Source organism: Klebsiella sp. C349492, from assembly GCF_042055345.1.
Classification (GTDB): Bacteria; Pseudomonadota; Gammaproteobacteria; order Enterobacterales; family Enterobacteriaceae; genus Klebsiella; species Klebsiella scottii.
The window spans coordinates 1255822-1313300 of record NZ_JANQCE010000001.1; the positions used below are offsets into that span (position 1 = coordinate 1255822).

54 protein-coding genes and 2 pseudogenes (2 of these 56 only partly in view) are annotated in these 57479 nt (G+C 56.7%); 33 read left to right on the forward strand and 23 right to left on the reverse strand.

The window, feature by feature from the left end; all coding sequences use genetic code 11:
- The 4 genes and pseudogenes from nifJ to uspF all read left to right on the forward strand — a co-directional run.
- On the forward strand, positions 1 to 1316 hold the end of the coding sequence (gene nifJ / locus NWP14_RS05885) for a pyruvate:ferredoxin (flavodoxin) oxidoreductase (protein WP_375214973.1). The gene continues 2212 nt to the left of window position 1, outside the view; the window shows 1316 of its 3528 coding nt (coding positions 2213–3528); its start codon lies beyond the left edge, outside the window; it ends in the stop codon at positions 1314 to 1316.
- A gap of 386 nt (positions 1317 to 1702) precedes the next feature.
- Positions 1703 to 2361: pseudogene (locus NWP14_RS05890) on the forward strand (porin); the annotation flags it as partial.
- Positions 2362 to 2506: 145 nt separating this feature from the next.
- Positions 2507 to 2719, forward strand: coding sequence for a KTSC domain-containing protein (locus NWP14_RS05895; protein ID WP_095097208.1), 213 nt, complete (start codon positions 2507 to 2509; stop codon positions 2717 to 2719).
- A gap of 81 nt (positions 2720 to 2800) precedes the next feature.
- Complete coding sequence (gene uspF, locus NWP14_RS05900; RefSeq protein WP_095097205.1) at positions 2801 to 3235, forward strand: universal stress protein UspF; 435 nt, start codon at positions 2801 to 2803, stop codon at positions 3233 to 3235.
- A gap of 363 nt (positions 3236 to 3598) precedes the next feature.
- Here uspF and NWP14_RS05905 read toward each other — a convergent pair whose 3' ends face one another.
- Together NWP14_RS05905 and NWP14_RS05910 are read right to left on the reverse strand one after the other, a co-directional pair.
- Positions 3599 to 4330, reverse strand: coding sequence for a hypothetical protein (locus NWP14_RS05905; RefSeq protein WP_375214974.1), 732 nt, complete (start codon positions 4328 to 4330; stop codon positions 3599 to 3601).
- Between the two features lie 406 nt (positions 4331 to 4736).
- The gene (locus NWP14_RS05910) at positions 4737 to 5675 is read right to left on the reverse strand and encodes an omptin family outer membrane protease (RefSeq protein WP_375214975.1); all 939 of its coding nucleotides are present in this window, start codon (positions 5673 to 5675) and stop codon (positions 4737 to 4739) included.
- A 522-nt stretch (positions 5676 to 6197) separates the two neighbouring features.
- Here NWP14_RS05910 and NWP14_RS05915 point away from each other — a divergent pair.
- Positions 6198 to 6604, forward strand: a pseudogene (locus NWP14_RS05915) (tyrosine-type recombinase/integrase); the annotation flags it as partial.
- Between the two features lie 46 nt (positions 6605 to 6650).
- Positions 6651 to 7586 (forward strand): tRNA 2-thiocytidine(32) synthetase TtcA, encoded by a 936-nt coding sequence (gene ttcA, locus NWP14_RS05920; protein ID WP_346431611.1) that lies wholly within the window; start codon positions 6651 to 6653, stop codon positions 7584 to 7586.
- A gap of 48 nt (positions 7587 to 7634) precedes the next feature.
- Here the strand turns inward: ttcA and dbpA are convergent, their stop codons facing one another.
- From dbpA to fhuE, 4 genes are all read right to left on the reverse strand, one after another.
- Positions 7635 to 9008 carry an ATP-dependent RNA helicase DbpA gene (dbpA, locus tag NWP14_RS05925; protein WP_346431612.1) on the reverse strand — a complete coding sequence of 458 codons (1374 nt, stop codon included), beginning with the start codon at positions 9006 to 9008 and terminating at the stop codon, positions 7635 to 7637.
- Positions 9009 to 9022: 14 nt separating this feature from the next.
- Entirely contained in the window at positions 9023 to 9208 is a 186-nt protein-coding gene (locus NWP14_RS05930; RefSeq protein ID WP_095097193.1) for a hypothetical protein, read from the reverse strand.
- A gap of 282 nt (positions 9209 to 9490) precedes the next feature.
- The gene (gene zntB / locus NWP14_RS05935) at positions 9491 to 10474 is read right to left on the reverse strand and encodes a zinc transporter ZntB (protein WP_095097190.1); all 984 of its coding nucleotides are present in this window, start codon (positions 10472 to 10474) and stop codon (positions 9491 to 9493) included.
- 212 nt (positions 10475 to 10686) lie between these two features.
- Positions 10687 to 12873 carry a ferric-rhodotorulic acid/ferric-coprogen receptor FhuE gene (gene fhuE / locus NWP14_RS05940; RefSeq protein WP_375214976.1) on the reverse strand — a complete coding sequence of 729 codons (2187 nt, stop codon included), beginning with the start codon at positions 12871 to 12873 and terminating at the stop codon, positions 10687 to 10689.
- A gap of 435 nt (positions 12874 to 13308) precedes the next feature.
- Between fhuE and NWP14_RS05945 the strand changes: the two genes are divergently transcribed.
- The 3 genes from NWP14_RS05945 (at position 13309) to NWP14_RS05955 (ending at position 16397) form a co-directional block, all read left to right on the forward strand.
- On the forward strand, positions 13309 to 14379 hold the full coding sequence (locus tag NWP14_RS05945; protein WP_375214977.1) for a hypothetical protein: 1071 nt from the start codon (positions 13309 to 13311) through the stop codon (positions 14377 to 14379).
- Positions 14380 to 14554: 175 nt separating this feature from the next.
- Entirely contained in the window at positions 14555 to 15301 is a 747-nt protein-coding gene (locus tag NWP14_RS05950) for a DeoR/GlpR family DNA-binding transcription regulator (protein WP_095097181.1), read from the forward strand.
- Between the two features lie 13 nt (positions 15302 to 15314).
- Positions 15315 to 16397, forward strand: a complete 1083-nt coding sequence (locus NWP14_RS05955) for an oxidoreductase (protein ID WP_375214978.1) — start codon at positions 15315 to 15317, stop codon at positions 16395 to 16397.
- Positions 16398 to 16580: 183 nt separating this feature from the next.
- Here NWP14_RS05955 and umuC read toward each other — a convergent pair whose 3' ends face one another.
- Together umuC and umuD are read right to left on the reverse strand one after the other, a co-directional pair.
- Positions 16581 to 17843 (reverse strand): translesion error-prone DNA polymerase V subunit UmuC, encoded by a 1263-nt coding sequence (gene umuC, locus NWP14_RS05960; protein WP_346431617.1) that lies wholly within the window; start codon positions 17841 to 17843, stop codon positions 16581 to 16583.
- Positions 17827 to 18261 (reverse strand): translesion error-prone DNA polymerase V autoproteolytic subunit, encoded by a 435-nt coding sequence (gene umuD / locus NWP14_RS05965; RefSeq protein WP_095098126.1) that lies wholly within the window; start codon positions 18259 to 18261, stop codon positions 17827 to 17829. The genes umuC and umuD overlap by 17 nt, the downstream gene beginning before the upstream one ends.
- A 279-nt stretch (positions 18262 to 18540) precedes the next feature.
- On the opposite strand from umuD, the gene NWP14_RS05970 reads away from it, so the two are divergent.
- The gene (locus NWP14_RS05970; protein ID WP_045855101.1) at positions 18541 to 18735 is read left to right on the forward strand and encodes a hypothetical protein; all 195 of its coding nucleotides are present in this window, start codon (positions 18541 to 18543) and stop codon (positions 18733 to 18735) included.
- Positions 18736 to 18892: 157 nt separating this feature from the next.
- Positions 18893 to 19138 (forward strand): DinI family protein, encoded by a 246-nt coding sequence (locus NWP14_RS05975; protein ID WP_095097172.1) that lies wholly within the window; start codon positions 18893 to 18895, stop codon positions 19136 to 19138.
- 135 nt (positions 19139 to 19273) lie between these two features.
- On the opposite strand, the gene NWP14_RS05980 is transcribed toward NWP14_RS05975, so the two are convergent.
- Positions 19274 to 19789: a hypothetical protein gene (locus NWP14_RS05980; protein WP_375214979.1), complete on the reverse strand. Its 516-nt coding sequence runs from the start codon at positions 19787 to 19789 to the stop codon at positions 19274 to 19276.
- Between the two features lie 504 nt (positions 19790 to 20293).
- Here NWP14_RS05980 and NWP14_RS05985 point away from each other — a divergent pair.
- The 3 genes from NWP14_RS05985 to NWP14_RS05995 all read left to right on the forward strand — a co-directional run bounded on the left by NWP14_RS05985 (position 20294) and on the right by NWP14_RS05995 (position 21957).
- A complete protein-coding gene (locus NWP14_RS05985) occupies positions 20294 to 20413 on the forward strand; it encodes a small membrane protein (protein WP_143350140.1) in 120 nt (39 codons plus the stop codon).
- A 276-nt stretch (positions 20414 to 20689) separates the two neighbouring features.
- On the forward strand, positions 20690 to 20785 hold the full coding sequence (locus tag NWP14_RS05990; protein ID WP_369125009.1) for a YnaM/YnfT family protein: 96 nt from the start codon (positions 20690 to 20692) through the stop codon (positions 20783 to 20785).
- Positions 20786 to 21384: 599 nt separating this feature from the next.
- Positions 21385 to 21957, forward strand: coding sequence for a DJ-1/PfpI family protein (locus NWP14_RS05995; protein ID WP_346431619.1), 573 nt, complete (start codon positions 21385 to 21387; stop codon positions 21955 to 21957).
- A 75-nt stretch (positions 21958 to 22032) separates the two neighbouring features.
- Here the strand turns inward: NWP14_RS05995 and NWP14_RS06000 are convergent, their stop codons facing one another.
- Entirely contained in the window at positions 22033 to 23652 is a 1620-nt protein-coding gene (locus NWP14_RS06000) for an ABC transporter substrate-binding protein (RefSeq protein WP_095097162.1), read from the reverse strand.
- A gap of 188 nt (positions 23653 to 23840) precedes the next feature.
- On the opposite strand from NWP14_RS06000, the gene mpaA reads away from it, so the two are divergent.
- Positions 23841 to 24554 carry a murein tripeptide amidase MpaA gene (gene mpaA / locus NWP14_RS06005; protein ID WP_346431621.1) on the forward strand — a complete coding sequence of 238 codons (714 nt, stop codon included), beginning with the start codon at positions 23841 to 23843 and terminating at the stop codon, positions 24552 to 24554.
- On the opposite strand, the gene ycjG is transcribed toward mpaA, so the two are convergent.
- Complete coding sequence (gene ycjG / locus NWP14_RS06010; protein WP_375214980.1) at positions 24545 to 25510, reverse strand: L-Ala-D/L-Glu epimerase; 966 nt, start codon at positions 25508 to 25510, stop codon at positions 24545 to 24547. The two genes, mpaA and ycjG, sit on opposite strands and share 10 nt — an antisense overlap.
- Before the next feature lie 103 nt (positions 25511 to 25613).
- On the opposite strand from ycjG, the gene tpx reads away from it, so the two are divergent.
- A complete protein-coding gene (gene tpx / locus NWP14_RS06015; RefSeq protein ID WP_095097151.1) occupies positions 25614 to 26120 on the forward strand; it encodes a thiol peroxidase in 507 nt (168 codons plus the stop codon).
- A gap of 57 nt (positions 26121 to 26177) precedes the next feature.
- On the opposite strand, the gene NWP14_RS06020 is transcribed toward tpx, so the two are convergent.
- From NWP14_RS06020 to pspA, 8 genes are all read right to left on the reverse strand, one after another.
- Entirely contained in the window at positions 26178 to 27248 is a 1071-nt protein-coding gene (locus NWP14_RS06020; protein WP_189339827.1) for an AbrB family transcriptional regulator, read from the reverse strand.
- A 69-nt stretch (positions 27249 to 27317) separates the two neighbouring features.
- Positions 27318 to 28859, reverse strand: coding sequence for a transcriptional regulator TyrR (gene tyrR / locus NWP14_RS06025; RefSeq protein ID WP_375214981.1), 1542 nt, complete (start codon positions 28857 to 28859; stop codon positions 27318 to 27320).
- Between the two features lie 187 nt (positions 28860 to 29046).
- A complete protein-coding gene (locus NWP14_RS06030; protein ID WP_375214982.1) occupies positions 29047 to 30108 on the reverse strand; it encodes a TIGR01620 family protein in 1062 nt (353 codons plus the stop codon).
- Positions 30105 to 31502, reverse strand: coding sequence for a YcjX family protein (locus NWP14_RS06035; protein WP_095097142.1), 1398 nt, complete (start codon positions 31500 to 31502; stop codon positions 30105 to 30107). Before NWP14_RS06035 ends, NWP14_RS06030 begins: the two co-directional genes overlap by 4 nt.
- A gap of 122 nt (positions 31503 to 31624) precedes the next feature.
- Positions 31625 to 31843 carry a phage shock protein PspD gene (pspD, locus tag NWP14_RS06040; protein WP_095097140.1) on the reverse strand — a complete coding sequence of 73 codons (219 nt, stop codon included), beginning with the start codon at positions 31841 to 31843 and terminating at the stop codon, positions 31625 to 31627.
- Between the two features lie 18 nt (positions 31844 to 31861).
- Positions 31862 to 32221 (reverse strand): envelope stress response membrane protein PspC, encoded by a 360-nt coding sequence (pspC, locus tag NWP14_RS06045; RefSeq protein WP_095097137.1) that lies wholly within the window; start codon positions 32219 to 32221, stop codon positions 31862 to 31864.
- The gene (pspB, locus tag NWP14_RS06050; RefSeq protein ID WP_041145218.1) at positions 32221 to 32445 is read right to left on the reverse strand and encodes an envelope stress response membrane protein PspB; all 225 of its coding nucleotides are present in this window, start codon (positions 32443 to 32445) and stop codon (positions 32221 to 32223) included. The genes pspC and pspB overlap by 1 nt, the downstream gene beginning before the upstream one ends.
- A gap of 141 nt (positions 32446 to 32586) precedes the next feature.
- Positions 32587 to 33252, reverse strand: coding sequence for a phage shock protein PspA (gene pspA / locus NWP14_RS06055; RefSeq protein ID WP_041147594.1), 666 nt, complete (start codon positions 33250 to 33252; stop codon positions 32587 to 32589).
- A gap of 151 nt (positions 33253 to 33403) precedes the next feature.
- Between pspA and pspF the strand changes: the two genes are divergently transcribed.
- Positions 33404 to 34393: a phage shock protein operon transcriptional activator gene (gene pspF / locus NWP14_RS06060; RefSeq protein WP_375214983.1), complete on the forward strand. Its 990-nt coding sequence runs from the start codon at positions 33404 to 33406 to the stop codon at positions 34391 to 34393.
- Here the strand turns inward: pspF and NWP14_RS06065 are convergent.
- Together NWP14_RS06065 and NWP14_RS06070 are read right to left on the reverse strand one after the other, a co-directional pair.
- Entirely contained in the window at positions 34384 to 35775 is a 1392-nt protein-coding gene (locus NWP14_RS06065; protein ID WP_375214984.1) for an MFS transporter, read from the reverse strand. The genes pspF and NWP14_RS06065 overlap by 10 nt on opposite strands.
- A 25-nt stretch (positions 35776 to 35800) precedes the next feature.
- Entirely contained in the window at positions 35801 to 36970 is a 1170-nt protein-coding gene (locus tag NWP14_RS06070; protein ID WP_375214985.1) for a M20 aminoacylase family protein, read from the reverse strand.
- A 173-nt stretch (positions 36971 to 37143) separates the two neighbouring features.
- Here NWP14_RS06070 and NWP14_RS06075 point away from each other — a divergent pair, with 173 nt between their 5' ends.
- A complete protein-coding gene (locus tag NWP14_RS06075; protein ID WP_375214986.1) occupies positions 37144 to 39456 on the forward strand; it encodes a helix-turn-helix transcriptional regulator in 2313 nt (770 codons plus the stop codon).
- Between the two features lies 1 nt (position 39457).
- On the opposite strand, the gene NWP14_RS06080 is transcribed toward NWP14_RS06075, so the two are convergent.
- The gene (locus tag NWP14_RS06080; protein ID WP_375214987.1) at positions 39458 to 40300 is read right to left on the reverse strand and encodes a helix-turn-helix transcriptional regulator; all 843 of its coding nucleotides are present in this window, start codon (positions 40298 to 40300) and stop codon (positions 39458 to 39460) included.
- A gap of 97 nt (positions 40301 to 40397) precedes the next feature.
- Here NWP14_RS06080 and NWP14_RS06085 point away from each other — a divergent pair, with 97 nt between their 5' ends.
- The 9 genes from NWP14_RS06085 to sapF all read left to right on the forward strand — a co-directional run bounded on the left by NWP14_RS06085 (position 40398) and on the right by sapF (position 50286).
- Positions 40398 to 41303 (forward strand): SDR family oxidoreductase, encoded by a 906-nt coding sequence (locus tag NWP14_RS06085; RefSeq protein ID WP_331835377.1) that lies wholly within the window; start codon positions 40398 to 40400, stop codon positions 41301 to 41303.
- Between the two features lie 166 nt (positions 41304 to 41469).
- Positions 41470 to 41757, forward strand: a complete 288-nt coding sequence (locus NWP14_RS06090) for a hypothetical protein (RefSeq protein ID WP_095097122.1) — start codon at positions 41470 to 41472, stop codon at positions 41755 to 41757.
- A gap of 502 nt (positions 41758 to 42259) precedes the next feature.
- The gene (locus NWP14_RS06095) at positions 42260 to 42574 is read left to right on the forward strand and encodes a PTS sugar transporter subunit IIB (RefSeq protein WP_375214988.1); all 315 of its coding nucleotides are present in this window, start codon (positions 42260 to 42262) and stop codon (positions 42572 to 42574) included.
- 292 nt (positions 42575 to 42866) lie between these two features.
- Complete coding sequence (locus tag NWP14_RS06100; protein ID WP_095097113.1) at positions 42867 to 44435, forward strand: EAL domain-containing protein; 1569 nt, start codon at positions 42867 to 42869, stop codon at positions 44433 to 44435.
- 550 nt (positions 44436 to 44985) lie between these two features.
- Positions 44986 to 46644, forward strand: coding sequence for an ABC transporter substrate-binding protein SapA (gene sapA / locus NWP14_RS06105; protein WP_095097110.1), 1659 nt, complete (start codon positions 44986 to 44988; stop codon positions 46642 to 46644).
- Positions 46641 to 47606 (forward strand): putrescine export ABC transporter permease SapB, encoded by a 966-nt coding sequence (gene sapB, locus NWP14_RS06110; protein ID WP_095097107.1) that lies wholly within the window; start codon positions 46641 to 46643, stop codon positions 47604 to 47606. The genes sapA and sapB overlap by 4 nt, the downstream gene beginning before the upstream one ends.
- Positions 47593 to 48483 (forward strand): putrescine export ABC transporter permease SapC, encoded by an 891-nt coding sequence (gene sapC, locus NWP14_RS06115; protein ID WP_095097104.1) that lies wholly within the window; start codon positions 47593 to 47595, stop codon positions 48481 to 48483. Before sapB ends, sapC begins: the two co-directional genes overlap by 14 nt.
- Entirely contained in the window at positions 48483 to 49475 is a 993-nt protein-coding gene (sapD, locus tag NWP14_RS06120; RefSeq protein WP_331835379.1) for a putrescine export ABC transporter ATP-binding protein SapD, read from the forward strand. Before sapC ends, sapD begins: the two co-directional genes overlap by 1 nt.
- 1 nt (position 49476) lies before the next feature.
- Positions 49477 to 50286, forward strand: coding sequence for a peptide ABC transporter ATP-binding protein SapF (gene sapF / locus NWP14_RS06125; protein ID WP_095097098.1), 810 nt, complete (start codon positions 49477 to 49479; stop codon positions 50284 to 50286).
- Between the two features lie 72 nt (positions 50287 to 50358).
- Here sapF and NWP14_RS06130 read toward each other — a convergent pair whose 3' ends face one another.
- Positions 50359 to 51735 carry a cytosine permease gene (locus NWP14_RS06130; RefSeq protein ID WP_331835762.1) on the reverse strand — a complete coding sequence of 459 codons (1377 nt, stop codon included), beginning with the start codon at positions 51733 to 51735 and terminating at the stop codon, positions 50359 to 50361.
- A gap of 317 nt (positions 51736 to 52052) precedes the next feature.
- On the opposite strand from NWP14_RS06130, the gene NWP14_RS06135 reads away from it, so the two are divergent.
- The 6 genes from NWP14_RS06135 to NWP14_RS06160 all read left to right on the forward strand — a co-directional run.
- A complete protein-coding gene (locus tag NWP14_RS06135) occupies positions 52053 to 52595 on the forward strand; it encodes a HutD family protein (RefSeq protein ID WP_375214989.1) in 543 nt (180 codons plus the stop codon).
- 297 nt (positions 52596 to 52892) lie between these two features.
- Complete coding sequence (fabI, locus tag NWP14_RS06140; RefSeq protein ID WP_045855073.1) at positions 52893 to 53681, forward strand: enoyl-ACP reductase FabI; 789 nt, start codon at positions 52893 to 52895, stop codon at positions 53679 to 53681.
- A gap of 205 nt (positions 53682 to 53886) precedes the next feature.
- Positions 53887 to 55044 carry a CMD domain-containing protein gene (locus NWP14_RS06145; protein ID WP_375214990.1) on the forward strand — a complete coding sequence of 386 codons (1158 nt, stop codon included), beginning with the start codon at positions 53887 to 53889 and terminating at the stop codon, positions 55042 to 55044.
- 80 nt (positions 55045 to 55124) lie between these two features.
- Complete coding sequence (locus NWP14_RS06150) at positions 55125 to 57059, forward strand: exoribonuclease II (RefSeq protein ID WP_375214991.1); 1935 nt, start codon at positions 55125 to 55127, stop codon at positions 57057 to 57059.
- 159 nt (positions 57060 to 57218) lie between these two features.
- The gene (locus NWP14_RS06155; protein ID WP_095097086.1) at positions 57219 to 57401 is read left to right on the forward strand and encodes a hypothetical protein; all 183 of its coding nucleotides are present in this window, start codon (positions 57219 to 57221) and stop codon (positions 57399 to 57401) included.
- A gap of 72 nt (positions 57402 to 57473) precedes the next feature.
- Positions 57474 to 57479, forward strand: partial view of a DNA-binding transcriptional regulator YciT gene (locus tag NWP14_RS06160; RefSeq protein ID WP_331835383.1) — the 5' portion only. 744 nt of this gene lie beyond the right edge of the window; the window shows 6 of its 750 coding nt (coding positions 1–6); the start codon lies at positions 57474 to 57476; its stop codon lies off the right edge, out of view.

Here is a 57479-nt window from a genome sequence, read left to right on the forward strand (position 1 = left end):
TGCAGGTGGCGCCGGAAGATTGTACCGGCTGTAATCTGTGCGTTGAGGTTTGCCCGGCTAAAGACCGGCAGAACCCGGAGATCAAGGCCATCAATATGATGTCGCGCCTTGAGCACGTTGAGGAGGAGAAGGTCAATTACGACTTCTTCCTCAACCTGCCGGAGATCGACCGCAACGCGCTGGAGCGCATTGATATTCGTACCTCTCAGCTGATAAGCCCGCTGTTTGAGTACTCCGGCGCCTGCTCCGGCTGCGGCGAAACGCCTTACATCAAGCTGCTGACCCAGCTGTACGGCGACCGGATGCTGATCGCCAACGCCACCGGATGCTCGTCTATTTACGGCGGTAACCTGCCGTCAACGCCGTATACCACCGACGCCAACGGGCGCGGCCCGGCATGGGCCAACTCTTTATTTGAAGATAACGCCGAATTTGGCCTTGGCTTCCGCCTCTCCGTGGATCAGCATCGTCAACGGGTGATGCGCCTGCTGGCGCAGTTTGCCGATACGATCCCGGCGGAGCTGAACGCTGCCCTGCACGCCGAGGCCGCTCCTGACGTCCGTCGTGAGCAGGTGGCGGAGCTGCGCCGCGCGCTGGCCGGCGTTGAGGGAGCGCAGGAGCTGCTGACCGACGCCGACGCGCTGGTGGAAAAATCGATCTGGCTGATCGGCGGCGACGGCTGGGCCTACGATATCGGCTTCGGCGGCCTCGACCACGTGCTGAGCCTGACCGAGAACGTCAATATTTTGGTTCTCGACACCCAGTGCTATTCCAACACCGGCGGCCAGGCATCGAAGGCCACGCCGCTCGGCGCGGTCACCAAATTTGGCGAGCACGGTAAGCGTAAATCGCGCAAAGACCTCGGCGTCAGCATGATGATGTACGGCCACGTCTACGTGGCGCAGATTTCGCTGGGCGCCCAGCTTAATCAGACGGTGAAAGCGATTCAGGAAGCAGAGGCCTATCCGGGACCGTCGCTGATTATCGCCTATAGCCCATGCGAAGAGCACGGTTACGATCTGGCGCTGAGCCACGATCAGATGCGCCAGCTGACCGCGACCGGGTTCTGGCCGCTGTACCGCTTCGATCCGCGCCGCGCGGATGAAGGTAAGCTCCCGCTGGCGCTGGACTCTCGCCCGCCGTCAGACGCGCTGGCGGAAACGTTGCTAAACGAGCAGCGCTTCCGTCGCCTCAACGCGCAGCAGCCGGAGGTGGCAGAGCAGCTGTGGCAGGATGCCGCGGCGGATCTGCAAAAGCGCTATGACTTCCTTGCCCGGATGGCCGGTAAAGCGGAGAAACCCACCGTCGAAAGCTAATTTTCACTGCGCCTGAGCGTTGCCATAAAAAAAGCCCGAATACATATTCGGGCTTGTCATTTTATCGTTTAAATAGTCCGTAACAGGACACCAAAATGCGGCAACCAAGAATCTGCTGACAATAAACAAAGGCATATAACGCGCGAATAATATCTCATTAATCTGCCGCCGTATAATTTTTATTTTATATGTATTGCATTGATAGATTCACTAAAACTATCACCGCAGCAGCGGCGTTATTTATTTTAGACTTTACTCATAGCGAAGCATTTTATATCCCCCATAACTTAACACCCTTCATTTTCAATAATCCAATATCTTCGCAGGAAGTCAAAAAAAAACATTAAAAGATTCTCCAAATAAAAAGAAAGCACTGACCACCATTAGTAGATGGCTTACATTATTTCTCCGATGATACGTATTCTGATGACGATATGAGCTGTATCCGTCCTGGCTTCACAGGCGAAGCTTATATTAGCTGTCTGCTGACCGGCTACGGCCAATGGGAATATAACGCTCAGGCCAATAATAGCGGATCAGAGACTAACCACGCCTGGATCCGTCTGGCATTCGCCGGTCTGAAATTTGGCGAGTACCGACCGTACCAACGAGCAGACCAACCCGCCGGCGGCGACAAGGCCGACGCCTGGAGCACCGGCCTGAAATATGACGCCAGCAATATCTCCCTACTCTGAAACCCGCAATATGACCCCTTACGGCAACCAGAACGGTGCGATCGCCAACAAAACGCAGAACGTTGCAGTCACCGCTCAGTATCCGTTCGATTTTGGCCTGCGTCCGGCCGTCTCTTTCCTGATGTCGAAAGGTAGAGGCCTGAACAACATCGACGGCGACAAAGATCTGGTGAAGTATGCCGATATCGGCGCGACCTATTACTTTAGCCATGTCCACCTATGTCGATGACAGAATCAGCCTGCTGGATAAAAACGACAGCTTCTACGCAAACAGCGGCATCGGCATCGGCATCGGCATCGGCATCGGCACAGATGATGCCGTGTCTCCAGGCCTGGTCTACCAGTTCTGATGCCGCGGCCCGCTGGCGACGGCGGGTCCGCGCCTCCCTTTCTGCCGACATTTTAACCAAATCAAAACAATATACCTGTTGTGTTAAAATAGTCGTCCAGTGGATGATATATTGCTTAAAAGACCGCTCGTAAAGGACGCCAGCAATGCATCATCATCCCGTAAAATCATCCCGAATTACTTCCGTCGCCTACGACGAAACCTCCGGCATCCTTGAAATACGTTTTCGTGACAATAAAACTCTGCAGTACTGCAACGTACCACCGCGGGTTTTTCACAACTTTCTGCAGGTGGTTTCCAAAGGTCGGTTTTATGACGGGGTTATCAAAGGTAAATTTACCGAACGCCCCGTGGTCTGAAGCCAAAGTGTGACCCTGGTCATTGTACATATCGCCCCTGAATGTCGTACACTTTTAAAGGTTAATTAAACAGGAGGTTTTATGACTAGAATAATTCTTGTACCCATAGATATTTCCGATACAGAATTAACTCAACGCGTTATCAGCCACGTTGAAGCCGAAGCACGGATTGATGATGCGGAAGTCCACTTTCTGACCGTGATCCCCTCTCTTCCCTATTATGCCTCGCTGGGCATGGCCTATACCGCAGAGATGCCGCCGATGGATGAGTTCAAAGCGGATTCTGAAACGCGGCTGAAAGAGGTGGTGAAGCAGTTTTCCATCCCTGAAGACCGGGTGCATTTCCATATTGCCGAAGGTTCGCCGAAAGACAACATTCTGGGGCTGGCGAAGTCGCTGCCGGCAGATTTAGTCATCATCGCCTCTCACCGCCCGGATATCACGACCTACCTGCTCGGCTCTAACGCCGCGGCCGTCGTGCGTCATGCCGAGTGCTCCGTACTGGTTGTCCGCTAACCTCTTCAGCCCGCCGCCGGTGCGGGCTTTTTATCTTAATCCGCCACCGATTAAACTCTCTTAAATGTGCTGACATCCCCGGCGCGAATCCGTACCATACACGCCACAGACTGATACTCATCAACGTCAGACGCCATTAGTTGCCGCCGTCAGCAACGCTGTTGGCAGAATAATAGCTTTCCTGTAAATGTTGTGATTAATAGTTAGCCCTACAGCAGTCTGCTTCGAGCCTGGAGCAGACTTTTGCATGCAGGAAATGGATTAAATATTCAACTCGTTACGGTGTCGATTATTTGCACATGTAAAAGGAAGAGCAAAAAAAATAGGTAATCAGTCCTTTTTTATGCACAATAAACTCAACTTTCAAACATATCCTATAAATGAATGAACCCGTTTGTGTCTAATAGGATGTGCGTAAGAATAATGTGAGGAACCTGGTGTTGCCTCCATAGATAAGGTTGTGTATAGTCCATTTCTCGTCTCAAGCGTAATTTGCCATAAAAAAGTTGACTTCATATTCGATATCCGAGTCAAGTCTAATGTGGCAACAAAAAACGGGTCTTTTGAATTATTTTGATATGCATTAATCCAGTTATTGAGATTTTTATTTTTTAATGTTGAATCTAAAAGATTATACTGAATTGTACGATAGTATTCAGTTGGATAATCATCAGAAATTTTATCATACATTAGGATCTGTATAATGTTATATGCATAGCCGTTAAGTCTGTTTGTCGGATGTTTTCTCCATATTGGCTCTTGCTGATGAAGATGCCAGTCTTTTTCAATAAACTCAGCAAGATATATAAGCTTACCTGAAGAGTTGATATCAAGAATACCCTTATTATCTGGAGTGAGCCAGGACTTAAGGCGTGAAGTGGACGGATAGTGAAACCCAGTAGTTTGAAAGAATTCGTTAGATGAGTCAGATTGTAAAAGTGGCGGGATTATCGGTAACCACATACCCCGCCAGACTAGTGAAGAAAAATGTAGTGCGGGTAACTCAGTACGAGCAATAATTCTGTTTGCAACAGCACGTAGATGCTGTGCACTATACATGGCTAAGAGCTGATAACGCGCGTCAGATGTGAGCATAGTAGGACCATCCATCATTTATTCGAATAATCAGGTGATAGTATATCGGGAAAATTAATACCATGTAGATAGTGAGATCTATTTTATCTGAATAAATATGTATTCAGCATTACAAAATTAACTCAGCATAAAAATGTGTTCTTAGTACAAAATCATGGTGGTTCTCCGGTACCTTAAAGTCACTATTGGGCTGGTATCTGTTCTCAAGAACAGATTCAATTGACGTCAGCTTCTCGCTCATTGCCACCACAAAACTCCTGGCGAAAGTTTAGCAACAGACTATCCCCGGCCAGGATCGCGGTGAATCGCCAGAATAGCCCGCGCTAGTCGTGGGTCACACAGTGCTATAAAAGCCCCAGAAGGGGCTTTATATCCAACAGAAGGTATACCCAGGATCTGTACTGATTTAGAACCGATATTGCAGACCAGCTGTAATGGTATAGTTTTTATTTGAAATACCGGCAGCGTCGCCACCAATTGAGGCCGACTCGCCGCTGTTGGTATCAATAATCTGAGTACCTCCCTTGCCTTCTTCATATTTGCTGTATGTGAATTCGGCAAAAACTTTGGCATTAGGCGTGACGTAATATCCGGCATCAATCGACGTACCGTAATAACGCGAATTAGTCGTTTTCTCACGGAAGGTCAGATCCCGCATATAGTGTTCATCGTTATCATGTGCCCGGACCCAATCACTGAATTTAAACAAGGCATTAAATTCAAAATCATTAATACGATACTGACCCGCCAGACCAATGTATGGCATAGAGAATCGCTGACTGTAACCAATACCACGCTCTCCGGTTGGGAAATTGCCGGTATAAGCACCGTTATCATAGTCGTAAGAACCACCGGTAGCCGTCCAGCTGAAACGTGTTTCCTGATAACCGGCGATTACACCAGCTTTGTAGTTTTCGTCCTGGAATATCCAGCCTTTCACATTGAGATCGTATTCATTGGCATAATTAACATTCGTGCTGGGATGAGATGAGTGGTCTGTCCATCCGGACTGGTTATCATTCATCCAGTCGTAATCATCCATATGACCGGATCCCGAAGCCAGAGACGTCCAGCCGCGGGCGTTCAGCGTCAGAAAGGAGTACGCATCCCAGGAGATGTCACCTTTCAGAATAGCAACATTCTTTATTTTCCAGTCCAGCTGACTAACTTTTCGACCTGTATCCGCGTCATAAACCATCTCATGAGATTTTCCGCTTAGCATCCCTGCAGAGGTCGATACAGTAAAACTTTCTGGAGAGAAATTCGGGGTTAACTGCGCTGACTCCGCATAAGCTGTTCCTGAAAGAGTAGCCATCATCATTACTGCAACAGTACTTTTTTTCATTTTTTTTTCCATAATCAAAAGGGAATCCATAAGTTGCAGATGAAGTTTAAATCTCATACAAATGTGAGGCAACTGTCAATTTTTGTAATTGTTTTTTTCAGTCGTCAGGAATTCCAACCTCCTGACGGGTTACATTCCTCTTTTTTAGAGAGGAATAGCCCGTACTTTGCAGATATCCCTGATGTATTTGCTGGCTAATATCGATCACCTGCTGCAGCAAAAAACTGTGTTTTTCACTCGATTCTCACTCAACCCGCAGGTCTATTAATTATCTATAGCGAATTATTTAACAAATAAATTATCAGGGTGCTAATAATTATATTTAAATCCTGGTGCACTGCTTTTAACTGGCAAAAGATAGCCTCGAAAAATTTAAGTTTCTCTGATCGAGTTGCCAGCACCGCCCCTCGACTCAGGTCGAGTTTTTTATTACTTCTCGTTTACCTCAGGCAAATATTTATAGATGGTTTCCCCCTACCCCAATCACCTCTGCATTCTGCTACCGGGCAATTAAAGATGCCTGAACCTGCGCGGGAAGCTTTGCAAGCACAACACGCGCCGACTACCTCGCAATCTCTGACGAAAATTACTTTTCACCGCAGGGAGTACGGCGCTCGCGAGCCACAAAAACTGCGCTTTGTTTTTATACCCAGGAAGCGGAACGAGGTGCAGAAGCCGACTACTCTCACAGCAGTATCGGTAGTAGATGAGAAGTCGCAGTAAAACGCGCTGGCATTCGTCGTCGGAATCCGTACCATACGCGACATACTTTTGCCTGCTGGCTGCTATCAGCCGGCGCTAACCCGTCTTTTATTGCTAACCAGATGGGGCATGGAAACGCGAAAATGGTGTCTGAAGTCTACAGTTCATGGACTGAAGAAATGAACGGCGATCGGGTATCGATACTCAACGCCAGGCTTGAACTGTGATTTAACTTTGCCCTACATGCCCTTTTTGTTTCAGAGAATGTTAATAATGCTTGATAATCAGCAAGTTACAAAGAAAGAAAAATACAACATCGATAAGTTGCAGAAGCGCCTGCGCCGCAATGTCGGCGAAGCCATTGCCGATTTCAATATGATTGAAGAAGGCGACCGAATTATGGTTTGCCTTTCCGGCGGGAAAGACAGCTACACCATGCTGGAAATCCTGCGCAGTTTACAAAAAAGCGCGCCCATTTCTTTCTCTCTGGTTGCGGTAAACCTCGATCAGAAGCAGCCCGGCTTCCCGGCGCACATTCTGCCGGAGTACCTGCAGCAGCTCGGCGTCGAGTATAAGATTGTCGAAGAGAACACCTACGGGATCGTCAAAGAGAAAATTCCTGAGGGTAAAACCACCTGTTCGCTCTGTTCACGCCTGCGCCGCGGGATCCTCTATCGCACCGCCACCGAGCTCGGCGCGACAAAAATCGCCCTCGGCCACCACCGTGACGACATTCTGCAGACGCTGTTCCTCAATATGTTCTACGGCGGCAAGATGAAAGGCATGCCGCCGAAGCTGATGAGTGACGACGGCAAGCATATCGTTATCCGCCCGCTGGCGTACTGCCGCGAAAAGGATATCGAGCGCTTCTCGCAGGCGAAAGGTTTCCCAATTATCCCATGCAACCTCTGCGGCTCCCAGCCTAACCTGCAGCGTCAGGTGATCGGCGACATGCTGCGCGACTGGGATAAACGCTATCCCGGGCGTATCGAGACCATGTTCAGCGCTATGCAGAACGTCGTGCCGTCACATCTTAGCGACGTCAACCTGTTTGACTTTAAAGGGATTACCCACGGCTCTGACGTGGTTGACGGCGGCGACCTGGCGTTCGATCGCGAAGAGATCCCGCTCCAGCCCGCCGGCTGGCAGCCGGAAGAAGATGATGCCCAGCTGGACGAGCTGCGGCTGAACGTGGTGGAAGTGAAGTAAACCGCGAACTGGCGTCTCAGCGCGGTTTCTGAGACGCCCTTACGCGCCCTATTTCAGCAAACGAACCCGGCAGTTCTTGCCCTTAATCTTGCCGTTCTGCAGCAGCTTGAACGCTTTATGGGCCACGCCCTGGCGCAGCGCCACGTAGACGTGCGCCGGATGCACGTTGATCTTGCCGATATCGGCGCCATCGAATCCCAAATCTCCGGTCAGCGCACCCAGAACGTCCCCTGCGCGCATTTTGGCCTTCTTACCGCCGTCAATGCACAGGGTCGTCATTTCGGCTTCCAGCGGTACGATCGTGCCGCCGGTCGGCGCGTTCATCCAGTTCAGTTTTAGCTGCAGCATTTCCGCAAGAATATTGGCACGCTGGGCCTCTTCCGGCGCGCAAAGGCTAATCGCCAGCCCGCTCTCACCGGCGCGCGCGGTGCGGCCGATGCGGTGTACGTGAACTTCCGGGTCCCAGGCCAGCTCGTAGTTAATCACCAGCTCCAGGGATTTAATATCGAGACCGCGCGCCGCGACGTCGGTCGCCACCAGCACGCGCGAGCTGCCGTTCGCAAAGCGGATCAGGGTTTGATCGCGATCGCGCTGCTCAAGATCGCCATGCAGCGACAGCGCGCTCTGCCCGGCGGCGTTGAGGGCATCGCAAACGGCCTGGCAATCCTTTTTGGTATTACAGAACACCACACAGGACGCCGGCTTATGCTGGCTAAGCAGCTTTTGCAGCAGCGCAATTTTGCCTTTCTGCGAGGTTTCGAAGAACTGCTGTTCAATCGCCGGCAGCGCATCAACGGAATCAATCTCGATGGTTTGCGGATTGTTCTGCACGCGTCCGCTAATCGCCGCAATGGCCTCCGGCCAGGTCGCCGAGAACAGCAGCGTCTGCCGCTCGGCGGGCGCAAAGCGAATCGCTTCATCAATGGCGTCGCTGAACCCCATGTCCAGCATCCGATCCGCCTCGTCCATCACCAGCGTCTGCAGCGCATCCAGCGATACGGTGCCCTTCTGCAGGTGATCGAGCAGGCGTCCCGGCGTGGCGACGATAATATGCGGCGCATGCTGGAGCGAATCACGCTGGGCGCCAAAGGGCTGGCCCCCGCACAGGGTTAAAACTTTAATATTCGGCAGAAAGCGCGCCAGCCGACGCAGCTCGCCGGCGACCTGATCGGCCAGCTCGCGCGTCGGGCACAGCACCAGAGACTGCGTCTTATACAGCGTGGCATCAACCTGCTGGAGCAGGCCAAGGCCGAATGCGGCCGTTTTCCCACTGCCGGTTTTTGCCTGCACGCGCACATCTCTACCGGCCAGAATCGCCGGCAAAGCCGCCGCCTGGACCGGGGTCATCGCAAGGTATCCCAGCTCATTCAGATTATCGAGCTGGGCGGCGGGCAAAACGTTCAGTGTTGAAAAAGCGGTCACAATTTTTTCTCGTGTTAAAGGGCGCGCAATTGACAGGCGCGTATCCTCGCAGAATTGCGCCTCTGATGCGACAATTTAATCGGCTCATCATCCGGCGGCGGGTCGGGTAAAGGATGCGGACGAGGCCGAGGGTCCGGCACCGGCGTCGGGTCGTTAGGCTCAGGTGAAATGGGTATTGACGTTAAAGGCTGGTATCGCATTTTGACTCTCCCGGTTATGGGCGGGTGTACCACTCATTAAGCGTAGAAGCTGGCCGCAGGAGAGCAAAAAAAAAGCCGACTCAATAAAGTCGGCATCGTACGAATCAATTGTGCTATGCAGTAATTCAAAAAAGGAAGTAAGACAATATGGAGCGCAACGCCCATCGCTTGACGTTGCATTCACCTGCGAGAGAGATATTGCCCCGAACGAGTAGATGGTTTATTGATTTCGCTCAAACATTGCCGGGTTTTCGCGCCCGGAGGCTGATAAAAGGCGATTATTTACAGCCATTTACTACGATGCAACCACCACGCAACACCACCAATCAGAACAACTAACATTATGCAAAAGATAGAAAAGCCCAAATGCCACTCGTTGCCGGGGATCCCGCCGAGGTTGACGCCAAACAGGCCGGTCAGAAAGGTGCTGGGCAGAAAGACCATTGCCATCAGCGACATGGTATAGGTTCTACGCGACATCGCCTCCTGCATAATTTGCGCGATCTCATCGCTCATAATCGCCGTACGAGCGATGCAGCTATCGATCTCATCCAGGCCGCGGCCCAGGCGATCGGAGATATCCTGCATGCGCCGACGCTGGTCGTCATTCATCCACGGCAGACGTTCGCTGGCCAGCCGGGAGTAGGCATCGCGCTGCGGGGCCATATAGCGGCGCATCACAATCAGCTGCTTACGCAGCAGGGCCAGGAAGCCGCGCGGAGGGATCTGCTGATCCAGCAAATTATCCTCAAGGTCGATTATCCGGTCATGCAGCTGTTCGATAAACTCGCTGGCATGGTCGGTCAGCGCATCGCAGACGTCCACCAGCCAGCTGCCGCAGTCCACCGGGCCGGTGCCTTCACGCAGGTCGCCGAGCACATCGTCCAGCGCCAGCACCCGCCGCTGTCGGGTAGAGACGATTAAACGCTCATCCATATATAAGCGCATCGCCACCAGCTGATCCGGCCGTTCGTCGGTGCTGCCGTTAATACAACGCAGCGTAATCAGCGTGCCGTCGCCGACCCGCGTCACCCGCGGTCGGGTGCTTTCGCCCGCCAGCGCATCCCGCACGCTATTCGGCAACAGCGGCGTTTGCGCCAGCCACTGCGCGCTGTCGGCATGGGTGTAGTTCAGATGTAGCCAGCAGGGATGATCTTTATCGATAGTGTCGCTATTCGTCAGCGGCTTTACGCCGCCCTGTCCGTCAAACTGCCATGCAAAAACGGCATCCGGCACATTCAGTTCCGTACCTTTAATCGCCTCCACCAGACCTCCGTTAACTCATGCTTAATTTTCGTAGTCTAGCCTGACGCCTCCGTTAAGCAAGAGCTAAAACAAGCAGGGTGCTGAATTCGCTGACAAAAGCCGCTGCCCCAGCGCGCTGGCGCCGATAAGGCCCGCACCTATGCACAGGTAGGCCCCAGCACCAGGCCTACCTGCCCGCAGGCCCTCTCGCGGGAGCCTGCGGGTGGGGGAAATTAAAACGTATAGTTCATGCTCACCGAGACGCTGCGCGGCTCCCCGTACACCGCAGAATCATCCAGATAGGAGTAATATTCACGATCGAACAGGTTATTGATATTGGCCTGCACGGTAAGCTGTTTTGTCAGCTGATACTGCGAAAACAGACTCACCAGCGGGTAGCTGCCCTGATACAGGCGCTGCGTTTCACCGTCCGGCCCGCTGACGTCCTGGTAGACCCGATTCTGCCAGGTGGCCCCGCCGCCTACGGTCAGCTCAGGCAGCGCCGGAATACGATAGCGCGTGAAGAGCTTAAGCTGCGTTTGCGGCGCAAAGCTGTTATAACGACCGCTGCTGTCGGTGGCGACATAGCGCGTGGCGCTGAACGTCAGCTGCATATTGTCGCTGACCGCGCCGTTGACCTCCAGCTCCGCCCCTTTGCTGACCGCGCCTTTTGCCGCGCGGTAGGCCTGCTCGCTGGAGCCGTTCACAAACTCGCCGCTTACCGCCTCGGGCGCATTCTCCTGCTCAATGCGGAAGATGGCGAAGCTGGTGGTCAGCCGGCTATCCAGCCAATCGGCCTTCAGCCCGGATTCGTAGTTCTTCCCGGTTATCGGCGACAGCCATCCGCCGTCCGCCGAACGCTTGGTCTGCGGGGAGAAGATTGAGGTATAGCTGGCGTATGCCGACAGGCTCTCGGTGATGTCGTACACCACGCCGCCGTACGGCGTGACGTTGTATTTACGCATATCGCCGCTGCTGCCGTTGGCGCTGTACTGGGTGTAGCGCGCGCCGACGATCAGCGATAGCGGGTCGGCGAGCGAGAACCGGGCGGCGGTATAGGCCGATTTCTGCCGCACGATATCATCCGCATTCAGATACCAGTCCCCCCACTCCGGCTGCGCCACGCTGCCGTTCCAGCCGTTATTAAAGACCCCGAGCTGCTCGCTATCCATCGGCCCGTCCTGGCTAAAGCTGGCGTTATGCTGGCGGCTGTAGCTGGCGCCGGCCATCAGCTGGTGCTGGCGACCCAGCAGCTCAAACGGCCCGCTGGCATAGGCATCGAAGGAGTCGAGGGTTCGCTTGCCGCGATCCTTGCTTCCCCAGCCGCTGGCGCCTTCGCCGGTATCGGCATCGGGATTCCCCATCACATACAGCAGCGTGTCGTTCAGGGTCTGTTCGCCGTGGGTGCCGTTGAAGCGGAATGACCAGCCGTTATCCCACTCCTGCGTCAGGCCGGCAAATACCTTGCGGGATTCAATGGCGTAACGCGTCCAGTCGGCCGCCGTGTTGGTGCTGCGATCGTAATGGGTCCGCGAACCGTCGCTATACAGGCTGGGGAGACCGCCCCACGTCGGATTGCCGGTATTCGACTTCTGATAGTCCCAGCCCAGCGACAGGTGGGTACTATCCGTCAGGTCGGCATCCACGACGCCGTAGAGAAACTTCCTGGTCTTATGGTAGCGGTCCAGCCAACTATCCTGATCCTGATAGCCGGCAATCACCCGCCCGCGCACGCTGCCGTCAGCATTTAGCGGAGCCGACAGGTCGCCAACGTAGCGCTGCTTATTCCAGCTGCCGTAGCTGGCGCTCACGTTCCCGGTCAGCGTTTTGCTGTCCGCCTTTTTACGCACCATGTTCACCGTGGCGCCGGGGTCGCCCGCGCCGGTCATCAGGCCGGTGGCGCCGCGAACCACTTCGATGCGATCGTAAATAGCGGTATCTTCCTGCGCATCGCCGTAGTTCCAGGCATCGCCTAGCGAGGTTGGAATATCGTCGTAGGCGAAGCTGGTGACTTCAAACCCTCGCGAATAGTAATACGAACGCTCGCTGTCGATCTGCTGCGAGGAGACGCCGGTCGCGTTGGTCAGCACATCGTCGATGGTCTGCAGATTTTGATCCTTCATGCGCTGCTGGGTCACAATCGTGACCGACTGCGGCACATCGCGGGGAGCCAGCAGCATCTTCGTCCCCGCACGGGTGGTTTTTGCCGCGTAATCCTGCTGCTCCTCGGGCGCATTTCCCGCGCTGCCGTAGACCACCATATCCTGCTGCGTCCCGGCCGCCGTTCCTTCATCCTTCTCCGCCGCCTGTACGGGGTGGGCAAAGGCCTGGATCGCCAGCGCCAGCAGTGAAACGGTAAATGGTTTAGATAAACTCTGTGCAGGCGGTCTACCGCCTGTGCCCCTGTCGTTGAAAAACATAAATTTTCCCATCAGGAATTATTATTGTGAGTGACGTTATCTCGCTCACCGCAGCGCTGAAAAATCGCTCTTTGTCAGCAGATTGAAGGCGGCATACGGCGCGAGAAAACAACAAATGAGAATGGGAATAATAATTATTTGCCTTATTTATCGCAGGCTATTTTGTCAGTTAAATGTAAGCAAGTGTATACTTTTTGTAAATCAACAACCTGACATCATCGCGAACCGGATCTGCCGCAGGACTGTGCGGAAACGAACGCGAAAACAGCCGCTTCGTCGTCCATCCTTGCGCCCGTTCAGGCGCTCAGGGCCGCGCCTGAGGCCGGGATGATTTGCGTCCGCAGCATAAATGATTATGATTCTCATTCTTGTTTTTTTACGTTCCCGCTGCGGCTTTGCCCTGCGGGAGTGATTTATCCAATGATGGGGTTCAGAATGAAATCGTTATTTGGCCCGCGTAAATCAGCGCTGTGCGCTGCGCTTCTCTCCGCGTTAACCCTAACGGCGTGGCAGGCTTCGGCCGAGGAGACGCCGCCTGCCAAAGCGCCCGCGTCATTAAGCCAACGTACGCTGGGCGATGGTTTGTACGAGATGGCCTATTTGCCGGCGCAAAGCGCGCTCGTTGTCGCCAGCGCTCAGGGATTTAAAGCGGTTAACGGCGGCATGATCTATCGGCTGGATCCCACCACGCTGGCCACTAAGGCTGAAACCCATACCGATTTGAAGAACTTCGGCATGGCGATCGCGGATGACGGCAAGGCGTTCTACACCACCAACTCGCTGGATGGCGGGATATCCAAGGTGGATGCGCAAAGCGGTAAGGTGCTACAGCGCCTGATGTTCGTCGGTAAGGATAAGGACGGCGACCCTATCGGCGCCCGTGAAGTGCTGTTCCACAATAACCAGCTGTTTATTGGCCGCGTAGCCGATCCGGGTTTTATCTCCATCGTAGATGCGAAAACCATGACCCTGAAGGGCCGGATTGATAATGCCGGGAAGTGGGTGACGGGACTGATCTACTCCCCGCTCACCGATCGCATTTATGCGGCAAACGGCGGCGGGGAAATTCTGGTGATTAACCCGGCAAGCCACAAAATTGAGCAGCGCTGGACCCCGGGCGACGGCAAAGAGTACCTGTTCCTCAATCTGGCGGAAGACCCGGCCACCGGCCGCCTGTTTGTTACCGATGATTCCAAGGCCAAAACGACGCTGGTCTTTGATGAGCGTACGGGTAAGGTCATTAAGCGTATCGACGGCGATGCGCTGGGTATTAAGTTCAGCGCGAAGCGCAATGAGGTTTATATCAGCCAGCGCGAATCGAAGAAGGTACTCCAGCTGGACGCCACCACCTATGCGCTGAAAAATGCGTGGTCGTTCGCTAGCCATCCGAACAGCCTGCTGCTCTCCCCTGATCAGGACACTCTTTACGTCAGCATCAAGCAGGATTTCAATGAGGATAATTCCACCAAGGGCCCGGACAGCGTTGCCCGCATTAAGCTCAACTGAGTTTTCACCGCTTTCCGGCACCTGACGATCGGGCTAAGGGGAAAATAACCGCTTCCCCTTAACTAACAAGCCCCGCCCCCGTCACGCTGCGCCCGCTTTCGCCGGTGCGGGATTTCTTTTGCCGCAAAATGCTGTATTATGCGATTTATTGCAGTATTTTGCAGGATTAAAGGCCGTGCACAAAACCGCCAGACAAAAATACCTACTTGATATTATTAGCGAAAATGGGCAGGTCAGCATCAGCGAGCTGGTAGATAAGCTGCAGGTTTCCGCAGACACCATTCGTCGCGACCTGACCGATCTTGAAAAGCAGGGGCTGGCGCAAAAGAATCACGGCGGCGCCATCGCCCTCGATCTGTCGGCGATGAACCGCCAGGGCAGAAATGCCCTGCTGCCAAAAACGAAGCAGCGCTTAGGTAAAATGGTGGCGGAGAAAATTCCCGCCGGCTCGACGATCTTTTTAGATGCTGGCAGCACCGTGCTGGCCGTCGCCAGCCACATCAAAGGGCCGATGACCGTTATCACCACCTCTTTAGATATCGCCCAGCACTTCAGCGACCGGGCGGATATTCAGTTGATTCTGTTAGGCGGCAGATGGGATATGCAGCAGCGCCTGTTTGCCGGCAGCGCAACCCTCGCGCTGCTCGCGCGCTATCGGGCTGATATCGCCATCCTCGGCGCCTGCGCGCTGCATGCGCAGCTGGGTTTAAGCGCCAGCCAGGAGGCCGACGCGGAGATCAAGCGCGCCATGCTGGCGGCCAGCACCGAGTGCTGGCTGGTTGCCGACCATATGAAGCTGAACCACTGCGAGCCTTATCTGGTCGCCGGATTAGCAGAAATTCATCAGTTATTTTTGGATAAAGCCTGGGAAGACGCCGGGGACGACATTTCAATGCACATCAACATCGCTGACGCTCAATAACGTGGAGAGAATAATGAACAAAGTTATCGCCGGTGACGGTAAGAACATTAATATTGCGCTGATCGGTTATGGGTTCGTGGGCAAAACGTTCCATGCGCCGCTGATCCGCTCGATTGACGGCCTGAAGCTGACCATCGTCTCTTCTCGCGATGAGGAAAAGGTTAAGCGTGATATTCCTGATGTTACCGTCGTGGCCTCACCCGAAGAGGCGATCCAGCATCCGGATATCGATCTCGTGGTGATCGCCTCCCCTAACGCCACGCACGCCCCGCTAGCTAAGCTGGCGTTAAATGCCGGTAAGCACGTGGTCGTTGATAAACCTTTTACCCTCGATATGCAGGAGGCGCGCGAGCTTATCGCGCTGGCGCAGGAGAAGCAGCAGCTGCTCTCGGTATTCCACAATCGCCGCTGGGACAGCGACTTCCTCGGGATCAAGCAGGTTATTGAGCAGGGGCTTATCGGCACCGTTAAGCATTTTGAGTCGCATTTCGACCGCTTCCGCCCGGAAGTTCGCGTGCGCTGGAGAGAGCAAAACGTGCCGGGCAGCGGCCTGTGGTTTGATTTAGGTCCGCACCTGATCGATCAGGCCCTGCAGCTGTTCGGCTTGCCGCAGTCGGTGCAGGGTAACATCGCCACCCTGCGCCAGGGCGCCGAGATTAATGACTGGGCGCACGTGGTCTTAAATTATCCTCAGCATAAGGTCATTCTGCACTGTAGCATGCTGGTCGCCGGCGGCAGCGCGCGCTTTACCGTTCACGGTGACAAAGGCAGCGCGGTCAAACAAAAAGCCGACCAGCAGGAGAGCCAGCTGCTGGCGGGCGTTATTCCCGGCAGCGAAGGCTGGGGTCATGATGACGACAGCCTGAGCATTTTTGACGCGCAATCGCAGGTTCAGGAAGTGAGCGCGCCGCAGGGCGATCAGCGGCAGTACTACATCAACGTGCGCGATGCGCTCACCGGCAAGATTGAAAACCCGGTACAGCCGCTGCAGGCGCTCGCCGTGATGGCGGTACTGGAGGCCGCCGTTCGCTCCGCCGAAACCGGCACGCTGCAGACGTTAACGCTCACCGCCGATGAGCTGGCCGCGCTGAAATAATCCTCGAATTAACATGGCCTGCGGCTTGGCAGGTCATGCCCTTCCCCCGGATTCAGCACCGGGCGGCGTTTTCCCACACGCTCGCCATCGGTAGCCAATAATGTGCGGTGAGCCATGACGCCGCCGGAGCGGTATAGCGATCCGGCGGCAGAGCGGTTGTCGCGCCGGGAATGCATAAGCGGCCTATTTGACGACGGGCAAATCTGCGTAGCGGGTCGTGTAGCCGGGCGATAGCATCTCACGCTTCATCGCCCAGCTTTTTTGAATGCCCTGCCCGGCAAACCACACGCTGCCGCGGCCCGAACGATTAAGGCTATCCACCACCTGCATCAGCGCGGCGCTGTTCGCCTGCGGCTGATATTGATCAAACAAATTAAGCTGCGCCACGCCCTGACTGAAAAAATCACTCAGCATGATGCCGGCTTTCATATAGCGAAAGCCCTCCTTCCACACTCTGTCCAGCGCATGGACAGCGAGGCGAATAATATCCCGGGTATCGTCAGAGGGCGTTGCCAGCCGGCCGCTGGCCTGGGGAGCGTAGAACGCTTCATTTTCGGCATGCGGACTGGTCCGCATAAAGACGCTGACCACGCAGCAGTACTGCTTCTCTGCCCTGAGTTTTTCCGCCGCGCGTTCAGCATAGGCGCAAACGGCCTGATGCATATCGCTATATTGGGTGATGCGGTGACTAAATGAACGGCTGCAGATAATCTGCTGTTTGGTCGGCGCAAACTCATCCACCTGCAGGCAGGATTCTCCCCGAAGCTCACGCACCGTGCGCTCCAGCACGACGTTAAAGTGCTTACGTATCACCCAGGTAGAGCTGTCGGCAAGCTGCAGCGCGTTTTCGATGCCCATCAGCTCCAGTTTTTTCCCGATCCGACGACCCACGCCCCAAACTTCATGCACCGGTACCAGAGAGAGCAGCTTACGCTGGCGATCGCGGTTCGATAATTCGACTACGCCGTCGGTTTTGCGCCACGTTTTAGCCGCGAAATTAGCCAGCTTGGCGAGCGTTTTGGTCGGCGCGATGCCAACCCCAACCGTTAGCCCGGTATGCTTCATGACCCGATCGCGCATTTGATGACCGAATGTCTCAAGCGGCATATAGCTGGAGATACCGGCTAAATTAACAAAAGCCTCATCGATGGAATATATTTCAATCGCCGGCGCCATCTCCGTTAGCGTCGACATGACCCGGTGGCTGAGATCGGCATAAAGCGCATAGTTCGAGCTAAAAACGGACACCTGCAAACGCTGCAGATCGTCTTTAATTTTGAAGTAAGGCGCCCCCATGGGGATGCCCAGCGCCTTTGCCTGCGCCGAGCGTGAAATAATACATCCATCGTTATTTGAGACCACCACCACCGCTTTTCCCTGCAGGTCTGGCCGGAAAACGGTTTCGCAGGAGGCGTAGAAACTGTTGACGTCAACAAGCGCGAACATGTCGGTGCGATTTTAAGGTGAAGGTGACCACGCCAAATATTTGCAGCTCCTCTCCAGGCTGACAGACGATAGGGGAATAGTTGAGGTTGCGCGGCGTGAGCTGAAGGACTGGCCGGGTTTGCAGCTCCTTTACCGTAAACTCGCCGGCAACGGCAGCAATCACAATATCGCCATGTTCTGCGGTCAGCGAGCGATCGACCACCAGCAGGTCGCCATCATCAATCCCGGCGCCCGTCATTGAATCCCCGCTCACCCTGACAAAATAGGTCGCGTTAGGGTGCTTAATAGCCAGCTTGTTCAAATCAAGCGTATCTTCGACATAATCCTGGGCCGGACTGGGGAATCCGCAGGGAACAAGATCGCGAAACAGCGGCACCAAAAACCGCTGCGACAGCTCAACCGGCTTGTAGAACGTCATCATAAACTCACCCGACATAATAACTGTGTTTATATACAGTATTAATAAATCATCCGGGTTAATCAAGCCGCTTATGCCACGTTATCGCGAAGACCTTGAAGTTCTGCAATATTTAAACGGACGCTGCGCTTCGCCATGCCCGGCGGCGCTAAAAATAACGCGTCTCTGGAAATCTAACGCAATTAGTAGCAGGATAGATGCTGCAAGCAGAGCGTTATGGTGGGGCACCATAACCACAAACTATGGCGATTCGTCCGACATACTGAACGGGAGATTCTTATGTACTACACGTTAGGAGATACCACCCTCCACTTTTATCGCTATCAGTGCCGTTTCTACGTTGCCCACTGGGATGGCGGCAACGTAATGACCGACAAGTTCAGGCAGTTCATCGAGTTGATTACTGAAAAAACGGGAATTGACGCGAAGAGCGTCGAAGCAGTTGCGCGAGACTATTTCAACAACGTCGATTAAAGGTTGTTTAGTGACGGAATAACCGACCGCCGCTCATTACGTACCAGCCCTACGCTCGTCGGCTGGCGAGGTGGAAAACGTGCGCTGTTCTCCCTCTCGCCTTGACACTGTACAAAAAAACAGTATAACTACTGCCTACAGTTACAGGAGCCGAAGCATGTTTGTAGAACTGGTTTATGATAAAAGAAATTTTGAAGGGTTCGCCGGGGCCAGAGAGACCATTATGGCTGAACTCACGAAACGAATTCACCGCATTTTTCCTGAGGCCGACGTTCGCGTAAAGCCGATGATGACGCTGCCCGCAATCAATACGGATGCCAGCAAGCATGAAAAAGAGCAGATCAGCCGCGCCGTCCAGGAGATGTTTGAAGAAGCGGACATGTGGATGAGCGCAGACGAATAAACCAGGCCGCAGCGCTGATATCAACAGCGGCTTTTTCGGGGACCGGCGTTAGCACTAACCAATACCGTTCCCTGGACATAAATTTCCCCGGTAAATCTTTTCCCGGTCACCGGCGGTGATTTAAATCCTCATCCCCTACTCGTCAGACTTAAACCTGGGCTCCGGCAAAACCGACGGGGTTGTGTCCTCAAAGCGCAGCCAGTGCTGCCAGATATCATGAACCTGTAGCTCAACGAGCCCTTCCTGACGTAAAGCCACCGTAGTCCCTCTCAGCGTCCCACCTTCAGAATCAATCCCGGCCGCGGTAGATGCCTTATCAATTAAATTATCCCATGCTTTACTTTCATCATTAAATGCCAACGCCATTTTTTGTAAACGAAGCGGATCGTCCCTGTTGCCCTGCGCTATTCGTTTCGCGGCCGTCGTCAGATATTTATCTTTTACCCAGCGAAGCTGCGCGAGTTTCTTTGCCATGCACTCATTAATATCGATGGTGGTCTGCTGCGGCATACCAAAACAGCTAATGCTGAAAGTTTCAACGCCATCATTTAAATCACTGCTGGGCTGATTCCTTTCATCTGAAGCCTGAGAAACAAGCGGCAGCATCAATGCCAAAGAAAAAAACATTCCCTGGATAGTACGCAATCCCATGCTGATAACCCGTATAAGACGAAGTGTCTTTCAGATTAACCTAATCCTGGAGGCTGAGAAATGATCCGCTCTTGTCCATAGCCGTTTTTTGCAAACACATTTTGCCGCAAAAATTCACGCCATAAGCGGCAGGTGCCGCCAACGGCGCCGATCGACGGCTATTTTTCGCACCTGTGGGCTTTCCTGCAGATAGCAAACCGATGTTTCTAATTTTTTTCAGTTAGTTAGCACATAAAAACTGGGCCAATAAGGCTCGTTGCGGGTCCGAATATCGCAAACTCCCCCTCAGCATTTTCAAGCAAAATACCGCCAATTAATTGAAATATTATGCTAATAAAACCGAGTTTAATCGACATTAAAATTCAATACCCACTCACAAACGTCATTAAAAAATCTTTTTTATTAGCTATGAAAAATATTTCATTAGGATTTTTCTTAAGGCGAGAGTAAATTTCTTCGCATAAAAGCAAGAATATCCATAAATTTCTCGGGGAATAAATGCGTATGGCGAATTTACTCTTTCTGGCACTGGCGGTCGCACTGCTCCTGATCGCTGTTTTTTCTCTTATTTCGTATATAAGGGATCGCAAGAAACAAAAGTTTACGTTCAAAAAAAGACGCTAACGGCAACAAAGTTAGGGGGACGAGCGCGCGTTTAGCCCCTTTAACCCATGCGGCTGCGTGGCCGCACGGACCGTCCTTGACGGTATCTATTTGAAATATCCTGAATAATCAGAATTATTGCGCTGCCCTATGCCTGGGGAGGCGCAAAATATTATTATTGTGTCACGTCAGGCCATCGTCCCCCGAACGAGTTCTGTTTATTTGCGGAACTATTGCTCAGGTACGCAGTCTGACTACTGTCAGTATTAAACTATCGAGATTGCTGTGACCACACTTATGATCGTTGTAACAACGCTTGCCGTGTTTAGCCTGTTGGCATTGAGCCTGGCAAAAGTTGGAATCGCTGTATCCAATAACCCCGACGAATTCTGATTGCTCTTCGGGTCATCGTCGAACCACCTGGACCCCGTATCGCTGATTCTACCTACCGCACATCAGCGATTATCGTTTTTCCCTGTCGTTGCTTTCTGCCGCCCTCTCCTTTGGAGAAAGAGCATATTGCGCCTGGCTTACCGCCGTCCGCGCTCAACCCTTCCTCTCTCATCCCGTAACCTGTCCCCCGACTTATCGACCAGGGCCGCTACGGGTGCCGACGCGCTGGCCGGTAAACCTAATCCTTGGTCCGTTTACGCCGGTATTTACGCTTAAATTTAAGATCGATGGCGAAAATAACCACGATAACACCAACAAGCCATAACAGGGTGGCACCAGTTTCAGCAACGTTCACAACGTCCCTTTATATCCATTAATTAATGTTATGGGTAACATTAAGAACCATATAAAACCAGTAAGCAATCGTTTTCGTTACAATTGTATTGCAAATAAATGGCGGAATGTCGCATCCGCGGGCGGCAGGTCAGAAATCAGCCGCCGCCGGATGGAATGAAGCTCCGCCAGACGACGATTGACGGTTCGCATTCCCTCTTCTACCAGGCTATATCTTAGACACCTTTATTCGTACAGGAGTGATGATGGTGAGCAAGAAGATTCTGATGCTGGTCGGCGATTACGCCGAAGATTACGAAACGATGGTGCCGTTTCAGGCGCTGCAGATGATTGGTCATCAGGTTGACGCGGTCTGCCCCGATAAAACCAAAGGTGACTATATCATGACGGCGATCCATGATTTTGACGGTGCCCAGACCTACAGCGAAAAACCCGGCCACCGCTTTATTCTTAACGCCGATTTTTCCGCAGCGAAGGAACAAGATTACGACGCGCTGCTGATCCCCGGCGGGCGGGCGCCTGAATATCTGCGGTTGAATGAGGAGGTGCTCAAGCTGGTGCAGGCGTTTGACCGCGCGGGTAAACCTATTGCCGCCGTTTGCCACGGCCCCCAGCTGCTGGCCGCGGCCGGCGTGCTAAAAGGACGAACCTGCAGCGCCTACCCGGCCTGCGCCCCGGAAGTCCGGCTCAGCGGCGGAAATTATGCCGAAATAGGTATCGATCAGGCGCATGTTGACGGCAACCTGGTCACCGCTCCCGCCTGGCCCGCGCACCCGCAGTGGCTGGCGAAATTTGCCGAAGTGCTGCAGCAGCAATAGCTGGCGGAAGATCGTTGGCAGACGGTTATGGCGTGGAGAACCGCGCCATAACCGAATGGCGATGAGATGATGAAACTACGGGTGCTTGACGATATACATTGTCCGGCTATAGGCGACATCTTCCGGGTTGGTAATCGGATAGCCCTTCAGCCACGGCTTGATCAACCGTCCGTTGGTGTACTGATAAATTGGCGCAATAGGCGCTTTGGCCATGATTATCTTTTCCGCCGCGTTGTAATCGTCGTTGCGCGCTTTATCCGAAGTCTCCTGCGCCGCCTGGGCTAAAATCTTGTCATAGGTCGGATCGTTAAAGCGGGAGATATTACCGCTATGGGTCGAGGTCAGCAGCGAAAGGAAGGTGGAAGGCTCGTTGTAATCCCCCACCCACGAGGCGCGAATCACGTCGAAATTACCGGTATTTCGGCTATCGATATACGTTTTCCACTCCTGATTCTGTAGCTTGACGTCGACGCCAAGATTCTTCTTCCACATTGACGCCACCGCGATGGCAATCTTCTGGTGGTTTTCCGAGGTGTTATACAGCAGCGTCAGCTGCAGCGGACGGCCTGGACCATAGCCCGCCGCCTGCAGCAGCGCCTTGGCCTGGGCGTTCAGCTCGGCCTGGCTCATGCTCTCCGCCTGCGAGGGCTGCGGCGTAAACCCGGCCGTCACGTCCGGGGTGAAGTGCCAGGCCGGCTTTTCGCCGGTTCCCAGCACTTTTTCCGCCATCAGGCGACGGTCGATGGTCAGGCTCAGCGCCAGGCGCACGCGCTCGTCGGCGGTCGGCCCCTTCCGCGTGTTAAACGCGTAATAGTAGGTCCCCAGCTGCGGCGGCGTGTACACCTGCCCTGGAATATCTTTCAGCAATTTTTGATACAGGTTTTTCGGGAAAGACTCGGTGATATCGATATCCCCGGCCAGGTAGCGCTTGGTCGCCGACGACTCCTGGTTAATCGGCACAAAGGTCACCTGCTGGATAACCGTTTTGCCATTATCCCAATAGTGGCTGTTAGGCACGACAACCAGCTTTTCGTTAACCACCCGGTCTTTTAAAACGTAGGCCCCGTTGCCGATAAGACTGCCCGGACGCGTCCAGTTAGCGCCGCTCTCCACGTTCGCTCTCTGTACCGGATAAAACGCAAAGCTGGCCGTAAGATTGCTGAACCACGGCAGCGGTTTATCCAGCTGCACCCGCAGCGTGCGCGCATCCACGGCGGTAACGCCCAGCGTATCCGCCGCGGCCTTACCATCGATAATATTTTGCGCATTTGTTATGCCCGCCAGCGCGGCAAACCAGGCAAAGGGCGACGTCGTTTTCGGGTCGACCAGGCGCTGCCAGCTGTAGACGAAGTCCTGCGCCGTGACCGGACTACCGTCCGACCAGCGGGCGTCATCACGCAGGGTAAAGGTCCAGACCCGGTTATCGTTGCTCTGCCAGCGGGTCGCGACGCCGGGAATAAGATTGCCCTTAGCGTCCTGGTTGACTAAACCTTCAAAAAGATCGCGGATCACCTGAATTTCCGGCAAGCCCACGGCTTTGGCGGGATCTAATGAGGCCGGCTCATCTTTAATGTGCCGTACCAGTACCTGTTTCTCGGCTAAGACGGTCCCCGGAGGGACATCCGCCGCCCAGGCCAGAGATGAAACGCTGGCTAACCACAGCGCGCCGCATGTCAATGTGACAGGATACTTCATAAGATCCCCTTTAAAATAAAAAAACCAGAGCTGGCAGAAGGATGATTATTTGTTTCATCACCTGAAATTGCAAACGGCTTGTGATAGAAAATTGACGCGTATTCTGATTTCATCGTCCAGGGAAACTATTTGATTCCGGGGCGGTTTTACACAACACTGCTGAAAATAACCTGCTAACAGGATGCCCTATGCCCGTTTCTCGTCCCCGTACCCAGCGCGGCGCCTTTCCGCCCGGCACCCAGCGCTACGGTCAGTCGCACCTTGGCGCGCCGCTGCTGTGGTTCCCCGCGCCGCTGGCCGATAGCCGCAGCGGCCTGATTCTTGCCGGCACTCACGGCGATGAAAACTCGTCGGTGGTCACCCTCTCCTGCGCGCTCCGAACCCTGAAGCCCGAACTGCGTCGTCATCACGTCGTGCTGGCGGTCAACCCCGACGGCTGCCAGCTGGGGCTGCGCGCCAACGCGCGCGGCGTCGATCTCAATCGCAATTTTCCCGCAGCAAACTGGAAAGAAGGGGAAACGGTCTATCGCTGGAACAGCGCGGCCGAGCAGCGCGACGTCGTACTGCTGACCGGCGAAAAGCCCGGCTCGGAGCCGGAAAGCCAGGCCCTGTGTCAGCTGATCCACCAGATCCACCCGGCGTGGGTGGTCTCGTTTCACGATCCGCTGGCCTGCATTGAGGATCCGGGCCACAGCGAGCTCGGGCGGTGGCTGGCCGACGCGTTCGCCCTGCCGCTGGTCGGCAGCGTGGGCTATGAAACGCCCGGCTCTTTCGGCAGCTGGTGCGCCGATATCGGCCTGCCGTGCATCACCGCAGAGTTTCCGCCGATATCCGCCGACGAGGCCACGGAAACGTACCTGCAGGCGATGATCGACCTGCTACGCTGGCACTCTCAAAGATGAAGAACGCCGGTGCTGAAATGCAGCGCCGGCTCCACGTCAACGGCCAGCCAGGTCGGGCCATCGAGATCGGCGAAACGCGCCAGCGGGGCCAGCGGCAGCGCCGCTGAAATCGCCCGCGAGGTGCAGAGCATACAGCCGAGCATGCGCTCAAAGCCCTGCTGCTCCGCCTCCTGCGCGAGGAACAGCGCTTCGGTCAGGCCACCGGTTTTATCGAGCTTAATGTTGACCATCTCATAGCGCCCGCGCAGCCGCGGCAGGCTGTCGCGGGTGTGGCAGCTCTCATCCGCGCAGATGGGCAGCGGATGAATAAAATTCTCCAGCGCCTCATCGGCATCCGCCGGCAGCGGCTGTTCCAGCATCGCCACCCCGATATCGGCCAGCAGCTGGCAGCGCGCCGCCAGGCCATCGCTGTGCCAGGATTCATTGGCGTCAACAATCAGCGTGGCCTCCGGCACCGCGCTGCGAATGGCGATCAGCCGTTCGCTGATAAGGCGATCGTCCAGCTTGACCTTCAGCAGGCGCGCGCCCTTTTCCCACAGCGCCGCAGCGCTGGCCGCCATTTGCTCCGGCGTACCGATCACCACCGTCTGCGCCGTCACCACCCGGTTCGGCAACGCAATCCCCAGCAGCTGCGGGATGCCTTTGCCCACGCTACGCGCCTGCAGATCCCACAACGCGCAATCGACGGCGTTACGCGCCGCCCCCGCCGGCAGCAGATGCTGAAGCTGCTCGCGGGTCGCGCCGCTTTCCAGCTGCTCGCCGATCGTCAGAATTTGCGCCATCACCGAGGCAATGCTCTCCCCATAGCGCGGGTACGGCGTGCACTCGCCGACGCCTTTAACGCCGTTCTCCTCCACCTCAACGACCACCACCTTCGCCTCGCTACGGCTGCCGCGGGCGATCACAAACGGAGTATGCAGCGGCCAGGCTTCTTCGTACACTCGCAGGTTTCGCATTCCCAGGTTCCTCCAGGGGAAACATTAAATAGGATTTGCCGTGCTGATAACGGATGTCATACACTACCCGTGACGTTAACTATATGTAAACAGGAAGATAAACATGTCACAAACCGTGCATTTCCAGGGCAACCCCGTTGCCGTTCAGGGCACCATTCCGCAGGCAGGCGCTAGCGCGCAGCCGTTTACGCTGGTCGCCAAAGATCTCTCCGACGTCGCGCTGAGCCAGTTCGCCGGCAAACGTAAAGTACTGAATATTTTCCCAAGCATCGATACCGGCGTGTGCGCGGCATCGGTACGTAAATTTAACCAACTGGCATCCGAGCTGAACAACACCGTTGTGCTGTGCATCTCAGCCGATCTGCCGTTCGCTCAGTCTCGCTTCTGCGGCGCTGAAGGCCTGAACAACGTCGTAACCCTGTCGACGCTGCGCGCACCGCAGTTCCTGGCTGATTACGGCGTTGCCATTGCTGCTGGCCCGCTGGCCGGTCTGGCCGCTCGCGCAGTGGTCGTTGTTGATGAGAATGACCAGGTTGTTTACAGCCAGCTGGTGAATGAAATCACCGAAGAACCAGACTACGATGCGGCCCTGGCTGCGCTGAAAGCGTAATCAGGTCTCTTCCTCGGATCGCGCACCACGCCCGGCCCGAATGCTCTAAGCCCTCGTTTATCGAGGGCTTTTTTCTTTTCGCGGCGCATTACGGGAAATAAACCGCGCAATCGCCGGACCGGTCAACAGGATGGTGAACAGGCGCAGGGTCTGCATCGCCATGATAAACGACATATCGGCCCGCGTTCCCGCCGCAATAATCGCCACCGTATCCAGGCCACCGGGACTGGTCGCCAGATAGGCGGTCATAAAATCGAGCGGCAGCACCTGCGTCAGGCCAAACGCCATCAGCGAACAGAGCAAAATCAGGCCGATAATGGAAGCGAGGATCTGCGGCAGGGTCTTCAGCGCCAGCAGAAAAATCGCCCGATTAAATTTTAGCCCAACGCTCCAGCCAATGGCGGCATAAGCCAGCGCCAGCAGCCATTCCGGCAGCTCCAGCATCAGCCAGCCCTCTCCCTGCACCAGCGCCCCCGCCAGCATCGGCAACAGCATCACGCCGGAAGGAAAGCGCATGCGCAGGCCCAGCCAGCCGGCGGCGGCGGTCAACAGCAGCGTCAGCGGCAGCTGCCAGCCGATGGCGGGAAACCAGACGATCTGCTGGTTCATCTCCTGCGCCTCGCCGCCAAGGGCAAAGCGTACCACCAGCGCCGCAGCGCCGGCGACGAACAGCACCCGCAGATACTGCATTAAGGCCACCAGCCGCACGTCGGCGCCGTAATCCTGCGCCATAACCACCATCGCCGAGGCGCCGCCCGGCGAGCTGCCCCACGCGCCGGTTGCCCCGGGCAGCGAGCTGTAGCGCACCAGCAGCCACCCGGCCAGCGCGCTGAAGGCCAGCGTGGCGAAGAGAATAAACAGTACCAGCGGCCAGTGGCCGAGAAGCACGCCAAAGATTGAGGGCGTCAGGGTTTGGGCGATCATGCAGCCAATAATGGCCTGAGCGGCGATAAAAAAGGGCCGAGGCACGCTGATTGTCGCGCCGCGCAGGCTAAAGATGATGCCGGCGATCATCGGGCCCAGCAGCAGCGCCGCGGGCAGGTGCAGCCAGAACAGCACAAACGAGAGCGCGGCGGAGAGGGTCAGGAGTTTCAGCCACGACAGCAGCGGGCCAGGCGAAGTTAACATCTGAATTCCTGGAAAATAAGCCTGCAGCGCATTCGCCGACGGTCAGCGCCGCCGGCGAACGAGGCTGCTCTATTCTTCACCCTTCTTCTGGCTGAGGCCATACTCGCGCAGCTTATTGGCAATCGCGGTATGAGAAACCCCCAGACGTTTCGCCAGTTTACGGGTGCTCGGGAAGCTACGATAAAGCTGGGTCAGGACGGAACGCTCAAAGCGACGGGTAATATCGTCCAGCGAGCCTTCCATTGCCTCTTCGCCTACCGGTAGCGAAGCGACGTCGCTATCCGGCAGCAGGATATCCTGGGGCCGCATTTCGTAGCCATCAAGCTGCGTCAGCGCACGATAAACCGCGTTCTTCAGCTGGCGAACGTTGCCCGGCCAGCTATAGCGGGTCAGCACCGTACTGAGATCGGCGGAGAGCTTCGGCCGCGGGATCCCCTGCTCATCGGCAAAGCGGGCGACGAACAGTTCAGTCAGCGGAATGACATCCTGCGGGCAGTCGCGCAGCGGTGGTAAATGCAGGGTCAGGACGTTGAGGCGGTAGTAAAGATCTTCGCGGAACAGCCCCTTCTGCACCATCTCCACCAGATTTTTCTGGGTGGCGCAGATCACCCGCACGTCGACGTGAACCTCGTGGTCTTCCCCCACCCGGCGGAAGGTTCCGTCGTTAAGGAAACGCAGCAGCTTAGTTTGCATGCGCGGCGACATTTCGCCGATCTCATCCAGCAGCACCGAGCCGCCGTTAGCCTGCTCAAAGAAGCCTTTTTTGCCCTGAATGGCATCGCCAAACAGCTCGCTTTCCACCGCATCTTCCGGGATAGAACCGCAGTTCAGCGCCAGATAGGGTTTGCTTGCCCGCGGGCTGGCGAGGTGGCAGGCGTGCGCCAGAAGATCTTTACCGGTACCCGTGTCGCCGACGATCAGCAGCGGCGCGCTGAGCATCGCCAGCTTGCGGGCCTGCTCAACCACATGGCGCATTTTCGGGCCGACGGCGAGAATCTGGCTGAACGCGCTGGTATCCTGGGTGGTCATGGTCTGCAGCTGACGTCCCATGCGTACGGTGGAACGCAGCATTGCCACCGCGCCGGTCAGCACGCGTTCGCCATGCTCACCTTCGAGGTACACCGGGGTAATCTCCAGCACAAAGTTCTGCCCGCCGATCACCACATGTTCGCTATGCGACTCCAGCGGGCTGCTTTCCAGCCAGCGCTGGACGTTAAAATCGGTAATCAGCTGCGCAACCGGATGATTACGCAGCCGCTCCGGGCTTTGCGCAAACAGCTGGCAGCTGACGGGGTTCGCCAGCTCGACTTTCCCTTTGGTATCCAAAGAGAGCACCGGTTCCGGCATCGCGACCAGCAGCGCCGACAGCGCAAGATGCTCACGCTCCGACGGCATCCACGGTACGGTACGCACGTCGGTAACGCCGGCGATACGGCGGATTTCCGCCATCAGGCTGCTGAAGTTAGCAAACTCCAGCTCGGCAAAATTAAGATAGATTCGGCCAATAGGGTCGATGTCGATGCCGCGGAGATCGATCCCCCGCAGCACCAGCAAATCGAGCAATTCACGGGTCAGACCAAGACGGTCTTCACAAAAGACTTCAAGACGCATAGGAGTTTTCACCCTAAAAAGGCCAATGACGGATGAATAATAGGACAGTTATTTGCTGGCGTGAAGATAGCTGTCAACAAATATTGACAGTATGGCGGAAAAACGGCCGTTGTGGCGTAAAGGCAGGCGATTAAACGCGGGAATTAGCCGCAGGCCGCCGGGAAGCGACGACCTGCGGCTAAGCAGATTATTCCGGGCGGGCTTTGCTTTTTTGCAGCGTATCTTTCAGCTGACCGATCAGCTCGCGGCGGAAATCCCCCAGCCGTGGCTTATCGTCAGCGATCCACGGCAGCGGGCGGCACAGCTCCATCGCTTTGATCCCCAGCCGCGCGGTGAGCAGCCCGGCACCGATGCCCTGCGCCGCGCGGGCCGATAGCCTGGCCGCCAGATCCTGCGACATCCAGTCCATACCAACCTCCCGCACCAGCTCGCTGGCGCCGGCGAAGGCAATATTCAGCAGCACCAGACGGAACAGGCGCAGGCGGCTGTAGTAACCCAGCTCGATACCGTACAGCGTGGCAATTCGGTTAATGAGGCGTAAATTACGCCAGGCGATAAACGCCATATCCACCAGCGCCAGCGGGCTGACGGCGATCATCAGCGTCGATTCCGCCGCCGAGCGGCTGATTTCCCGCCGCGCCTGGGCATCCAGTACCGGCTGAACCAGCCGGGCATACAGGCTCACGACTTCACGATCGCTTTGCGTTTCGTGGATCGCGGCATACCAGCGCTGGAGAGCCGGATGCGCCTGATCGAGCCCCGCCTGCTGGGCAAGCTTCTCGCAAAACGCCCGCCCTTTTCCTACCGCATGGCTGTGCATCAGATCGCGGGCCTCATCGCGCTCATGGGCACGCTGGCGCAGACGCCACAGGCGCCGCCATTCGGTGGCAACGGAACCGACGCCCGCGCCAACAATCAGCGCACCGGCCGCACAGCCGCCGAGCGCAATCCAGTCCTGAGTCTGCCATGCGGTCATCGTCCACTGTACGCCCTGCGCCACCACGCTGACGCCAAATATCGCCAGCCCGGCGCTGACCATCCGCCGCCACAGGCTGCGCTTCGGCCGCAGAACCGATTCCACCACCGCTTCCGCCGTACCCTCTTCGTCTTCTGTCAGCAGGTCGACCCGCGCGGGGGCGAACTTTTCCGCGTCAGCGCCGGCAAACGCGCGCGCAGATTTCAGCGCTTCGGTTTGCTCCGCCTGCAGCGGTCCGTTGAAATCAACGCGCGGTTTTAACGGTTCGCTCATCGCAATTTATCTCCAATCAAAAACTCAAGCGCCGCGTCCAGGCGAATATGCGGCAGCGGCTTATCGACATCCATCACCCGCGGACGAAAATTCTCAAACTGAAAGCCCTGCTGCTGCCAGAATGCCTGGCCCGGCAGGCGCGCCGGCACTTCGCCTGGGTAGATGGTCAGCGGCTGGCCATCGCTCAGCCGATCGCCGCGCAGGGCGGGAATGTTCTCGCCGTTGACCGCAATCAGCCCGCTCTGGGTGGCCTGAATCGACGCCAGCCCCAGGCAGTCCATGCTGATCCCTTCGAATGCCGCATTTTGCCATGCGTCCTGAATCAGCTGCTGCAGCAGCGACACCATGTTCGCATGCTGATCGACGGTCACGTGATCGGCCTTGGTCGCCGCAAACAGCAGCTTATCAATCACCGGAGAAAACAGGCGGCGGAACAGCGTCCGCTGGCCGTAGTGAAAGCTTTGCATCAGCTGGGTCAGCGCGAGGCGCATATCGTTGAAGGCCTGCGGCCCGCTGTTCAGCGGCTGCAGGCAGTCCACCAGCACAATCTGGCGGTCAAAGCGCAGAAAATGGTCTTTATAGAAACCCTTAACCACCTTCTCACAGTAATACCTGAAGCGCTCGCGCAGCATGCCGGCGTTGCTGTGCTTGTCCGCCTGGGCCAGCCTGGCTTCGCCGACGGCGTCCACGTCCGGCCAGGGGAAGAACTGCAGCGCCGGCGCGCCGGCCATATCGCCGGGCAGCACGAAGCGCCCCGGCTGAATAAAATGCAGCCCTTCGCGCTTGCAGGCGTGCAGGTAGTCGGTCCAGGCGGCGGCAATGTCCGCCAGCCGGTTCTCATCGGCCGGAGCCAGCGGATCCAGCCCTTCGCACAGCTGACGCCAGCGCGCCGACCACTCCGCGCGCTGGCCCTGCAGCAGCCCGGTCATTTGCCGCGACCAGCCGAGGTAGTCCTGCGCCAGCATAGGTAAATCCAGCAGCCATTCGCCGGGGTAATCGACGATTTCCAGATACAGCGTGGAGGTATCCTTGAAGTGGCGCAGCAGCGACTCGCCGGAGCGATAGCGCAGCGCCAGGCGGATCTCGCTGACGCCGCGGGTCGGCGTCGGCCACATCGGCGGCGAGCCGTAGAGCTGAGCCAGCCCTTCATCATAGGTAAAACGCGGAATGCCGAAGTCGCGCTGCGGGACGCGCTTGACGCCCAGCAGGCGCTCTTCTCTGACCGCACTGAGTAGCGGCAGGCGCGCGCCGGAGTGGATATTCAGCAGCTGGTTGACCAGCGCGGTGATAAACGCGGTCTTGCCGCTGCGGCTTAGGCCGGTGACGGCCAGACGCAGGTGCCGGTCAACGCCACGGTTGACCAGCGCATTGAATTCAGTTTTAAGTCGCTTCATTGCCATCCCATGCTATCCGTGATATTTCAGGCTAGTGCTTTGAAGAAAGTGCTTTAATCATAAGCCATTAGGTGGGGATAAGCCGAGAAGTTATAAAGTGCGGCACTGCGCATCCCCGCCCGTTACTTCATGTTGCGGGTTAAACGATTTGCCAGGCGGCTGAGCAGCGGCTCAAGAGCAACCGCCAGCAGCATTTTCACCGGCCGACGCGCAACCGACTTGATTGCCCAGCCGGCAACGCCCGCCGGGCCATAGCGCAGCGCGGTCAGCAGCACCAGCCGGCCGGCGATTTTCAGACCTGGTTTTACTTTTTGTCCTGCCTGCTGCCATTTGATGTTCATAGGTAACCTCAGGTTAAGCTACAGCTGGCGAAAGCGGCTGCGCAGGGTAAAGGTGTCGGAGGTGACGTAGCGCTCCATTTCCCGCAGGCGCCGCTCGCTGGCCGCCAGCTCGCGATCCGCCTCGGCGAGCAGCTCGCCGCTGGCCGGCACCTTCTCGCCGTACAGCTCGCTTTCCGGCATCGGGTCGAGGGCGAACGTCAGGATAACGTATGCCACTACCACAAAGAAAAAGAGACCAAAAATCATCGCCAGTACGGTTATCAAACGCACCAGCTTCACCGGCACATCAAGGTAGTGCGCGATCCCGGCGCAAACGCCCTTCACCATGCCGCGCTGGGGAATTCGCCACAATTTTTTACTCAAATCGAGTCCGCCCATTATTTGTCTCTCCAGTTTGGATGCTCGGCATCAAGAATGTCTTCCAGCGTCTGAATCCGTTCGCGCATGCGCTTTGCGTCATCGGTCAGCTGCAGCAGGCGCTGCTGTTCATTCTGTGACAGGCTGCCGCTGGCAGAGCGATTGTTGTAGTGCAGCCAGAGCCACACCGGCAAAACGAACAGCACAAATAACGTCAGGGGTATGGCAATAAAAAGCGTACTCATGTGTACTCCTTACAGTGAGTGAGCGGCGGCGCGTTACGGCGCCGCGACGCTTCATCCTTCAGGCCGGCGGCATCGTCTGCCCCGCTCTCCCGCCGGGCAAAGCTCCCGCGCAGCGCGGCCTGAAGGATTTTGCGTATGTCATTAGTTATTTTGATTCATTTTGCTTTTCAACGCCGCCAGCTGTTCGCTGATTTCGTCGTCGGCCTTCAGGTCGGCAAACTGCTGGTCCAGCGATTTTTGCTTGCCGAAGCCGTGGCTTTCCGCTTCCGCCTCCATCTGATCGATGCGGCGTTCGAAAGATTCAAAACGCGCCATTGCTTCATCGATTTTACCGCTGTCCAGCTGGCGACGCACATCGCGGGATGAGCTGGCCGCCTGGTGACGCAGGGTCAGGGCCTGCTGACGAGCGCGCGTTTCGCTGAGCTTGTTCTCCAGCTCGCCGATCTCTTTTTTCATCCGCGCCAGGGTTTCATCAACCAGCTGCGCCTCATTTTCCAGGCTGCCGATAAGGTCGGTCAGCTTCTGTTTTTCCATCAGCGCGGCGCGGGCCAGATCGTCTTTATCTTTACGCAGCGCCAGCTCGGCTTTTTCCTGCCATTCGGCCTGCTGCGCGAGCGCCTGCTCAATGCGGCGGCTCAGCTGTTTCTTTTCCGCCAGCGCGCGCGCCGAGGTCGAGCGGACTTCAACCAGCGTATCCTCCATCTCCTGGATCATCAGGCGAACCAGCTTCTGCGGGTCCTCCGCTTTCTCCAGCAGAGAGTTGATGTTGGCGTTCACGATGTCGGCAAAACGAGAAAAAATACCCATAATTTCAATCCTCATAGTTCTGTTATCAGGCATCGGCCTGTGCAGAGACTAATACAAATAGCATGCCAGTTTTTATCTTATTGATTTTAAAAGGCATGGTTGTTATATGCTCAGCGGGTTGCTAAAGTAACCTGGTGAATCACACGACTAAATGGCGAATTTCATCATGGCGGAATACAAGGACAACCTGCTCGGCGAAGCCAACAGCTTTCTTGAGGTGCTGGAGCAGGTCTCACGGCTGGCGCCGCTGGATAAGCCGGTGCTGGTGATTGGCGAACGCGGGACGGGCAAAGAGCTTATCGCCAACCGTCTGCACTTTCTCTCATCCCGCTGGCAGGGGCCGTTTATCTCCCTCAACTGCGCCGCGCTGAATGAGAACCTGCTGGACTCCGAGCTATTTGGCCACGAAGCCGGGGCGTTTACCGGCGCCAGCAAGCGCCATCCGGGACGCTTTGAACGCGCCGACGGCGGGACCCTCTTTCTTGATGAGCTGGCAACCGCCCCGATGCTGGTACAGGAAAAGCTACTGCGGGTGATTGAGTACGGGGAGCTGGAGCGCGTAGGCGGCAGCCAGCCGCTGCAGGTCAACGTGCGGCTGGTGTGCGCCACCAACGCCGATCTGCCGCAGATGGTTGAAAACGGTCATTTTCGCGCCGACCTCCTCGACCGCCTGGCTTTCGACGTGGTGCAGCTGCCGCCGCTGCGCCAAAGGCAAAGCGACATTATGCTGCTGGCAAACCAGTTCGCCATTCAGATGTGCCGCGAGCTGGGGCTCCCGCTGTTCCCGGGCTTTAGCGAGCGGGCGAGCGCGACGCTGTCAGGCTACCGCTGGCCGGGCAATATCCGCGAGCTGAAAAACGTTGTGGAACGCTCGGTTTATCGCCACGGCACCAGCGACAGCGAGCTGGATAACATTATTATTAACCCCTTTCAGCCGCAGCAGCCTCTGCCAGCCGTCGCGGAGCAGACCCCGGACGACCCCGCGCTGCCGCTGGATCTGCGCGCTTTTCAGCAGGAGCAGGAAAAGAGCCTGCTGCAGTCCAGCCTGCTGCAGGCAAAGTACAATCAGAAGCAGGCGGCAGAGCTGCTTGGGCTCACCTACCACCAGCTGCGGGCGTTACTCAAAAAGCATCAGCTATGAACCGTTCGCGGCAGCATCAGCGCACTCACCGCCGTCGATGCCAGGCACAGCGCCGCGTTGAACCACAGCGCGTACTGCGCGGCGCTGGCCATGCCGAGGGGCAGAAATAGCGCGAAAAGTGACGCTGTCACGGCTATTCCCATCGCCCCGCCCAGCGAACTGCCCATTTTGTAAATACCGGAGGCCACTCCAACTTTGTTCTCCGGCGCATTAACCACCGCGGTGTCCGTCGACGGCGTCGCGTAGCAGCCCAGCCCGAGGCCAAACAGCACGTTGCTAAAAAAGACCGTTACGATGTAGAGCGATTTATCGAGAAAAGTGCAGGAGATAAGCAGGATCCCGACGGCGGTAAAAATGGGTCCGGCGATCATCGGCAGCCGCGCGCCGTAGCGCTGCAACAGCTTTTCCCCGACGCGAATCATGACCAGCACGGTGACCAGATAGCCCAGCGTCATCATCCCGGTCTCCAGCGGGGTCATATTGTGACCCTTCTGGAGCCAGATGCTGGTAATCATCATGGTGCCGATAGCGCCGTTGAGCATAAGGTTCGACAGCACCGCCGCCCCGTAGGCGCGATTGCGAAACAGCGCAAAATCGATCAGCGCCGCGTCGCCTTTGCGCCGTCCGCTGTGGATAAAATAGCCGCCCGAAACCAGCGAACCGGCCAGCAGCACCAGCGACAGCCCGCTGCTCCAGCCCCAGCTATGCCCCTTGCTGATAAACAAATTCAGCAGCACCAGCGAAACAATCAGAGTCAGCAGACCGCTGAGATCCAGCTTCTGCCGCTGCGCGCTTTGGCTGCGGCTTTCCGGCGTTCCGCGGAGCAGCAGCAGAGCCGCCAGCGCCACGACGATGGAAAAGACGAAAATCCAGCGCCAGCCAAGACCGGTAGCAATCGCGCCGCCCACGAATGAACACAGGCCGCTGCCGCCCCACGAGCCAATCACCCAGAAGCTCACCGCCCGCTGGCGCGCCTTCCCTTCATACCAGGTTTTAATCAGCGCCAGGGTGGCCGGCATGATGCAGGCCGCCGATAGCCCCTGCAGCACGCGGCCCGCCAGAAACAGCCCCGGGCCCTGGGCCACAACCAGCAGCCCGCTGCCGACAATGCTCAGCCCCAGTCCCAGATTGGTCATGCGCATCCGGCCAAATTTATCCGCCAGCCCGCCGCTGGCCACCACAAAACAGCCGCTGAACAGGGCGCTGAGGCTGACCGCCAGGGTCAGGGTTTCGAGGGAAATATCGAGGCTGCTTTTCATCGCCGGAACGACGTTAATCACCGACTGGGCAAACAGCCAGAACGTCAGCACGCTGAGAACGATACCCGCCAGCAGGCGATCGGTACCGACGAACGACGTTGCGTTCAAAGATACGGAACTCATAATAGGGATCTCCCGTCGCAGGTGATTAACGCAGATACTCTTCCGTCAGGCCGCACCACAGCGCCGCGCCCGGGAGAAGGATCTCGTCGTTGAAGTCGTAGCCGGGGTTATGCACCATGCAGCGTTCCGCTTCATCCCCGGCGCCGATGGTGAAGTAGCAGCCGTGCGGATTGTGTTCGAGCATAAAAGCGAAATCTTCGCTGCCCATAAACGGCTTCACTTCCCCGACCAGCCCGGCGCCGAACAGCGACGTCGCCACCGCCCGAACTCTCTCGTTGGCGGCAGGATCGTTTCTGAGCACCGGGCTGCCGTTGACGTGGGTCAGCGTGGCGGTGGCATTGAAGCTTTCCGCCTGCGCGACGGCAATATCGTGGATCCGCTGCAGCACGGTTTCACGCACCCGCTCATTCAGCGTGCGCACCGTCAGCTTCATCAGCACTCTGTCGTTGATAATATTCGGCGCATGCCCGGCCTGAATACTGCCGACGGTCACCACCGCCGGTTCAAACGGCGTGATATTGCGCGACACGATAGACTGCAACGCCAGCGTGATGTGACAGGCCACCAGGGTTGCATCGACGGTATGCTCCGGCACCGCGCCGTGGCCGCCAACGCCTTTTACCTCGATATGCAGCGTGTCAGAAGAGGCCATCATCGCGCCGTCGCGCAGGCCGATTTTCCCCAGCGCTTGCCCCGGCATGTTGTGCAGGCCAAAAATGGTGTCGCAGGGAAATTTAGCGAACAGCCCGTCCTCAACCATCACCCGACCGCCGTACAGCAGCTCCTCCGCCGGCTGGAAAATCAGATGCAGCGTCCCGCTGAACTGACGGGTGCGCGCCAGATACTCGGCGGCGTAGAGTAAGGTCGTGGTATGTCCGTCATGCCCGCAGCCATGAAAGCGGCCGTCGACCTGGCTGGCCCACGCTTTCCCGCTCGCCTCCTGCATCGGCAGCGCGTCCATATCCGCGCGCAGGCCAAGGCGACGCTCGCCGCTGCCGACTTTTAACGTCCCCACCACGCCGGTACCCGCCAGGCCGCGGTGCACGTCATAACCCCACTGGCCAAGCAGGCGGGCGACCTCATCGCTGGTTTTATGCTCTGCAAAACCAATTTCCGGCTGCTGGTGAAAGCGGCGACGCAGGGCAATAAACTGCGCTTCATTAACCTGTAATGCTTCAATAAGCGGATGTGTCATTTTTATTATTCCTGTTGTTGTGTTTGCGCGACACTTTCGAGTTTATGCTGCCAGACCGGCTTTAATACGCCGTTTTTTGTTTTATATTGACGGGATATTGAGAAGTGTTTTTCATACAAATCGGTTATGACAAAAAATAACACGCTATTTTTTGTCCTTGCCAGGAGATGACGGTGGAACATCATTCAGGCGACTTTAGCGTCGACGTTCGCGATATTCGTCAGTTCAGTCAGCCGGAAGGCGACGCGCTGACGCTGCTGTGGGCATTACAGGGGCACGTCACCCTGCATGACAGCGATGGGGATCATCTGCTGGATGCCGATCGGCTGAAAATAGTGAACCGCAACCGCCCCTGGCGTCTGAGCAGCCGCGTTCCCAACGCGGTGATGATTCTGACGCTCTCCGGCAGCTGGCTGACGCGTCTCGACGGTGATTTCTTCTCCTTCGACTATCAAACTTCGCTCGATACCCGCGATGCGGACGATAGCCTGCGCCGCCTGATGCGTCAGCTGCTGGTAATTGAGCTGGTTAATCACCAGCCCCGCTATCGCCTCGAGGCCAACCGCTGGCTGAGCGAAATCGTCCTGCTGCTGGCTACCCGTTTTACGCAGCCGATCGCCGCCGGCGCGAGGCGCGGAGCGGAAAACTGGAGCCGGCGAATTGCCCGGGTCGTCGCCCGCATAGAGGCCAGCTACCGGCACCGGCTATCGCTGCACGAAGTCGCCGCCGCCGAGTTTGTCTCCGAGGCCTGGCTGTCGCGTCTGTTTCACAAAGAAGTCGGCATGAGCTTTGTGCAGTACATCACCGCGCTGCGCCTGAACAAAGCCGCCGAGCAGCTAATCTGCACCCGTAAAACGGTGCAGCAGGTCGCTCAGGATCACGGTTTTGCCAGCACCCGCATGATGAGCGATCTGTTTAAACGCCAGCACGGTTTGACGCCGCGACAGTATCGCCAGCAGCACCCGCAGCCGATGGCGGAGGCCGCGCGCCCGCGCGCCGGGACCGTGGCCGGCGACGACTGGCAGCCGGTTGCCGTCGAGCGGCTCTACGCCCGGCTAAATGAGCCGGAGATAAAAGGCTGGGACAGCCCGCCGCTGCTGCTCAATCCCCAGCAGACGCGCCAGATTGATATCCGCCAGTTTCCCAACCGCGCGGCGCCGCTGCGCCATACCCGAATGGTCGTCACCGTTCGCGAACTCGACGATTTACTGCGCGAAGACGTGCGCCGGGAGCTCGAACAGCTGCACAGCAGCCTGCCGATTTACGCCATCGATATTAACGATCCCTTTCTCAGCAGCCGGCTGTTCGGCACCGGCTGGGACGACCCGCAGATGGCGGGCTACGCCTGCTGGTATAACCTGCAGCGCATTTTTAGCTGGCTGGCAAAAATGGGCTGGGGGGCGATTTTGCATACCGGGCTGACCACCCGCTGCGACCTGCTCCAGCGTTTCTTACGCCTCGCCGCTAACCATTTTCCCCCCGCCACGCTCGCCAGCTGGCGCTTTGTCTGGCACTGGTCGGCCCAGGCCAGCGCAGAGGCGCGCCTGCACGCCTGGCGTCAGCAGCGTGAAACGCTGCAGGCTTTACTGCCGCAGGCGCAGCTGGGAGTCTGGCACCGTTTTAGCGAAGAGGCGATTAACGACGATCCTTTTCTGCGCTCACCGATCCTTGCCGAAGCCGATTTTCTCGCCTGCCAGGCCGACGCCAACGAGCTGCTGGATCTGGCCCAGCTGGATAGCAGCAGGCTGGCCTCCAGCGAAAGCTATCCGGTCCATAAGCTGCGACAGATCCAGGGCGCCCTGCGCCAGCATCAGCTCACGCTTCCCATCTGGCTGCTGTCGTGGAACACGCTAACCGGCAACACCCGAGACACCAACGGCCGGTTCTTTCGCGGCGCGCTGCTGATGGATAACCTGCTGGGGCTGGCCGATCGGGTGTGGCTGGCGGGATTCTGGCTGAACTCGGGCCTGCAGGGCGAGGCGCGCGCTAACGGCAGGCTGGATACCTCCAGCCTGGCCCTGCATTACCTTCACGGTCTGCCGCGTCCGGTGTACTGGGTTCTGTGGCTGTGGCGGCGCCTGCGCGGCGAAGTGCTGATCGCGGATAAAAACCTGCTGCTGCTGCGCCATAACGGGCACTATCAGCTGCTGTTGCGTAATACGGTGGTGTTCAATCCCTGGCTTTCCAGCGAAGAGACCTTTACCCAGCGCTTCAGCCAGCCCTACAGCATTCAGCTGCTTGGCCTGGCCGGGCGCTGGCGGATAAAGCAGCATCTGTTCGATCAGCATCACGGGGCGCTGTTTCCGCTTTTTGAGGCGTTTCGCAGCCACAGCGGGCCGGATGACGAAGACTTCGGCTGGCTGATGCACCACGCGCGCCCGGCGCTGAGCGTCGCCGAGGAGAGCCCGCAATCGAGCTGGCATCGCGTTGATTCTCTGCAAAGCAACGCGCTGGTGCTATACGAGCTATCTCCGCTGCGTGAATAGCCTATCGGTTTTCTGCCTGCAGCCTCTGCTCCTTGATCCGGGCGTCGATTTTAATCCGGCTCTCTTCGCTGGCCGGGTTGAAAACCATCATGTTCAGATCCGCGCGCCCTTCGACGCTAAAGGTAGAGAACTCCAGCTCAATCATCCCTATCTGCGGGTGGTGCATGCGCTTAAATCCTTCACCGTGCCCGGCGACATCATTACTCCGCCAGTATGCGTCAAACTCCGGGCTTTGGCGGGAAAGCTCGGCAATCAGCCGATCGGTGTCCGGCGAGGCGCCGACCCGCGCGACGTCGGCGCGAAAGGCACTGACGATAAGTCGGGCGACGGCGTGCCACTCCTCCAGCGCGCCGCGGGCCTGAGGATTGGTAAACAGCCGGCGCAGAATATTACGCTCGGCCAGCGGCAGCTGCCCGTAGTCGGTCAGGATGCAGGCCGCGGCGTGGTTCCACGCAATGACGTCCCAGGTCGCCGTTTTGATGATGGCCGGAACGTGGAGTACATCGAGCACGCGCTGTAGGCGCGGCGTAATATCGTCGCTGACGATCAACCGGGACTCCGGCAAATGCCCGAATGCCAGAATAAACAGGTGATCGCGCTCCGGCGTCGTCAGCCTTAGCCCGCCGGCAATGCGGCTCAGCACTTCCCGGGACGGCGCGCCTCCGCGCCCCTGCTCCAGCCAGGTGTACCAGGTCGGGCTAATACTAGCGAGCTGGGCGACCTCTTCCCGCCGCAGTCCGGGCGTACGTCGCCGACCGGCCGGAAAGCCGAACGCGGTCGGATCAAGGCGTAAACGTCGCGCCCGCAAAAATTCGCCCAGTGCCTGGGTTGAGGTGTCGGTCATAGTTAGCCTGTTAGTATTTATACCCTGATAATGTCCCTACTTTTATAGTATCCCGTTAAGACTACCATAGCCTGGATACTCATTCTGGAGGTAGATCATGCGAATTTTTCTCACCGGCGCGACCGGTTTTATCGGCTCGCGTATTCTCACGGAACTACAGGCGGCCGGACATCAGGTCATCGGCCTCGCGCGCTCTGACGCCAGCGCCGCCGCGCTGAAGGCCGCCGGCGCTGACGTCCAGTATGGCACGCTGGACGATCCCGAAACGCTGCTGGCGGCGGTTAGCGCTGCCGATGCGGTGATCCACACCGCCTTTGATCATGATTTCAGCCGCTTTGTCGCCAACTGCGAAAAAGACCGCCGCGTCATTCTCGCCATCGGCAACGCGCTGGCGGGCCGTCACTGTCCATTGATTATCACTTCAGGCACCGCTATGGGCGATGGCGACGACGGGCAGCCGGCGAGCGAGACGAACTTCAATCCCGGACACCCAAACCCGCGCGTGGCCTCAGAGATCGCCGGAAACCAGCTGCTGGAAGCCGGCGTGGACGTGCGGGTAGTGCGCCTGCCGCAGGTCCATGACACTACCCGCCAGGGGCTGCTGACGTACTACATTCAGCTTGCCGCCGAAAAAGGAGTCGCAGCGATCGTCGGCGACGGAAATAACTGCTGGTCGGCGGCGCATCTTAACGATGTGGCCCGGCTGTATCTGCGGGTGCTGGAGCAAGGTGAAAAAGGCCGGCGCTATCATGCCGTTGATGAGGAGGCGGTGGCTTCAAGGCTGATTGCCGAAGTGGTGGCGGAAAAGCTGGGCATTCCGCTTAAATCGTTAGCCGCCGAACAATCTGCGGCGCATTTCGGCTGGTTTTCCGCTTTTGCCAATATGGATTTACGCGCCACTTCCGCCCTTACCCGCCAGCAGCTCGACTGGCATCCGCAGGGCCCAACGCTGCTTGACGATCTGCATAATATGGATTACCGCAGCGTGACAACGTCACGATAAGCGCTATCGCCTTCCCGCTTTACCGCATGCCGGCGGCCCTTCCCGGCCGCCGGCATGCTCGCAGTTCCAAAGCGCGAGCGAAATCGGTTAACGATTTGTAACTGGTAAGATGTTCTAATGTGAACTATCATCTGCGCCATCATCTTTCAATGGACTGAAAACGCACATGATTCCGGTTAACATTCATACCCTTAGTCGCTATGCGGCGCATGTCAGCTTGACCCATACGATGAAAAGCCATCGCTCGCCTGCGCTCTCCGTGATGATGATCTTCTCGGATCTGTGTATTCGCTCAACCCGCGACGCTTATCACCAGCAGGGCTGGAAAATTACCGAGAAACGAAGCGGGCTGGTGCTGCGCACCTTCGTCGCCATTCATCACGACGGCGCCGAGTTAGAAATCACCCCTGGAGAGTATATCGGACGCTATAATCGGCTGCTGCCGCTGGACTGACCCGACCTTTTTTACCGCCTTCTGACCTCACGCCCTTCGGCGACGATCGGCTAAAAAAAATACAAATAAAAAAGACGATTGTCGTATGTTTGTAAGGTTTAGGGTGTATAACAGGGCTCGGACGCCACCAAAGCTAAGACGAGGTGCAGTTGTGGGAATAATTAAAGCCAGCAGTTTAGAACAAGCAGAACAGCTTCTAAAGTCCGGTGAACCCATTAAAATCGAGCTCGATTTTGAGCTCGACTCTGATGCGTTTTTTAACTTTGCTATGGAGTACTGCACAAACGGAACCAAACTGACCCGAAACAACGATCGTTTCGTGGTTTCACGTAAGAAAGTCGTTTCCTGAATGAGCCAGCCTGCGCCATTTTTAGCACCTGCCTGGCGCAGTCTGCGAGTTCCTGTAAAGAGATTAAGCGTTAGCCAAAAAATTGATGGCTAACGCATTTTCGCCGCCAACAGCGTAATAAGGTAAACACGGGACTTCATAGAGGGTTAAACCGTGAAAAAGTTACTGATATGTTGCTTGTTTGGCGAAACGGCGGGTATTTTAGCGAAAAGAATGCAAAAAATAGCCGATACGCAGAATCTGGATCTGTTAATTAGCGCCGTGGGTATTGAGAATTACCCTAGCGTAGCCCCCGCATATGACTGCGTGCTGGTCGCTCCTCACATTCAATACAAAATAAAAGAATTCACCAACGCGCTGAACCATCATCAGGAAATTGCCGTTATTGAGACCTTACCTTATGCATCTTTTGATGGTGAAAAGGTCCTGAAGTTTGCCATCGCCCATATGCCGCAATCACTTTTCTAATATCGCCGTAGCTTTGTATACGCGACGCCGTGCGGATTGACAGTGGATATGCGATCCGCACCGATTTAGCGTCACGCCCGTCGGCGGTGCAATCGGCATAGCCCCTGCGCTTTCTTTCCCTGCTCCCCGGCCTTATCTATGCAAACATGCTCTCCTGCGGCGGATCGCCACTGCCGCCCTGCCAGCCGCCCCCTAATAAAAAGGGAGGTGTCTTTCACGTCCACGGGCAATTATACTCATAGCGCCTGCAGCATATTTCAGGGAACCTGGCACAACATCGCACGGTGGAAAAATGAGCATAAAAGAAAAGAAGATCGCCATTCTGTGCATTGTCTCCTGTTTATTTATTGGCTATCTCAGCGCAAAACTGGCGCTTTACACCTTTGATAAAAATAAAACCGAACAATATTCTAAAAATATATTATCAAGAAGCATTTTAGTCATTAAACAAATCGACGAAATTTATGCTGATAAGGATCGAATATCGCAAAGCCCACCCTGTTCTGCAGATTATTTAAGCAGCATCAGGGCGCTTTTATGGTCTAAATCGCTGCTGAAAGATATTGCGTACATCGACGGTAAAAGCATGCGCTGTTCCGCGCTGTGGGGAACCTTTTCGCCGGCAGAAAATATTGCCGACACCCCCGCCGAAATTAGCTATGGCGGCGGAACATGGTATCTCGATAAAGCGATAAACCAGCAATTCAAAGCCAGCATTTATGCCAAAGGCAACCTCGCCATCACCGTTTCGCCGTTCATTTTCAATCGCTTCACCTCCGACCCGGAAAACAAAAGCATCAGCGCCATCGTGGGCAACTACGATCACAGCCAGCACATCTTCTTTATCGGCAATGAGACCGCGGCGGTACATGACACGGAGCACGGTAGCGGCCATTATAAAAAATACTCCTTATCTAAACTTTGCAGCAAGGAGTACGATCTTTGCGTGGTTTCCGGCATGTCCCCACACGGCATTAAAGATATCCCGTGGGCAATAAAGGCCGCCGTACTGCTGCTATCGACGCTGATTGGCGTACTGCTCTCTATCAGCATTAACCTCTACATCCGGAAAAAAAGCTCGCTCCTCACCAGACTCCAGTTCGCGCTGCGCAACGAGCGGTTCAGCATCGAGTATCAGCCGATAGTCTCACTGGATCGCGGAGAGACGGTGGGCGTGGAAGCGTTAATACGCTGGAAAGATAATGAGCTGGGTATTATTCCCCCGGATGTATTTATTCCCTTAGCGGAGAAACGAGGCGTTATTAACCAAATCAGCAGCTATGTTGTCAAACAGTCAATTAGCGAACTGCATGACATTATCAATAACCACAAAATCTACCTGAGTATTAACGTCAATTCCTCCGACCTGTTCTCTAAATCCTTTAAAGACCATCTCGATATCGTTAGCCAAAAGTTTAATATTCCTGCGCAGCTGATCGCTTTGGAGTTAACCGAGAGGCAGACGGCAAACCTTGCCAGCTTACGGGAGAAAATTGCCCACTTCCGCGCCGCGGGTTATCAGATTGCGCTTGATGACTTTGGTACCGGTTATTCCAATCTCGACTGGTTATCAAAACTGGAGGTGGATAAAATAAAAGTCGATCGCACCATTACGGAGTCGATTGGTACTGACTCTATTAATTCCGTCTTGCTCAATAACATCATCACGCTGCTTAGCAATATGCACAATCAGGTTATCTTCGAAGGCGTAGAGAAAGAACATCAAAAACGCTTTCTTCAACGGCGGATACCGCAGGCCTACGTTCAGGGATGGTATTACGCCAAACCCATGAGCGCCGGCGAACTGAAGAGATATTTATCCACCGCCAGCAATCCGCAGGCGCCCGATCCGGCGCAATAAAATCCCGTTCGCGGTCGGCCCATCAAAACCCTAAGTCGTTGCTAACTGGAGAAGTTAGCAAGAAAAAGATACCATGTCTCACCAGACAAGGCTGCGCCCGGCGCACCCTGAACTTAAGCGCCTTATATTTTTCGGCATTTGCCGTTGGCGTAACCAGAGCGGATGACCCGCCATGCTTCGCATGAAAATTTAAAGAACCTGAATGTGTCCAAAAATACGCCAGCACTCTGCGTTTTGACCGTAGCTGGCCCGCAACAGAGCAAAAGATGAAACCGACCGCCTTATCTGGCCAGGCGCACATCCGCCCGCCGGGCTCTTTACTGCTGATGCTGAACCCTTTTTTATCGTCGTCCTGCCCCGGAATGAGAATGCCAGGGTGGTTTCCGGGATATACTCAAGGTGAAACCCGGCGCGGTCAGGATCGGGCCAGAGCGTTGAGCGGTTCACCGCCAGGCACAGCGGCTAACGACGTCTCAGGACGATAAAGGTGATGAGAAATGTCATTGAATATTAATAAGACAGAGCGTTGCTCTGAAATCATAAAACCACTATGCGCCTGAAACTATGCTCTCTACTGGCAGCCGTATCTATGCTGTGTGGGCAGGCCATTGCCGCCCCCGCGCTGCCTGATCACGCCGATATTCGCGATAGCGGCTTTGTCTACTGCGTTAGCGGCCAGGTTAATACCTTTAACCCGCAGAAAGTCAGCAGCGGCCTGATTGTCGATACGCTGGCAGCCCAGCTCTACGATCGTCTGCTCGATGTTGACCCCTATACCTACCGTCTGGTGCCTGAGCTGGCCGAAAGCTGGGAGGTGCTGGACAACGGCGCCACCTACCGCTTCCATCTGCGCAGCCACGTGCCTTTCCAGACGACGTCCTGGTTTAAGCCCGGTCGCGCCTTTAACGCCGATGATGTCATTTTCACCTTCAGCCGTATTTTTAATCGCGACCACCCGTGGCATAACGTCAACGGCAGCAGCTTCCCCTATTTCGACAGCCTGCAGTTCGCCGACAGCGTGGAGAGCTTACGCAAGCTCGATAACCAAACCGTCGAATTCCGCCTGAAACGCCCGGACGCCTCGTTCCTCTGGCACCTGGCAACCCACTATGCATCCGTGATGTCCGCAGAGTATGCCGCCCAGCTAACCAAAAGCGATCGTCAGGAGCAGCTCGACCGCCAGCCGGTTGGCACCGGGCCATTCCAGCTGGAAGAGTATCGCGCGGGCCAGTACGTTCGCCTGCAGCGTCACCCCGGCTACTGGCGCGGCAAACCGCTGATGCCGCAGGTGGTGGTCGATCTGGGTTCCGGCGGCACCGGCCGCCTGTCGAAGCTGCTGACCGGCGAGTGCGACGTCCTGGCCTGGCCCGCCGCCAGCCAGCTGACTATTCTGCGCGACGACCCTCGTCTGCGCCTGACCCTGCGTCCGGGGATGAATATCGCCTGGCTGGCGTTCAATACCGCCAAGCCGCCGCTGGATAATCCGCAGGTTCGCCATGCCCTGGCGCTGGCAATCAATAACCAGCGTCTGATGCAATCTATCTATTACGGCACTGCGGAAACCGCCGCGTCGATGCTGCCCCGCGCCTCCTGGGCCTACGATAACGAAGCGAAGATAACCGAGTACAACCCGACCGCCGCCCGCGCCCAGCTAAAAGCGCTGGGGCTGGAAAATCTCACGCTTCGGCTGTGGGTTCCCACCAGCTCGCAGGCCTGGAACCCCAGCCCGCTGAAAACCGCCGAGCTGATTCAGGCCGATATGGCGCAGATCGGCGTGAAGGTGATCATTGTTCCGGTTGAGGGCCGTTTTCAGGAGGCGAGGCTGATGGATATGAACCACGATCTGACCCTTTCCGGCTGGGCAACGGACAGTAACGATCCGGACAGTTTTTTCCGTCCTCTGCTGAGCTGCGCGGCCATTGCCTCGCAGACCAACTTCGCCCACTGGTGCAACCGTGAGTTCGACGAGGTGCTGCAAAAGGCGTTAACCTCCCAGCAGCTGGCTTCGCGTATTGAAGCCTATAAAGAGGCGCAGCATATTCTCGCCCGCGAACTGCCGGTGCTGCCGCTCGCCTCGTCGCTGCGTTTACAGGCCTACCGCTATGATATGAAAGGTTTGATCCTGAGCCCGTTCGGTAACGCGTCCTTTGCCGGCGTCTCGCGGGAGAAAAAAGACGACGTGAAAAAAGATGAGGTGAAAAAACCATGATCATTTTTACCCTGCGACGCCTGCTGTTACTGCTGGTCACGCTCTTTTTTCTGACCTTCGTCGGCTTCAGCCTGAGCTACTTTACGCCGCACGCTCCGCTACAGGGCGCGTCGCTGTGGAACGCCTGGCGGTTCTGGTTCACCGGGCTGCTGCACTGGGATTTCGGGGTCTCCAGCATCAACGGCCAGCTGATTTCACAGCAGCTCAAAGAGGTCTTTCCGGCCACCATGGAGCTGTGCATTCTCGCCTTTGGCTTTGCGCTGCTGGTGGGTATCCCCGTCGGTATGCTTGCCGGCATTATGCGTAACAAATGGCCCGACACCCTGATTAGCGCCCTGGCGCTGCTCGGCTTTTCGATTCCGGTTTTCTGGCTGGCGCTGCTGCTGACGCTGTTCTTCTCCCTGACGCTGGGCTGGTTCCCGGTATCCGGGCGTTTCGATCTGCTCTACGAGGTCAAAACGGTGACCGGGTTTGCGCTCATCGACGCGTGGCTTTCCGATTCGCCGTGGCGCCATGAAATGATCGTCAGCGCCGTACGCCATATGGTGCTGCCGGTTCTGACCCTCGCCGTTGCGCCAACCACCGAAGTGATTCGCCTGATGCGCATCAGCACCAGCGAAGTGTATGACACTAACTACGTCAAGGCCGCCGCCACCCGCGGGGTTTCGCGGCGGACGATTTTACATCGCCACGTGCTGCATAACGCCCTGCCGCCGGTTATTCCGCGCCTGGGGCTGCAGTTTGCCACCATGCTGACGCTGGCGATGATCACCGAAATGGTGTTCAGCTGGCCGGGGCTGGGCCGCTGGCTGATCAACGCCATTCGTCAGCAGGATTACGCCGCCATTTCGGCGGGCGTGATGGTCATCGGCGCGCTGGTCATTACCGTGAACGTGCTATCCGATATTCTGGGAGCTATGGCTAACCCTCTGAAACATAAGGAATGGTATGCCCTACGATAGCGTTTACCTGGAGAAACGCCCCCCGGGGGCGCTGCGCACCGTCTGGCGCAAATTCTACGGCGACACCAGCGCCATGATCGGCCTGTACGGCTGCGGCGGGCTGCTGCTGCTGTGCATCTTCGGCAGCTGGTTTGCCCCTTACGGCATCGATCAGCAGTTCCTCGGCTATCAGCTGCTGCCGCCCTCATGGTCGCGCTACGGCGAGGTTTCGTTCTTTCTCGGCACCGACGATCTTGGCCGCGACGTCCTGAGCCGTCTGCTTAGCGGCGCGGCGCCCACCGTAGGCGGCGCGTTCGTCGTCACCTTCGGCGCCTCGTTGTTTGGCCTGGTGCTCGGCGTGATTGCCGGGTCAACCCACGGCCTGCTGTCGGCGATGCTGAACCATGTTCTCGATACCCTGCTGTCAATTCCCTCGCTGCTGCTGGCCATTATCGTCGTCGCCTTTGCCGGACCGCATCTGAGCCACGCCATGTTCGCCGTCTGGCTGGCGCTGCTGCCTCGCATCGTGCGTTCGGTCTATAGCATGGTGCATGACGAGCTGGAAAAAGAGTACGTCATTGCCGCCCGGCTCGACGGAGCCTCAACGCTGAATATTCTCTGGTTCGCGGTCCTGCCCAATATCGCCTCCGGACTGGTGACCGAGATTACCCGCGCGCTGTCGATGGCGATTCTTGATATTGCCGCGCTGGGCTTTCTCGACCTCGGCGCGCAGCTTCCCTCTCCGGAATGGGGCGCGATGCTCGGCGACGCGCTGGAATTGATCTACGTGGCTCCGTGGACGGTGATGCTGCCGGGCGCAGCCATTATGATTAGCGTCCTGCTGGTCAACCTGCTGGGCGACGGTATCCGCCGCGCAATTATCGCCGGGGTGGAATAATGCCGTTACTCGATATTCGCAATTTAACCATCGAATTCAAAACCAACGAGGGCTGGGTCAAAGCCGTCGATCGCGTCAGCCTGACCCTGAACGAAGGAGAAATTCGCGGCCTGGTAGGCGAATCAGGCTCCGGTAAGAGCCTGATTGCCAAGGCGATATGCGGCGTAACTAAAGACAACTGGCGGGTCACCGCCGACCGCATGCGCTTCGATGATATCGACCTGCTGCGGCTCTCCGGCCGCGAGCGTCGCAAGCTGATTGGCCACAACGTGTCGATGATTTTTCAGGAGCCGCAGTCCTGTCTCGACCCTTCGGAACGTATCGGCCAGCAGTTGATGCAGAACATTCCCGGCTGGACCTTTAAAGGCCGCTGGTGGCAGCGTCTGGGCTGGCGTAAACGTCGGGCGATAGAGCTGCTGCATCGCGTGGGGATTAAGGATCATAAGGACACGATGCGCAGTTTCCCCTACGAATTAACCGACGGGGAGTGTCAGAAGGTGATGATCGCCATCGCCCTTGCCAACCAGCCGCGTCTGCTGATCGCCGATGAGCCGACTAACGCGATGGAACCCACCACCCAGGCGCAAATCATCCGCCTGCTGACGCGACTGAATCAGAACAACAGCACCACTATTTTGCTGATCAGCCACGATCTGCAGATGCTGAGCAAATGGGCGAACAGAATCAACGTCATGTACTGCGGGCAGACCGTGGAATCCGCGCCGAGCGAAGAGCTGGTAACCACGCCTCATCACCCCTACACCCAGGCGTTAATCCGCGCGATCCCTGATTTTGGCAGCGCGCTGCCGCACAAAAGCCGCCTGAATACCATGCCGGGGGCCATTCCGCTGCTGGAGCAGCTGCCGATCGGCTGCCGCCTCGGGCCGCGCTGTCCGTACGCCCAGCGCAAATGCATCGAAGCCCCGCGGCTGACCGGCGCGCGGGCGCATCTGTACGCCTGTCATTTCCCGCTGAACATGGAGAAAGAGTGAAATGGTCGAAACATTGCTGGAAGTCCGCAATCTAAGTAAGACCTTTCGCTATCGTACCGGCTGGTTCCGTCGTCAGACGGTGGAAGCGGTTAAGCCCCTGAGCTTTACGCTGCGCGAACGGCAGACCCTGGCGATCATCGGAGAGAACGGCTCGGGGAAATCCACGCTGGCGAAAATGCTGGCCGGCATGGTTGAACCCAGCTCGGGCGAGCTGCTGATTGACGACCGTCCGCTGGCATTTGGCGACTACTCCTTCCGCAGCCAGCGTATCCGCATGATTTTCCAGGACCCGTCAACCTCGCTGAACCCGCGGCAGCGTATTTCGCAGATCCTCGACTTCCCGCTGCGTCTGAATACCGGGCTCGAACCGGAGGCGCGGCAGAAGCAGATTATTGAGACGCTGCGGATGGTCGGCCTGCTGCCGGACCACGTCAGCTACTACCCGCATATGCTGGCCCCGGGGCAAAAACAGCGTCTTGGCCTTGCCCGCGCGCTGATCCTGCGGCCTAAGGTCATAATCTGCGATGAGGCGCTGGCGTCGCTGGATATGTCGATGCGTTCGCAGCTGATCAACCTGATGCTGGAGCTGCAGGAAAAACAGGGTATTTCATATATCTACGTTACCCAGCATTTAGGCATGATGAAGCATATAAGCGATCAGGTTCTGGTGATGCATCAGGGGGAAGTGGTGGAACGCGGCAGCACCGCCGACGTGCTGGCTTCGCCGCTGCATGAGCTGACTAAGCGACTGATCGCCGGCCACTTTGGCGAAGCGCTGACCGCTGACGCCTGGCGTAAAGACGGTAAATAATCCCTTCAATCGCCCGGGCAAGGCTGACGCCCTACCCGGGCCTGTTGCTTATCTGCGCTGCGAGGCGCGCGCTCAGTCCGGCAATATGGTTTGCGCTGGCAGCACCCGGCGGTCAAAGCGCCGCAGCGAGTAGTACAGCAGCCCGGTGGCAAACCAGCCGATAATCCACGATACGTCGTTACCGGCAAATATCCACGTCAAAGAGCCGTGGAACAGCGGGTTCTCAATAAACGGCAGCTGGATAAGCACCCCCACCACATAAATTGTAATAGCGTAGCTATTCCAGTAGCCGTAGCGTTTTTTCGGGTCAGACAGGGCCGGAATATCCACCGCGCCGGAAGAGATAAGATAGTAATCGGTCAGGCTAATCGCGCTCCACGGAACGAAGAATGCCAGCAGGAACAGCAGGAAATGGGTGAAGTTCTTCAGGAACGCCGGCTCGCTCAACAGGGCGATAATGCACGATATTGACACCATCAGCGCCACGAAGATGATGCGCGATCTCTGCGATAACGACGTCTGGCTGCGAAAACCGGAAACGATGGTGCTCAGAGACATAAAGCTGCCGTAAGCATTCAGCGTCGTGAAGGTGATTTTGCCGAAGCAGATGGCAAAGTAGATCACCATCGCCATCACCTGGCTTTTGCCTAATCCCACGATAAAGCTCACCTCATGCCCGGGGAAAGCGCTGCCGGCAATGGCTGCCGTCAGCACTCCCAGCGTCATTGAGGCCTGGGTGCCAAGAACCGTGCCGCTGAAGACGGAGAAAAAGGTTTTGGCGCCGGACACGTTGCCCGGCAAATAGCGAGAGTAGTCGGAGACGTACGGGCAAAATGCAATCTGCCACGACGAGGACAGCGACACGGCCAGCAGGAACATCGGCAGGGAGAAATGGCTATTTTGCGCGATAGCCTTCAGGTCTGCGGCGAGCAGCAGCGTAATAAACAGATAGGCAAACGCCAGCACGCCGACAATGCTCGCCACTTTGCCCAGCTTATGGATCACCCGATAGCCCAGCACGGCAATGACGATGATAATCGCGCTGAACAAGAGCATACCGGCAACGTTGGAGACCGACAGCAGCCTGGCCATCGCCTGCCCGGCAAGTACGGTGCCGCTGGCGGAAAAGCCGACGTACATAATGCAGACCAGCACCAGCGGAACCACCGCGCCAAAAACGCCGAACTGCGCGCGGCTGATAATCATCTGCGGCAGCCCCAGGCGCGGGCCCTGCAGGGCGTGCAATGACATCACCGCCGCGCCAAGAACCTGGCCCAGCAGCAGGCCAATCAGCGACCACACCACGTCACCGCCCAGCACCACGGCCAGCGCGCCGGTAACGATAGCGGTAATTTGCAGATTGCCGCCAAACCAGAGCGTAAACTGGCTGAAAGGATGTCCATGTCTCTCGCCTTCGGGGATAAAATCGATCGAGCGCGTTTCCGTTATGCTCCGTTCACTGCTTTTTGACTGCCCATCTGTTGACGAAAAAGAAGACAAAGAAGACATAGTTTCCTCGCTATAAACGGTTTTCAACTGCCAGGACCCGGTTTCTTGCATCTACGCGCATTGTCGTAGGCCCGCATATATGACAGGTCATGTATATACAAGCATTGACAACCGTACGCACCGTGCACATGATAAATTTGTGATGAAGATGTAAATATTTTGTGTGAGAGAAATATACAAAAAAGAAACATCTCATCGCGACCAAACGCGTGCGATGCGCGCCCCTTAATCTTCAGCCATCAGAGGCCTGAATCCCGATGATCGTCTCCTTTCAGTTATCCTCCCTGCCCGTCACGCCGTGGAAAAACGGCGGCGGCGAAACCCGAGAGATCGTCAGCGTGCCGTCGCCCGATGCGCCGTTTCTCTGGCGGGCCAGTATCGCCACCTTACAGAACGACGGACCGTTTTCGCCCTTTCCGGGCGTCGATCGGGTGATAACGCTGCTAGACGGCGGTTCGCTGTGGCTGCGCGGCGATAATATTGCTCATCGCCTGAGGCTGTGGGAACCGTGGGCCTTTGCCGGCGAATGGCCGCTGACCAGCGAGGGGATTTCGCGGCCGGGGCTGGACTTCAATATAATGACCCAGCGTAGCCGGGCCACGGCGCAGGTCAGCGTGGTGTCCGCCACACAGCGGCCCGGCGCAACGGGGATCGCGTATGTTCTGAAAGGACGCTGGCGGCTGGGGGAGCAGCTGCATGCTGCCCAAAGCGGCATCTGGTGGCAGGAGACGTCCCCGGGGGAGCTGATCCCGCACTCCGCCGATGCCAGGCTGCTGCTGGCTAGCGTTAGCGTACGTTAGCCGCATTTAGCCTGGAGAACGGCGCAAAACGCCTGCGATATCCGGTGATATACTGGAGAGTACGCGATGACAGGGATGCGACAGACCGCCGACGCCGACCGTGAAGGTTGACGACCGTGAACCCAGCGGCGGCGCCGATATTGCCTGCTGGATGTCGGCTATTGCTGAAAAATATCGTGACACAGGGGGTCGTCAGTGGGATATAATTCTCGGCTAAATTTGAGTTATTTTGAAATAACAACACTAACCACATGATTGTTAAAGTAAAAATAAGCAATAACGATAAGGATTAAAGCTATGGGTTTTCTTTCCGGTAAGCGCATTCTGGTGACTGGCGTTGCCAGCAAACTGTCCATCGCCTACGGTATTGCGCAAGCAATGCACCGTGAAGGGGCTGAACTGGCGTTCACCTATCAGAACGACAAACTGAAAGGTCGTGTGGAAGAATTTGCTGCGGCACTGGGTTCCAACATCGTACTGCCGTGCGACGTGGCTGAAGATGAGAGCATTGAATCTCTGTTCACCGAACTGAGCAAAGTATGGCCGAAATTCGACGGTTTCGTTCACTCAATCGGTTTCGCACCGGCCGATCAGCTGGACGGTGACTACGTTAACGCGGTAACCCGTGAAGGTTTCAAAATCGCTCACGACATCAGCGCCTACAGCTTTGTGGCAATGGCGAAAGCCTGCCGCGAGATGCTGAACCCGGGCTCCGCCCTGCTGACGCTCTCCTACCTCGGCGCAGAGCGCGCAATCCCTAACTACAACGTGATGGGCCTGGCTAAGGCGTCTCTGGAAGCTAACGTGCGCTACATGGCGAACGCAATGGGTCCGGAAGGCGTGCGCGTCAACGCCATCTCTGCCGGTCCGATCCGTACTCTGGCGGCATCCGGGATTAAAGATTTCCGTAAAATGCTGGCTCACTGCGAAGCCGTCACCCCGATTCGTCGTACCGTGACCATCGAAGACGTCGGCAACAGCGCAGCATTCCTGTGCTCTAACCTCTCTGCGGGCATCTCCGGCGAAGTGGTTCACGTGGACGGCGGTTTCAGCATCGCCGCCATGAACGAGCTGGAACTGAAATAAGTTCTTTACCCTCCTCACGCCGTGAGGAGGGTCCTGCTCTGCGACAACTGACGACGTTTCGCGACATCTCTCCCCCTCTGTTATTCCAATCAGCTATTTGTTAGCACGTATCAATATTTTCTACTGCTTCAGGGTTACGCCAGGATAGTTATGCATAGATGGCCCACAGAAGTGCGGCCGGACACATATCGATCAAGGAACGCCCATGGAGCAACGCCGCGTGTATGGCAAAAACCACTGGTATCACGAAACCCAGTCAACAATCTGCCCGGTGGATGTATTACCGCTCGTCCCTGAAGCCGCTTATGTCGAAGACCGCTTTTTACTCGACCTGACGTTGCCCGAAGAGCTGCTCCACGCGCATGCGGGCTGGCTGGCTCCGGCGCGATGTCTGGCCGACGCGCTCTTTCCGACGTCAGTGACGGTGAATCGTCTGCAAACCTTTAGCGCCTACGATCGTCTGAGCACGGCGCTAACCGTCGCGCAGGTCTATGGCGTACAGCGCCTATGTAACCACTACGCGGCGCGCCTGGCGCCGCTGCCGGGCCCGGACTCATCGCGCGAGAGCAATCGTCGTCTGGCACAGATTACGCAATTTGCGCGCCAGCTGGCAGGCTCTCCCTCGGTAATTACCGCGCTCTCCCGCAGCCAGCTGGACGAAGTTGGCTTAACCAGCCGCGATATTATCCTGATTAACCAGATTATCGGTTTCGTGGGCTTCCAGGCCCGCGCAATCGCGACCTTCCAGGCGACGCTAGGCTTTCCGGTACGCTGGATGCCGGGAATGCCACAGCAGGAAGATGCGCCGGCGGAAGGCTTTACCGCCGCGGACGTCGACTGGCTGGCCGACGTTAACGATGGCGACCTACGCTATGCTAACGACGAGAGGCAGGCGCGGCTGATCGGCTGGCAGCGACACCCCGGCCTGGCCGAGCTGGCGCCGCTGCTGGCGGTCGACGATACGATCCTCAACGCCCAGGATGAGCTGCTGACCCGGCTGAGTGAAAACCAGCCCTTTGCTCCGCTGGTCGCGCTGATGGCGGCGCGGATCAACGGCAGCGTCAGCTGTTTTAACGCCTGGGAGCGAGAATGGACCGGCTCCCAGGCGTTTCCCGACGCATTACGCCATGACGATCGTGCGCTTCAGGCGTGGGGCGAGACGCATCAATCCGAACCCGCAATTTATCTGGCGGCGCAGCTGTTAACCCGCTCTCCCGACCGCTTCAGCGCGGCTCAGCTAACTCCCCTCACCGAATATGGGCTTTCCCGAACGCAGGTTATCGATATTCTGGCGTGGTGCGGGCTGTGCGGCTGGATCAACCGGCTGAAAATCGCCCTCGGCAATGTTCATCAACGGACGTAAAATGCCAAACAGCGCTTGCTGCAACAGGCATAATCGCGTAAAAATGACAGCCGCTCTTTTAGCCACGAAAATACCAAATTATGTTTCAGGACAACCCGCTGCTAGCGCAGCTTAAACAGCAACTGCATTCTCAGACTCCTCGCGTTGAAGGGGTCGTTAAAGGTACGGAAAAAGGCTTTGGCTTCCTCGAAGTTGACTCGCAGAAAAGCTATTTCATTCCGCCGCCGCAAATGAAAAAAGTGATGCATGGCGATCGTATTACCGCCGTGGTCCATACCGAAAAAGAACGTGAAAGCGCGGAGCCGGAAGAGTTGGTTGAGCCTTTCCTGACGCGTTTCGTCGGTAAAGTGCATAAAAAAGACGATCGCCTGTCTATCGTTCCCGATCATCCGCTGCTGAAAGATGCCATTCCGTGTCGCGCCGATCGCTGCGTCAGCCACGATTTTAGCGAGGGTGACTGGGCGGTTGCCGAAATGCGCCGTCATCCGCTGAAAGGCGATCGCGGCTTCTATGCTGAATTAACCCAGTTCATCACCTTCAGCGACGATCACTTCGTGCCGTGGTGGGTCACCCTGGCGCGCCATAATCTGGAAAAAGAAGCGCCAAACGGCGTGGCCACCGAGATGCTGGACGAAGGGCTGCAGCGTCGCGACCTGACGGCGCTGGAGTTCGTGACCATCGATAGCGCCAGCACCCAGGATATGGACGATGCGCTGTATGTGGAAGCCGCCGCTGACGGTAAGCTGCACCTGACCGTAGCGATTGCCGACCCGACCGCCTGGATTGCCGAAGGCAGCAAGCTGGACGACGCGGCAAAAATTCGCGCCTTCACCAACTACCTGCCGGGCTTTAACATCCCGATGCTGCCGCGCGAACTGTCCGATGACCTGTGCTCGCTGCGCGCCAACGAAATCCGTCCGGTGCTGGCCTGCCGCATGATCCTCTCGGCCGATGGTACGATTGAAGACGATATTGAATTCTTCGCCGCCACCATTGAGTCGAAGGCGAAGCTGGTCTACGACAACGTCTCCGACTGGCTGGAAAACACCGGCAGCTGGCAGCCTGAAAGCGAAGCCATCGCTCAGCAGATTACCCTGCTGCAGGACGTGTGCCTGCGCCGCAGCGAATGGCGTAAAACCCATGCGCTGGTGTTTAAGGACCGTCCGGACTACCGCTTCGTGCTGGGCGAGAAAGGCGAAGTGCTGGATATCGTTGCCGAGCCGCGCCGTATCGCCAACCGCATCGTTGAAGAGTCGATGATTGCCGCCAACATCTGCGCCGCTCGCGTGCTGCGCGACAAGCTGGGCTTTGGCGTTTACAACGTCCATACCGGATTTGATCCGGCAAATACTGAACAGCTGGCCGCGCTGCTGAAGACCCATGACGTGCACGTCGATCCGCTGGAAGTTCTGACCCTTAACGGCTTCTGCAAGCTGCGCCGTGAGCTGGACGCGCAGCCGTCTGGTTTCCTCGACAGCCGCATCCGCCGCTTCCAGTCCTACGCCGAAATCAGCACCGAACCGGGCCCGCACTTCGGCCTTGGCCTCGAAGCTTACGCCACCTGGACCTCACCGATTCGTAAGTACGGCGATATGATTAACCATCGCCTGCTGAAAGCCATTATTAAAGGTGAAACCATCGCGCGTCCGCAGGATGACGTAGCGGTGCAGATGGCGGAACGCCGTCGTCTGAACCGGATGGCAGAGCGCGACGTCGGCGACTGGCTGTACGCGCGTTACCTGAGCCCGAAAGCCGGCACCGATGCGCGCTTCGCGGCTGAAATTATCGATATCAGCCGCGGCGGCATGCGCGTGCGCCTGGTCGATAACGGCGCTGTAGCCTTTATCCCGGCGCCGTTCCTGCACGCCGTCCGCGATGAGCTGGTCTGCAGCCAGGAAAACGGCACCGTGCAGATTAAGGGTGAAACCGTCTACAAGGTGACCGACGTTATCGACGTTAAAATTGCCGAAGTCAGAATGGAAACCCGCAGCGTTATTGCCCGTCCGTTCGCCTGATAGCACTCCTCAGCGGCTCCCGACTCCGGGAGCCGTTCGTTTTCCCGCTCCTGCGCTAAAAATCTCCAGATGAGATAGGTTGTGCGATCTTTTCACTTCTCTTTTGCATCCGTTTTTTGCATCATTGATTTCATTCGCTTTTGTAACCAGGATAATACTATGTCTGATCTGAATGCCCGCCTGCTCGCCCAACGTATCGATACCGTGCTGGATATTCTGGTTGCCGGAGACTATCACTCCGCGATTCATAATCTGGAGATTCTCAAGGCCGAGCTGCAGGCTCTTGCCAACGATGAGCCGGAAAACAAGCCCGGTCAGCCGAAAGCCCCCTGGGAAATCTGACAGCCCTTCGCGCCGCAAGCGACCGCGCAGCGTCGATTGCCCGTAAAATAGCCCCCTAACAGTGATGTTGCTATGAAC

Coding starts and splice junctions, on each gene's coding strand:
- NWP14_RS06070 (WP_375214985.1), bottom strand. CDS start 36,970: ATGACACATCCGCTTATTGAAGCATTACAGGTTAATGAAGCGCAGTTT.
- tyrR (WP_375214981.1), bottom strand. CDS start 28,859: ATGCGTCTTGAAGTCTTTTGTGAAGACCGTCTTGGTCTGACCCGTGAA.
- NWP14_RS06155 (WP_095097086.1), top strand. CDS start 57,219: ATGTCTGATCTGAATGCCCGCCTGCTCGCCCAACGTATCGATACCGTG.
- NWP14_RS06030 (WP_375214982.1), bottom strand. CDS start 30,108: ATGAGCGAACCGTTAAAACCGCGCGTTGATTTCAACGGACCGCTGCAG.
- NWP14_RS05980 (WP_375214979.1), bottom strand. CDS start 19,789: ATGGGATTGCGTACTATCCAGGGAATGTTTTTTTCTTTGGCATTGATG.
- pspA (WP_041147594.1), bottom strand. CDS start 33,252: ATGGGTATTTTTTCTCGTTTTGCCGACATCGTGAACGCCAACATCAAC.
- tpx (WP_095097151.1), top strand. CDS start 25,614: ATGTCACAAACCGTGCATTTCCAGGGCAACCCCGTTGCCGTTCAGGGC.
- ycjG (WP_375214980.1), bottom strand. CDS start 25,510: ATGCGAAACCTGCGAGTGTACGAAGAAGCCTGGCCGCTGCATACTCCG.
- NWP14_RS06035 (WP_095097142.1), bottom strand. CDS start 31,502: ATGAAGCGACTTAAAACTGAATTCAATGCGCTGGTCAACCGTGGCGTT.
- sapF (WP_095097098.1), top strand. CDS start 49,477: ATGGTCGAAACATTGCTGGAAGTCCGCAATCTAAGTAAGACCTTTCGC.
- NWP14_RS05975 (WP_095097172.1), top strand. CDS start 18,893: ATGTTTGTAGAACTGGTTTATGATAAAAGAAATTTTGAAGGGTTCGCC.
- NWP14_RS05930 (WP_095097193.1), bottom strand. CDS start 9,208: ATGCGATACCAGCCTTTAACGTCAATACCCATTTCACCTGAGCCTAAC.
- NWP14_RS06150 (WP_375214991.1), top strand. CDS start 55,125: ATGTTTCAGGACAACCCGCTGCTAGCGCAGCTTAAACAGCAACTGCAT.
- sapC (WP_095097104.1), top strand. CDS start 47,593: ATGCCCTACGATAGCGTTTACCTGGAGAAACGCCCCCCGGGGGCGCTG.
- sapA (WP_095097110.1), top strand. CDS start 44,986: ATGCGCCTGAAACTATGCTCTCTACTGGCAGCCGTATCTATGCTGTGT.
- mpaA (WP_346431621.1), top strand. CDS start 23,841: ATGCCCGTTTCTCGTCCCCGTACCCAGCGCGGCGCCTTTCCGCCCGGC.
- NWP14_RS06135 (WP_375214989.1), top strand. CDS start 52,053: ATGATCGTCTCCTTTCAGTTATCCTCCCTGCCCGTCACGCCGTGGAAA.
- NWP14_RS06020 (WP_189339827.1), bottom strand. CDS start 27,248: ATGTTAACTTCGCCTGGCCCGCTGCTGTCGTGGCTGAAACTCCTGACC.
- NWP14_RS05990 (WP_369125009.1), top strand. CDS start 20,690: ATGATCGTTGTAACAACGCTTGCCGTGTTTAGCCTGTTGGCATTGAGC.
- fabI (WP_045855073.1), top strand. CDS start 52,893: ATGGGTTTTCTTTCCGGTAAGCGCATTCTGGTGACTGGCGTTGCCAGC.
- pspB (WP_041145218.1), bottom strand. CDS start 32,445: ATGAGTACGCTTTTTATTGCCATACCCCTGACGTTATTTGTGCTGTTC.
- uspF (WP_095097205.1), top strand. CDS start 2,801: ATGACTAGAATAATTCTTGTACCCATAGATATTTCCGATACAGAATTA.
- NWP14_RS06085 (WP_331835377.1), top strand. CDS start 40,398: ATGCGAATTTTTCTCACCGGCGCGACCGGTTTTATCGGCTCGCGTATT.
- sapB (WP_095097107.1), top strand. CDS start 46,641: ATGATCATTTTTACCCTGCGACGCCTGCTGTTACTGCTGGTCACGCTC.
- fhuE (WP_375214976.1), bottom strand. CDS start 12,873: ATGTTTTTCAACGACAGGGGCACAGGCGGTAGACCGCCTGCACAGAGT.
- NWP14_RS06000 (WP_095097162.1), bottom strand. CDS start 23,652: ATGAAGTATCCTGTCACATTGACATGCGGCGCGCTGTGGTTAGCCAGC.
- NWP14_RS05955 (WP_375214978.1), top strand. CDS start 15,315: ATGAACAAAGTTATCGCCGGTGACGGTAAGAACATTAATATTGCGCTG.
- pspD (WP_095097140.1), bottom strand. CDS start 31,843: ATGAACATCAAATGGCAGCAGGCAGGACAAAAAGTAAAACCAGGTCTG.
- NWP14_RS05995 (WP_346431619.1), top strand. CDS start 21,385: ATGGTGAGCAAGAAGATTCTGATGCTGGTCGGCGATTACGCCGAAGAT.
- umuC (WP_346431617.1), bottom strand. CDS start 17,843: ATGTTCGCGCTTGTTGACGTCAACAGTTTCTACGCCTCCTGCGAAACC.
- NWP14_RS05945 (WP_375214977.1), top strand. CDS start 13,309: ATGAAATCGTTATTTGGCCCGCGTAAATCAGCGCTGTGCGCTGCGCTT.
- umuD (WP_095098126.1), bottom strand. CDS start 18,261: ATGACGTTCTACAAGCCGGTTGAGCTGTCGCAGCGGTTTTTGGTGCCG.
- NWP14_RS06080 (WP_375214987.1), bottom strand. CDS start 40,300: ATGACCGACACCTCAACCCAGGCACTGGGCGAATTTTTGCGGGCGCGA.
- pspC (WP_095097137.1), bottom strand. CDS start 32,221: ATGGGCGGACTCGATTTGAGTAAAAAATTGTGGCGAATTCCCCAGCGC.
- NWP14_RS06090 (WP_095097122.1), top strand. CDS start 41,470: ATGATTCCGGTTAACATTCATACCCTTAGTCGCTATGCGGCGCATGTC.
- NWP14_RS06145 (WP_375214990.1), top strand. CDS start 53,887: ATGGAGCAACGCCGCGTGTATGGCAAAAACCACTGGTATCACGAAACC.
- NWP14_RS05910 (WP_375214975.1), bottom strand. CDS start 5,675: ATGAAAAAAAGTACTGTTGCAGTAATGATGATGGCTACTCTTTCAGGA.
- ttcA (WP_346431611.1), top strand. CDS start 6,651: ATGCTTGATAATCAGCAAGTTACAAAGAAAGAAAAATACAACATCGAT.
- NWP14_RS06100 (WP_095097113.1), top strand. CDS start 42,867: ATGAGCATAAAAGAAAAGAAGATCGCCATTCTGTGCATTGTCTCCTGT.
- sapD (WP_331835379.1), top strand. CDS start 48,483: ATGCCGTTACTCGATATTCGCAATTTAACCATCGAATTCAAAACCAAC.
- NWP14_RS05905 (WP_375214974.1), bottom strand. CDS start 4,330: ATGCTCACATCTGACGCGCGTTATCAGCTCTTAGCCATGTATAGTGCA.
- NWP14_RS05895 (WP_095097208.1), top strand. CDS start 2,507: ATGCATCATCATCCCGTAAAATCATCCCGAATTACTTCCGTCGCCTAC.
- pspF (WP_375214983.1), top strand. CDS start 33,404: ATGGCGAATTTCATCATGGCGGAATACAAGGACAACCTGCTCGGCGAA.
- NWP14_RS05985 (WP_143350140.1), top strand. CDS start 20,294: ATGGCGAATTTACTCTTTCTGGCACTGGCGGTCGCACTGCTCCTGATC.
- NWP14_RS05970 (WP_045855101.1), top strand. CDS start 18,541: ATGTACTACACGTTAGGAGATACCACCCTCCACTTTTATCGCTATCAG.
- NWP14_RS06065 (WP_375214984.1), bottom strand. CDS start 35,775: ATGAGTTCCGTATCTTTGAACGCAACGTCGTTCGTCGGTACCGATCGC.